This is a genomic window from Streptomyces sp. NPDC031100 (assembly GCF_055570785.1).
This window is the reverse complement of the sequence record NZ_JBVIGN010000001.1, coordinates 55,307-112,284: the sequence shown is the minus strand read 5'-3', so window position 1 is coordinate 112,284 and position 56,978 is coordinate 55,307. Positions and strand designations below refer to the sequence as shown.

Annotated in this window: 50 protein-coding genes, 1 pseudogene and 1 riboswitch (2 of these 52 running past the window's edge); of the genes and pseudogenes, 23 read left to right on the top strand and 28 right to left on the bottom strand. The window is 71.8% G+C overall.

What is annotated here, in order from left to right:
• The 5 genes from araD to ACZ5DS_RS00515 form a co-directional block, all read left to right on the top strand.
• Positions 1–971 carry the 3' portion of an L-arabinonate dehydratase gene (araD, locus tag ACZ5DS_RS00535; protein ID WP_468232534.1) on the top strand. Its footprint begins 760 nt before the window's first position, so 971 of the gene's 1,731 nt are visible here — the last part of the coding sequence; its start codon lies beyond the left edge, outside the window; the stop codon is at positions 969–971.
• A gap of 167 nt (positions 972–1,138) precedes the next feature.
• The gene (locus ACZ5DS_RS00530) at positions 1,139–1,615 is read left to right on the top strand and encodes a hypothetical protein (RefSeq protein ID WP_468232533.1); all 477 of its coding nucleotides are present in this window, start codon (positions 1,139–1,141) and stop codon (positions 1,613–1,615) included.
• Positions 1,616–1,740: 125 nt separating this feature from the next.
• Positions 1,741–2,163: an effector-associated constant component EACC1 gene (locus tag ACZ5DS_RS00525; RefSeq protein WP_468232531.1), complete on the top strand. Its 423-nt coding sequence runs from the start codon at positions 1,741–1,743 to the stop codon at positions 2,161–2,163.
• On the top strand, positions 2,160–6,674 hold the full coding sequence (locus ACZ5DS_RS00520) for a caspase, EACC1-associated type (protein ID WP_468232529.1): 4,515 nt from the start codon (positions 2,160–2,162) through the stop codon (positions 6,672–6,674). The genes ACZ5DS_RS00525 and ACZ5DS_RS00520 overlap by 4 nt, the downstream gene beginning before the upstream one ends.
• Before the next feature lie 84 nt (positions 6,675–6,758).
• Positions 6,759–7,556 (top strand): HAD family acid phosphatase, encoded by a 798-nt coding sequence (locus tag ACZ5DS_RS00515; protein ID WP_468232527.1) that lies wholly within the window; start codon positions 6,759–6,761, stop codon positions 7,554–7,556.
• 142 nt (positions 7,557–7,698) lie between these two features.
• Here ACZ5DS_RS00515 and ACZ5DS_RS00510 read toward each other — a convergent pair whose 3' ends face one another.
• Both ACZ5DS_RS00510 and ACZ5DS_RS00505 read right to left on the bottom strand, forming a co-directional pair.
• Positions 7,699–8,550, bottom strand: a complete 852-nt coding sequence (locus tag ACZ5DS_RS00510) for a hypothetical protein (protein ID WP_468232525.1) — start codon at positions 8,548–8,550, stop codon at positions 7,699–7,701.
• A pseudogene (locus ACZ5DS_RS00505) lies at positions 8,547–8,936 on the bottom strand (sigma factor-like helix-turn-helix DNA-binding protein); the annotation flags it as partial. The gene ACZ5DS_RS00510 and the pseudogene ACZ5DS_RS00505, both read right to left, overlap by 4 nt.
• A 126-nt stretch (positions 8,937–9,062) precedes the next feature.
• On the opposite strand from ACZ5DS_RS00505, the gene ACZ5DS_RS00500 reads away from it, so the two are divergent.
• Complete coding sequence (locus ACZ5DS_RS00500; RefSeq protein ID WP_468232524.1) at positions 9,063–10,514, top strand: NCS2 family permease; 1,452 nt, start codon at positions 9,063–9,065, stop codon at positions 10,512–10,514.
• Between the two features lie 43 nt (positions 10,515–10,557).
• Here the strand turns inward: ACZ5DS_RS00500 and ACZ5DS_RS00495 are convergent, their stop codons facing one another.
• The 5 genes from ACZ5DS_RS00495 to ACZ5DS_RS00475 all read right to left on the bottom strand — a co-directional run bounded on the left by ACZ5DS_RS00495 (position 10,558) and on the right by ACZ5DS_RS00475 (position 16,005).
• Positions 10,558–12,012: a peptidoglycan D,D-transpeptidase FtsI family protein gene (locus tag ACZ5DS_RS00495; RefSeq protein WP_468232522.1), complete on the bottom strand. Its 1,455-nt coding sequence runs from the start codon at positions 12,010–12,012 to the stop codon at positions 10,558–10,560.
• A 55-nt stretch (positions 12,013–12,067) separates the two neighbouring features.
• Positions 12,068–12,733, bottom strand: coding sequence for a response regulator (locus tag ACZ5DS_RS00490; RefSeq protein ID WP_468232520.1), 666 nt, complete (start codon positions 12,731–12,733; stop codon positions 12,068–12,070).
• Positions 12,730–13,974 (bottom strand): sensor histidine kinase, encoded by a 1,245-nt coding sequence (locus ACZ5DS_RS00485; RefSeq protein WP_468232518.1) that lies wholly within the window; start codon positions 13,972–13,974, stop codon positions 12,730–12,732. The genes ACZ5DS_RS00490 and ACZ5DS_RS00485 overlap by 4 nt, the downstream gene beginning before the upstream one ends.
• Positions 13,971–14,915 (bottom strand): hypothetical protein, encoded by a 945-nt coding sequence (locus ACZ5DS_RS00480; protein ID WP_468232516.1) that lies wholly within the window; start codon positions 14,913–14,915, stop codon positions 13,971–13,973. Before ACZ5DS_RS00480 ends, ACZ5DS_RS00485 begins: the two co-directional genes overlap by 4 nt.
• Positions 14,916–15,234: 319 nt before the next feature.
• Positions 15,235–16,005 carry an IclR family transcriptional regulator gene (locus ACZ5DS_RS00475; protein ID WP_145874802.1) on the bottom strand — a complete coding sequence of 257 codons (771 nt, stop codon included), beginning with the start codon at positions 16,003–16,005 and terminating at the stop codon, positions 15,235–15,237.
• 140 nt (positions 16,006–16,145) lie between these two features.
• On the opposite strand from ACZ5DS_RS00475, the gene ACZ5DS_RS00470 reads away from it, so the two are divergent.
• The 5 genes from ACZ5DS_RS00470 to ACZ5DS_RS00450 all read left to right on the top strand — a co-directional run bounded on the left by ACZ5DS_RS00470 (position 16,146) and on the right by ACZ5DS_RS00450 (position 20,852).
• Complete coding sequence (locus ACZ5DS_RS00470) at positions 16,146–17,675, top strand: aldehyde dehydrogenase (NADP(+)) (RefSeq protein WP_468232514.1); 1,530 nt, start codon at positions 16,146–16,148, stop codon at positions 17,673–17,675.
• A 46-nt stretch (positions 17,676–17,721) separates the two neighbouring features.
• Entirely contained in the window at positions 17,722–18,330 is a 609-nt protein-coding gene (locus ACZ5DS_RS00465; RefSeq protein ID WP_468232512.1) for a DUF1349 domain-containing protein, read from the top strand.
• Between the two features lie 58 nt (positions 18,331–18,388).
• The gene (locus ACZ5DS_RS00460; RefSeq protein ID WP_468232510.1) at positions 18,389–18,892 is read left to right on the top strand and encodes a GNAT family N-acetyltransferase; all 504 of its coding nucleotides are present in this window, start codon (positions 18,389–18,391) and stop codon (positions 18,890–18,892) included.
• Between the two features lie 75 nt (positions 18,893–18,967).
• A complete protein-coding gene (locus tag ACZ5DS_RS00455; RefSeq protein WP_468232508.1) occupies positions 18,968–19,693 on the top strand; it encodes a DsbA family oxidoreductase in 726 nt (241 codons plus the stop codon).
• Between the two features lie 97 nt (positions 19,694–19,790).
• A complete protein-coding gene (locus ACZ5DS_RS00450; RefSeq protein WP_468232506.1) occupies positions 19,791–20,852 on the top strand; it encodes an aminotransferase class V-fold PLP-dependent enzyme in 1,062 nt (353 codons plus the stop codon).
• Positions 20,853–20,916: 64 nt separating this feature from the next.
• Here the strand turns inward: ACZ5DS_RS00450 and thpD are convergent, their stop codons facing one another.
• The 4 genes from thpD to ectA are packed head-to-tail and all read right to left on the bottom strand — an operon-like array spanning position 20,917 to position 24,048.
• Positions 20,917–21,804, bottom strand: a complete 888-nt coding sequence (gene thpD, locus ACZ5DS_RS00445; protein ID WP_468232505.1) for an ectoine hydroxylase — start codon at positions 21,802–21,804, stop codon at positions 20,917–20,919.
• A gap of 5 nt (positions 21,805–21,809) precedes the next feature.
• Positions 21,810–22,214 carry an ectoine synthase gene (locus ACZ5DS_RS00440; protein ID WP_468232504.1) on the bottom strand — a complete coding sequence of 135 codons (405 nt, stop codon included), beginning with the start codon at positions 22,212–22,214 and terminating at the stop codon, positions 21,810–21,812.
• A 30-nt stretch (positions 22,215–22,244) separates the two neighbouring features.
• On the bottom strand, positions 22,245–23,516 hold the full coding sequence (gene ectB, locus ACZ5DS_RS00435) for a diaminobutyrate--2-oxoglutarate transaminase (protein ID WP_468232503.1): 1,272 nt from the start codon (positions 23,514–23,516) through the stop codon (positions 22,245–22,247).
• A 13-nt stretch (positions 23,517–23,529) separates the two neighbouring features.
• Complete coding sequence (gene ectA / locus ACZ5DS_RS00430; protein WP_468232501.1) at positions 23,530–24,048, bottom strand: diaminobutyrate acetyltransferase; 519 nt, start codon at positions 24,046–24,048, stop codon at positions 23,530–23,532.
• A gap of 456 nt (positions 24,049–24,504) precedes the next feature.
• On the opposite strand from ectA, the gene ACZ5DS_RS00425 reads away from it, so the two are divergent.
• The 5 genes from ACZ5DS_RS00425 (at position 24,505) to ACZ5DS_RS00405 (ending at position 29,123) form a co-directional block, all read left to right on the top strand.
• Positions 24,505–25,347, top strand: coding sequence for a transporter substrate-binding domain-containing protein (locus ACZ5DS_RS00425; RefSeq protein ID WP_468232500.1), 843 nt, complete (start codon positions 24,505–24,507; stop codon positions 25,345–25,347).
• Positions 25,344–26,177, top strand: a complete 834-nt coding sequence (locus ACZ5DS_RS00420; RefSeq protein ID WP_468232498.1) for an amino acid ABC transporter permease — start codon at positions 25,344–25,346, stop codon at positions 26,175–26,177. Before ACZ5DS_RS00425 ends, ACZ5DS_RS00420 begins: the two co-directional genes overlap by 4 nt.
• Entirely contained in the window at positions 26,174–26,968 is a 795-nt protein-coding gene (locus ACZ5DS_RS00415; protein ID WP_468232496.1) for an amino acid ABC transporter ATP-binding protein, read from the top strand. Before ACZ5DS_RS00420 ends, ACZ5DS_RS00415 begins: the two co-directional genes overlap by 4 nt.
• Positions 26,969–26,986: 18 nt before the next feature.
• The gene (locus ACZ5DS_RS00410; RefSeq protein WP_468232494.1) at positions 26,987–28,078 is read left to right on the top strand and encodes an amidohydrolase family protein; all 1,092 of its coding nucleotides are present in this window, start codon (positions 26,987–26,989) and stop codon (positions 28,076–28,078) included.
• A 142-nt stretch (positions 28,079–28,220) separates the two neighbouring features.
• Entirely contained in the window at positions 28,221–29,123 is a 903-nt protein-coding gene (locus tag ACZ5DS_RS00405) for an SCO1860 family LAETG-anchored protein (protein WP_468232492.1), read from the top strand.
• Positions 29,124–29,140: 17 nt separating this feature from the next.
• Here ACZ5DS_RS00405 and cobC read toward each other — a convergent pair whose 3' ends face one another.
• The 6 genes from cobC to cobM are packed head-to-tail and all read right to left on the bottom strand — an operon-like array spanning position 29,141 to position 35,476.
• Positions 29,141–30,205: an Rv2231c family pyridoxal phosphate-dependent protein CobC gene (cobC, locus tag ACZ5DS_RS00400; RefSeq protein ID WP_468232490.1), complete on the bottom strand. Its 1,065-nt coding sequence runs from the start codon at positions 30,203–30,205 to the stop codon at positions 29,141–29,143.
• Positions 30,195–31,130 carry a sirohydrochlorin chelatase gene (locus ACZ5DS_RS00395; RefSeq protein ID WP_468232489.1) on the bottom strand — a complete coding sequence of 312 codons (936 nt, stop codon included), beginning with the start codon at positions 31,128–31,130 and terminating at the stop codon, positions 30,195–30,197. Before ACZ5DS_RS00395 ends, cobC begins: the two co-directional genes overlap by 11 nt.
• Positions 31,127–31,717 carry a precorrin-8X methylmutase gene (locus tag ACZ5DS_RS00390; protein ID WP_468232487.1) on the bottom strand — a complete coding sequence of 197 codons (591 nt, stop codon included), beginning with the start codon at positions 31,715–31,717 and terminating at the stop codon, positions 31,127–31,129. The genes ACZ5DS_RS00395 and ACZ5DS_RS00390 overlap by 4 nt, the downstream gene beginning before the upstream one ends.
• Positions 31,714–33,429 carry a precorrin-3B C(17)-methyltransferase gene (cobJ, locus tag ACZ5DS_RS00385; protein WP_468232486.1) on the bottom strand — a complete coding sequence of 572 codons (1,716 nt, stop codon included), beginning with the start codon at positions 33,427–33,429 and terminating at the stop codon, positions 31,714–31,716. Before cobJ ends, ACZ5DS_RS00390 begins: the two co-directional genes overlap by 4 nt.
• Positions 33,426–34,661 (bottom strand): precorrin-6y C5,15-methyltransferase (decarboxylating) subunit CbiE, encoded by a 1,236-nt coding sequence (gene cbiE, locus ACZ5DS_RS00380; RefSeq protein ID WP_468232484.1) that lies wholly within the window; start codon positions 34,659–34,661, stop codon positions 33,426–33,428. Before cbiE ends, cobJ begins: the two co-directional genes overlap by 4 nt.
• A complete protein-coding gene (gene cobM, locus ACZ5DS_RS00375; protein ID WP_468232483.1) occupies positions 34,658–35,476 on the bottom strand; it encodes a precorrin-4 C(11)-methyltransferase in 819 nt (272 codons plus the stop codon). The genes cbiE and cobM overlap by 4 nt, the downstream gene beginning before the upstream one ends.
• A 118-nt stretch (positions 35,477–35,594) precedes the next feature.
• Between cobM and ACZ5DS_RS00370 the strand changes: the two genes are divergently transcribed.
• Positions 35,595–36,326: a ZIP family metal transporter gene (locus ACZ5DS_RS00370; RefSeq protein ID WP_468232482.1), complete on the top strand. Its 732-nt coding sequence runs from the start codon at positions 35,595–35,597 to the stop codon at positions 36,324–36,326.
• Between the two features lie 170 nt (positions 36,327–36,496).
• Here the strand turns inward: ACZ5DS_RS00370 and cobI are convergent, their stop codons facing one another.
• The 10 genes from cobI to ACZ5DS_RS00320 all read right to left on the bottom strand — a co-directional run bounded on the left by cobI (position 36,497) and on the right by ACZ5DS_RS00320 (position 50,131).
• Positions 36,497–37,228: a precorrin-2 C(20)-methyltransferase gene (cobI, locus tag ACZ5DS_RS00365; protein WP_468232480.1), complete on the bottom strand. Its 732-nt coding sequence runs from the start codon at positions 37,226–37,228 to the stop codon at positions 36,497–36,499.
• Positions 37,225–38,574 carry a cobyrinate a,c-diamide synthase gene (locus ACZ5DS_RS00360; protein ID WP_468232479.1) on the bottom strand — a complete coding sequence of 450 codons (1,350 nt, stop codon included), beginning with the start codon at positions 38,572–38,574 and terminating at the stop codon, positions 37,225–37,227. Before ACZ5DS_RS00360 ends, cobI begins: the two co-directional genes overlap by 4 nt.
• Positions 38,568–39,167, bottom strand: coding sequence for a cob(I)yrinic acid a,c-diamide adenosyltransferase (gene cobO, locus ACZ5DS_RS00355; RefSeq protein WP_468232477.1), 600 nt, complete (start codon positions 39,165–39,167; stop codon positions 38,568–38,570). Before cobO ends, ACZ5DS_RS00360 begins: the two co-directional genes overlap by 7 nt.
• Positions 39,167–41,161, bottom strand: coding sequence for a putative cobaltochelatase (locus ACZ5DS_RS00350; RefSeq protein WP_468232476.1), 1,995 nt, complete (start codon positions 41,159–41,161; stop codon positions 39,167–39,169). Before ACZ5DS_RS00350 ends, cobO begins: the two co-directional genes overlap by 1 nt.
• A complete protein-coding gene (gene cobN, locus ACZ5DS_RS00345; RefSeq protein ID WP_468232474.1) occupies positions 41,158–44,811 on the bottom strand; it encodes a cobaltochelatase subunit CobN in 3,654 nt (1,217 codons plus the stop codon). The genes ACZ5DS_RS00350 and cobN overlap by 4 nt, the downstream gene beginning before the upstream one ends.
• Positions 44,808–46,316, bottom strand: coding sequence for a cobyric acid synthase (locus ACZ5DS_RS00340; protein WP_468232473.1), 1,509 nt, complete (start codon positions 46,314–46,316; stop codon positions 44,808–44,810). Before ACZ5DS_RS00340 ends, cobN begins: the two co-directional genes overlap by 4 nt.
• Positions 46,313–47,257 carry a cobalamin biosynthesis protein gene (locus tag ACZ5DS_RS00335; protein WP_468232472.1) on the bottom strand — a complete coding sequence of 315 codons (945 nt, stop codon included), beginning with the start codon at positions 47,255–47,257 and terminating at the stop codon, positions 46,313–46,315. Before ACZ5DS_RS00335 ends, ACZ5DS_RS00340 begins: the two co-directional genes overlap by 4 nt.
• 101 nt (positions 47,258–47,358) lie before the next feature.
• Positions 47,359–47,497: riboswitch (cobalamin riboswitch) on the bottom strand.
• A 173-nt stretch (positions 47,498–47,670) separates the two neighbouring features.
• Entirely contained in the window at positions 47,671–47,898 is a 228-nt protein-coding gene (locus tag ACZ5DS_RS00330) for a hypothetical protein (RefSeq protein WP_468232470.1), read from the bottom strand.
• A 32-nt stretch (positions 47,899–47,930) separates the two neighbouring features.
• Positions 47,931–49,184 (bottom strand): inorganic phosphate transporter, encoded by a 1,254-nt coding sequence (locus ACZ5DS_RS00325; RefSeq protein WP_468232468.1) that lies wholly within the window; start codon positions 49,182–49,184, stop codon positions 47,931–47,933.
• 143 nt (positions 49,185–49,327) lie between these two features.
• Positions 49,328–50,131, bottom strand: coding sequence for a lysozyme (locus ACZ5DS_RS00320; protein ID WP_468232466.1), 804 nt, complete (start codon positions 50,129–50,131; stop codon positions 49,328–49,330).
• Positions 50,132–50,320: 189 nt separating this feature from the next.
• On the opposite strand from ACZ5DS_RS00320, the gene ACZ5DS_RS00315 reads away from it, so the two are divergent.
• The 3 genes from ACZ5DS_RS00315 (at position 50,321) to ACZ5DS_RS00305 (ending at position 53,820) form a co-directional block, all read left to right on the top strand.
• Entirely contained in the window at positions 50,321–51,010 is a 690-nt protein-coding gene (locus tag ACZ5DS_RS00315) for a class II aldolase/adducin family protein (protein ID WP_468232465.1), read from the top strand.
• Positions 51,011–51,091: 81 nt separating this feature from the next.
• Positions 51,092–52,219, top strand: a complete 1,128-nt coding sequence (locus ACZ5DS_RS00310; protein ID WP_468232463.1) for an alpha/beta hydrolase — start codon at positions 51,092–51,094, stop codon at positions 52,217–52,219.
• A gap of 332 nt (positions 52,220–52,551) precedes the next feature.
• The gene (locus ACZ5DS_RS00305) at positions 52,552–53,820 is read left to right on the top strand and encodes a hypothetical protein (RefSeq protein ID WP_468232462.1); all 1,269 of its coding nucleotides are present in this window, start codon (positions 52,552–52,554) and stop codon (positions 53,818–53,820) included.
• A gap of 33 nt (positions 53,821–53,853) precedes the next feature.
• Here ACZ5DS_RS00305 and ACZ5DS_RS00300 read toward each other — a convergent pair whose 3' ends face one another.
• Positions 53,854–54,264 carry a VOC family protein gene (locus tag ACZ5DS_RS00300; RefSeq protein ID WP_468232461.1) on the bottom strand — a complete coding sequence of 137 codons (411 nt, stop codon included), beginning with the start codon at positions 54,262–54,264 and terminating at the stop codon, positions 53,854–53,856.
• Between the two features lie 335 nt (positions 54,265–54,599).
• Between ACZ5DS_RS00300 and ACZ5DS_RS00295 the strand changes: the two genes are divergently transcribed.
• The 3 genes from ACZ5DS_RS00295 to ACZ5DS_RS00285 all read left to right on the top strand — a co-directional run.
• Positions 54,600–56,198, top strand: coding sequence for an ABC-F family ATP-binding cassette domain-containing protein (locus tag ACZ5DS_RS00295; protein ID WP_468232460.1), 1,599 nt, complete (start codon positions 54,600–54,602; stop codon positions 56,196–56,198).
• Positions 56,199–56,533: 335 nt separating this feature from the next.
• Positions 56,534–56,755: a helix-turn-helix domain-containing protein gene (locus tag ACZ5DS_RS00290; RefSeq protein WP_016573902.1), complete on the top strand. Its 222-nt coding sequence runs from the start codon at positions 56,534–56,536 to the stop codon at positions 56,753–56,755.
• Between the two features lie 147 nt (positions 56,756–56,902).
• A protein-coding gene (locus tag ACZ5DS_RS00285; RefSeq protein WP_468232457.1) for an enoyl-CoA hydratase/isomerase family protein crosses the window boundary here: on the top strand, positions 56,903–56,978 show its 5' portion. Its footprint extends 728 nt past the window's final position; the window shows 76 of its 804 coding nt (coding positions 1–76); it begins with the start codon at positions 56,903–56,905; the stop codon falls past the right edge of the window.

The following is a 56,978-nucleotide window of genomic DNA, read 5'->3' as shown; positions in this document are numbered from 1 at the left end:
CCGACCTCCTCACCCGCGAGGCCTTCGAGGACGCCGTCACCACCGTGCTCGGCCTGGGCGGCTCCACCAACGCCGTGATCCATCTGATCGCCATGGCCGGCCGGGCGGGCGTACGGCTCACCCTGGACGACTTCGACCGCATCGCCCGCACGGTCCCGGTCCTCGCCGACGTCCGCCCCGGCGGACAGCGCTACCTGATGGAGGACTTCCACTTCGCGGGGGGCCTGCCCGGCTTCCTCTCCCGCATCCCGGATCTGCTCCACCTCGACCGGCCGACGGTGTCGTACGACACCCTGCGCGAGCAGATCGCCGCAGCCCGGGTGCACAACGACGACGTCATCCGCCCCCGGGACAACCCGGTCGCGAGCGAGGGCGGGGTCGCCGTGCTGCGCGGCAACCTCTGCCCGGACGGCGCCGTCATCAAGCACATCGCCGCCGAGCCCCGCCTGCTCGCGCACACCGGCCCCGCAGTCGTCTTCGACGACTACAAGGCCATGCAGCGCACCATCAATGACCCGGCGCTCGGCATCACCGCCGACAGCGTGCTGGTGCTGCGGGGCGCCGGGCCCAAGGGGGGCCCGGGCATGCCCGAGTACGGCATGCTGCCGATCCCCGACCACCTGCTGAAGCAGGGCGTACGGGACATGGTCCGGATCTCCGACGCCCGGATGAGCGGCACGAGTTACGGCGCATGTGTGCTGCACATCGCGCCCGAGTCGTACGTCGGGGGTCCGCTGGCCCTCGTCCGCACCGGAGACCGCATCACGCTCGACGTCGCAAGCCGCACTCTCCAGCTCGACGTGGACGACGACGAGCTGGCGCGCCGCAGGGCCGAATGGACACCGCCGCCCGTGCGGTACGAGCGCGGATACGGCGCGCTCTACAGCGAGCAGATAACCCAGGCGGACACCGGCTGCGACTTCGAGTTCCTCGCGCGACCGGGCACGGTGCAGGACCCGTACGCGGGCTGAGTCGCCCTCGACCGCAGCTCCGTATGACCGAGATCTCGAACAATGATCGGAAAGCGCTTCACCGAGAACGGAGAACAGTCTGCACACCCCGGCGGCTTACCTCGGCGACTGGCACCCCACTCCCACCCCCACCGCTCGCTCTGAGTCGACGAAGGGACCCGCACGTCATGCGTCGCATCAAGAGCAGCCTCATGGTCCTCGCCGTCGCCGGGCTCGGCCTCGTCGCCGCGCCCGCCCACGCCGCGACCGTGGTCGTCAGCAACTCCACCCACCTGACGAACGCCATCAAGAACGCCACCGCCGGTACCGTCATCCAGGTGCGCGGCGGCACCTACTACCCGACGGCCACCCTCCAGTCCACGGCCAACGGCACCTCCTCGAACCCGATCACCCTGACCGCGTACGGCTCGGAGACGGCGGCAACGGCTTCACGGAGAACTCCAACACCGAACGGCAGCGGGCTGGTCAGCAAGGGCTCGTCGGTGGGCTCCGCCGGCAACAACTGGGACTCCGGCATCTCCACCCCGTCCTTCGTCTCCATGGACGCGTCGACGACGTACAACGCCCGCAAGTCGGACGGCCCCCTGCCGTCGACGACGTTCCTGACGACGGGCAGTACGACGATCGGGGCGACCATGAATTAGGAGGCGCGTTCGAGGTGGACCAGAGGACGGACCAGTGACCGGAATTCCCGGGTCAGGTTTCCCCCGCTCCCTCTACCCTGTTGTCCGACGGTCCGTTGGGACAGGATGCAGGATCGGGGGAACCTGTGGACGTACGCGTGGATGTCCGCGTCGGCGTTACGGATGATGCCGGCGCAGCCGACGAGACGAGGTCCCTGCTCGCCTGGCTCACCCAGGAGGGCGAGCTGCGCGGCCGGGTCACTCCGCAGGAAAGACCACCCGTGCCCGGCACACTGGGCCCGGTCCTCGACGGCCTGGTGGTCGCGCTCGGCTCCGGCGGCGCGGTCACCGGACTCACCACCGCCCTGGTGGCCTGGATCCGCAGCCGGCACAGCGACGTCACCGTGAAGGCGACCCGGCCCGACGGCGCCTCGCTGGAGATCTCCACGAAGCTCGTCGGGCCGATGACCCCCCAGGAACTGCGCACCTTCGTGACCGACACCTCCCGGATCCTGGAGGGCGGCCAGGGCGGCCAGGGCGGCCCGGAACCGGACGGCGGCGCGTTATGACCACCAGGTCCACCGAGTCACCGACCGTCCCCACGCCCGGCACCGCGCTGGCGTCTTCCGGCGCCCGGGTGTTGCTCATCGGCACCGGCACCCACCACGGCCCGACACTGACCTCCGTACCGGCCGTGCCGCGCAGCGTGGAAGCCCTGGCGGCCACCCTGACCGTTCGCTGCGGAGTGACCCCCGACCGGCTGCGTACGCTCATCGACCCGGCGGACGCCCGCACGATGGCCCTGGCCGTCGCCGACGCGGCGCAGGAGGCCGAGAGCACCCTGCTCGTGTACTACGTGGGACACGGCCTCATCGGCCCCGGCGACGAGCTGTACCTCGCCGCGAGCGCCACCGACCGGCTGACCCCGGGCCTCGCCGCACACCAGGCCCTGTCGTTCTCGGCCCTGCGCGAGGCGCTCACCCTGTGCCGCGCCGCGTCCGTGATCGTCATCCTGGACTGCTGCTTCTCCGGACGCGCCCGGCTGGGCAACGGTACGCCCCAGCCCGCGGCCTTCAGCCTGCCCGCCGGACACGGGATGTACCTGCTGGGATCCGCCGAGCAGTTGGCCCTGGCCCCCGACGACGCCGAACACACCGCCCTCACCGGCGAGTTGATCACCCTTCTGCGTGACGGCGATCCACGCGCACCGCGCCTGCTCACCCTGGACGACGTCTACGACCACCTGTTCCGCGCGTTACGGGCCCGCGGCGGTCCGCTGCCCCGCCGCCAGGCGGGCGACCGCTCGGGCGGACTGGTGGTGGCCGTCAACGCGGCCACACCCACGACCGACGAGCCGGACGCCACCGCGGCCGAGGAGCCCGCGCCGGGCCCCTGCCCGTACCCGGGCCTCGACGCGTTCACCGTGGACGACGCGGAGTTCTTCCACGGCCGGGAGAAGCTGGTCGACGAGCTGCTCCGCGGCTGCCTCCAGGCCGTCGAGCAGGGCCGGCCGCTGGCTGTGGTCGGGCCGTCCGGCGCCGGCAAGACCTCACTGCTGCACGCCGGGCTCCTCGCGGCCTTACGGGCCGGAACCCCGCTGCTGCCCGGCTCGGCCGCCTGGCCCAGCCTTGTCCTGACCCCCGGCGAACACCCTCTCCGCAGCCTGACGACCGCCCTGCGGGGGGACACCCTCCTGTCGGCCGAGGACCCGAAAGCCGCCGTCGGCTGGGTCCACGACCTCGTTCCGGACCGGCGGCGGCTGGTGCTGGTGGTGGACCAGCTGGAGGAGCTGTTCACCCTCTGCCGCAGCCGAACCGAACGCACCGCCTTCCTCGCCGCGTTGACGGCCCTGGCCGAGGCCGGAACCCTCGTCGTCGCCGCCCTGCGCGCCGACTTCTACGGCCACGCCCAGGCGCTGCCCGAACTGGACACGGTGCTGCGGTCCAACCAGGTGCTCGTCAGCCCGATGGGGCAGGAGGAGCTGAGGGCCGCGATCGAGCGTCCGGCCGGTGCCGTCGGCCTGGAACTCGACGAAGGCCTCGCGGACCTGCTCATCCACGAACTGGGCGCCGCCCGGCTGACCCGGTCCCAGACCGGCACCCTGCCCCTGCTCTCCCACGCACTCTGGTCCACCTGGCGACACCGGCAGGGCAGACGGCTGACCGTCGCCGGCTACCGCGAGAGCGGAGGCATCGACGAGGCCATCAAACAGACCGCCGACGACACCTACGACCACCTGGACGACGCGGGCCGCGCCGCCGCCCGCCGCATGCTGCCGCGTCTCGTGCACATCGACGACGACGCCCCGGACACCAGCCGCCCCGTCGACCGGACCGTACTGCTGGACGGCCTGCCGGACCCGGCGGCGGCCGAGCGGGCCCTGAACCTGCTGGCCGCGGCGCGCCTGCTGGTCCTCGACGAGCGGACGGTCCGCATCAGCCACAACGCCCTGCTGCACGCCTGGCCCCGGTTGCGCGAGTGGATCGACGCGGACCGGGACTGGCTGCGTGCGCGGCAGCAGGTGGCCGTCGATGCCGCCGCCTGGTGGGAGGCGGACAGGCATCCCTCGCTGCTCTATCGGGGCCCTCGGCTCGCCGCCACGCGTGAACGCCTGGAGGGGGCGGGTCTGACCGCTGCCGCCGAGGGCAAGGGTCAGGCCGGTGAACTCGAACCACGGCTCGCGGAGTTCCTGAACCAGTCGTGGCGTCAGGAACGGCGTGGGGTGCGCATCCGCAGGGCTGTGATCGCCTGTATGTGTGTGCTGACGCTGCTGGCCGGGGCGGGGGGAGGCCTGGCGTGGTGGTCGGGGCAGAAGGAGGCGGCTCAGCGTCGGCAGGCTGTCGCACGGCTGGTCACGGTGGAGGCGGAGAAGCTGAGGGAGAGCCGACCCGGGCTGGCCAAGCAACTCAGCCTGGTCGCGAACCGACTGGACCCGCAGACCGACACGGCTTCCATGATCGCCGCGATGGAGCTGCCGGGCGTCTTCATGTCCGATGCCTCCGCCGGCGACATCTCGCTGGACGCCCGAGGCGACCGGATGGCCGTCTCGACCGGGTCCGATGCCGTCCTGTGGGACACGGAGCAGGGCAAGAGGAAGCAATTGGGACACCTTGGCCAGATGCGCACCGGAGCGGTGGCGCTCAGCTCCGACGCACGGCTCCTGGCCGTCGTGCGTGCGGGCAGCACGGCGAGTGGCTCGTTGGGGCTGTGGGATGTCACCGATCCGAACGACCCGCGTCGCATCGCTGTCCCCGGCCGACAGCAGGTCAAGGCTCTGTCGCTGACCCTCAGCCCCGACGGCCGCATGCTCGCTCTCGGCCGCGTCGACGGAAGCGTCCAGTTGTGGGACATCGCCCACCGGTCCGCCCCACGCCCGCTGCGCACCCTGAGCGGCCACACCGGAGCCGTCCACTCGGTCGCCTTCGCCCCGTCCGGGGGTCTCCTGGCGAGTGCCGGCAGTGACGGCAAGGTGCGGCTCTGGGACACGTCGGACCGGCGGCGGACCTCGGCCCTCGCGGTCCTTCCCGGCCTCAAACTGGGCTCCCAGACCTACGACCTGAACGGAAAGGCGCTGCACCAGGTGGCGTTCAGCCCGGACGGACGGCTGCTGGCCGGGCCGGGCGACGGGAAGCAGATCGGGCTCCGGCTGTGGCAACTGCGGGACCATGGGCAGCCGACGTCGGCGGGTACGGTGCAGGAGAAGTTCCTGACCGACTGTTCGACAAACCTGGCCTCCGCCGCGTTCAGTCCCGACGGAAAGAATCTTGCAACCGCCTGTGGCAACAGCACCTATCTCTGGGACGTCGGCTCGCGTCCGCATCTGCGACAGTCCACTCAACTCAAGGGCGCCAGCGAGGCCAACGGGATGGCCGGTCCCGCCCTGTTCACGCCGCGCGGCCACCGACTGCTGCGGGCCACCGGCCGTGGTGTCCAGCTGTGGTACGTGGAGAACACGGCAACGCCCACCGCCGCGGCCAGCTTCGGGCAGACTCCGTCCGGGTTCCAGACGACCGCGACGTTGAGCGGCGGTTCGAGGCGCTTGTTGGTCATTCACGGTGCCGACGGCGGTGCCCTGTGGGACCTGAGTGGTGCGGCGACGCTCCACAAGAGCGTGGCCCGGCTGCCGGGCAGCGGCGACATCGGTGCGGAAGGAGCCGCCTTCAGCCCCGACGGGAAGATCCTCGCACTCAGCGAGCTGAGCGGGAACAAGCATGTCGTCCGGTTGCGGGACACCCGCCGGTCCGGCGCACCCGTCATCGCCACCATCACGGACATCGCCAACGGCGTCGAGGACGTCTCCTTCAGCGCTGACGGACACCTGCTGGCCGTGGCCGACAACAACGACCACATCGACGTCCGGAGCGAGACACCCTCGGTCAAGCTGTTCGACGTCACCAACGTCTCCCGCCCCCGCCGGACCGCGTCCATGAAGGGTGATGTCTTCTACCTCGCCTTCTCCCCGAAGGGTCGCCTCCTGGTCGCCAACACCGCCGACACGCTGCTCTCCTGGACGGTGGCGAACCCACGGCATCCCGTACCTCAGCCGACCCGGTGGCTCACCCGGGGCGCCGGTGTGTCGCAGTCCGCCTTCCGCCCCGACGGCAAATGGCTCGCCGTCACCGACACCGGGGACACCACGCGCCTGTGGCCGATCAAGGACGGCCGGATCACGGACGACTCGCACTATCCGGTGGTGATGCGCACGATCGGCTCAGGAGGAGGCATCGCCTTCAGCCCTGACGGCCGCACCCTCGCCTGGGGAAGCGCCGGCGACCCGAGCACGACCGATGGGAACGAGATCGTCGGCCACATCGAGCTGTGGGACGTCAGCGACCCGGAGACTCCGGTCTACAAGGCCGCGTTCGCCTACGACCGTAGCAGCCTCGGGGGCTTCGGCAGCCTGTCGTACAGCTCCAGTGGGAAGCCCCTGCTGGCCGCCGCCGGCACGACCGTGGACGTCTGGGCCACCAACCCCAAGGACCTGAGATACATCCTCTGCAAGAGCATCGGTGACGTCATCACCGAGGACGAATGGAACGCCTACGTCCCCGGCGAGCCCTACGACCCGCCCTGCCACTGACTGCCCTCCCTTCAACCAAATTGGTGTGTATCGATCATGCAACGGATCTCGCATTCGACTGGGTGACGCGCGTAGAAACCTGTCATGCATAAATCACTGCGGATCGCGGCGGTCACCGCCGCCTGTGCCCTCGCCGGTGGCGTCCTGTACGGCGCCGGTGCGGCCACCGCCGGTCAGTCGACGGCGAACTCGACCCACGAGCCCTACAACATCGGGCTCCTGGCGAAGGACATCGACACCTACTACGGCACCACCGCCGACAGCAACGGCGTCTACCAGGCGTCCCCGGACAGCCCGTACGCCCAGGACCTGGCGGACATCGACGCTGCCGCGAAGCGTTACATAGACAAGGCGGCCCGCAAGGCGTACCGCCACGGCGAGAAGCCGGCCGTCGTCTTCGACATCGACGACACGCTGCTGCTCAGCCTCGACTACGAGAAGCGCTACAACTACACGTACAACTCGGCCACTTGGGCCGACTACGTGAACAAGGCCGACCGTCCGGCCGTCTTCGGCAGCCCCGAGCTGGTGCAGTACGCCGAGTCCCGCGGCGTCGAGGTCTTCTACAACTCCGGTCTCAGCGAGGCGCAGCGCACCGCCGCCGTCGCGAACCTGAAGAAGATCGGCGCCGATGTGAACCTCGACGCCGACCACATGTTCCTCAAGGACAAGGCCAACCCGCCGGCCTACCTGGGCGACTGCGCCACCCCGGGCGCCTGGACCTGCACGACGGTGCAGTACAAGTCCGGCACCCGCAAGCACATCGAGGACGACCTCGGGTACGAGATCATCGCCAACTTCGGCGACCAGTACTCGGACCTGGAGGGCGGCTACGCCGACCGCACCTACAAGCTGCCGAACCCGACCTACTTCGTCTCCTGACGTTCATCCATAGGTCCTGAGCAGCCGCTCGCACTCGGCGCCTCGCGGCAGTCGAGGGCACAGGAAAGCGCCCCGCCGGTCTTCACCGGCGGGGCGCTCTTCTGCTGACCGAGGGGGGCCGGCCTCGCCGCCGCTGCCGAGTTTACGAGCCGCCGTCGCTGCCGTCGTGCGAGGCGAAGTCGCCGGAGACCGCGTGCTGTCGGCCGTTCGCCGTGGCCGTGATCGAGTAGCTGTCGTCCTTCGCGTCCCGGCCGCCGCGCTCGTGGTCGTACTGCCCGGCGAACACCCACTCGCCCTTGGGGACCGTACGGCCCGCCTTGAGCACCCAGGTGTAGACCAGGAAGCCGTTCTGCTCGCCGACCGTGAGGTCGAAGTCCTGCTCCGGCAGTGAGCGCCAGGCGCCGGTCGAACCGACTCCGCCGGTCTGCGCGACCTTCAACTGCACGGTGAGGGCGGTGAGTTGCCCGCTCGTCTTGAGGGTGAGGTTGCTCTGTGCCCAGAAATCGTTGCTGTGCGGGTCCACCGAGCCGTCCGACCACAGCGGGCCGTCCTGTTCGCCGTGGGGCACGGGCGGCCGTGCGGAGGTCTTGGGGGCCTTCGACGGTGAGGAACTCGGCGTGCGGGACGGGTGCGTGGCGCCCGTGCCGGGTGCCGGGTCCGCGGAGTGCGCCGGCGGCCGCGTCGAAGTATCCGGAGTCGGTGCGGGCGTCGGTGTGGGTGAGACCGCGACCGTCTGCTGCGGGGGAGTGCCGTCCTTGACCGCGGACGCCACCGCGTACCCGCCGATCGCGAGGACTCCGGCCACCGCCGCGGTGGCGCTGACCACACGCGCCCAGCCGAACACCGGCGGGCGTGTGGCCCGGTGGTCGGGGCGGTCCTGTGCGGCCATGCCACGCTCGACGCGGGCCAGGATGCGTGCGCGGTCGGGTTCGTGGGCCTCGGCCGCCTCGTGCAGCCGGACGCGCAGCTCGTCGTGCACGTCCTGCTGCCTCATCGGTTCCTTCCTCCGCTCTCGCCACCGCGCGCCATCGCCGCGTGCGCCTTCTGCGGAACGCCCTGGGTGCCGAGCAGCCGCTGCAGTTCGGCCATGCCCTTGGACGTCTGGCTCTTAACCGTACCCACCGACACCCCGAGGGCGAGCGCGGTGTCCTTCTCCGACAGGTCGAACGCGTGCCGGAGCACCACACACGCCCGTTTGCGGAAGGGCAGGCGGCGCAGCGCCGACTGCACGGCCACCACGCCCGCGACGTCCGGGTTCTCGGTCTTCTCCTCGCGGTGCGACCAGAACAGCGCGATCCGGCGCCGCTCGCGCACCGCGCTGCGGATCCGGGTGCGGGCCAGGTTGGCGACCACGCCCCGCGCATACGCCACCGGGTGGTCGAGATCGGACATCGTACGGCAGGCCGAACTCGATTCCGTAACACGGGGAAAACCTGAAACGGGTTCAACGGGGGAACAATCCAGCCAGCATCCGCACACGCTCATCAGGCAACGAGGAGTACGACCATGTCCGAGACGCAGAAGGTGGACCAGCGGCCGGGTGCCGCGCCACCTGCCGGGAGCAGCGTCGACCGGTACTTCAGAATCTCCGAGCGGGGATCCACCTTCGGCCGGGAGATACGGGGCGGCTTCGCCACGTTCTTCACGATGGCCTACATCCTTGTCCTGAATCCGATCATCCTCGGCAGCGCCAAGGACAAGTTCGGCCACTCCCTCGACACCGGCCAACTCGTCACCGCCACCGCGCTGGTGGCCTGCGTGATGACGATCACCATGGGTGTCGGCGGCAACCTCCCGCTCGCGATCGCCGCCGGCCTCGGCCTCAACGCCGTCGTCGCCTTCCAGCTCGCCCCGCTGATGAGCTGGTCCGACGCGATGGGCCTGGTCGTCCTGGAGGGCGTGCTGATCTGCGTCCTGGTCCTCACCGGGCTCCGCAAGGCGATCATGAACGCGATCCCGCAGCAGCTGAAGCAGGCCATCGGCGTCGGCATCGGCCTGTTCATCGCCTTCATCGGCTTCGTGGACGCCGGATTCGTCAGCCGTATCCCGGACGCCGCGCACACCACCGTCCCGGTGCAACTCGGTGCCGTCGGCCGCCTCACCGGCTGGCCCGTCCTCGTCTTCTGTCTCGGCGTCCTGCTGACCATCGCGCTGCTCGCCCGCAGGGTGAAGGGCGCGATCCTCATCAGCATCGTGACGATGACCGTCGTCGCGATCGTCATCAACGCCGTCGCCGACATCAAGAGCTGGGGTCTGACCACCCCGAAGGTCCCGGACAAGATCGTCGCCACCCCGGACTTCGGGCTCGTCGGTCACTTCAACCTGTTCGGCGGCTTCGCCGAGGCCGGCGTCCTCACCGCCGTCCTGCTGGTCTTCACCCTGATCCTGTCGGACTTCTTCGACGCCATGGGCACCATCGTCGGCATCAGCGCGGAGGCCGGACTGCTCGACGAGCAGGGACAGGTGCCGGGCATCGGCCGCGTCCTGTTCATCGACGGCGCCGCCGCCGTCGTCGGCGGTGTCGGCTCCGCCTCCTCCAACACCGCCTACATCGAGTCCGCGGCCGGTGTCGGCGAGGGCGCGCGCACCGGCTTCGCCAACCTGGTCACCGGCGGCCTCTTCGGCCTCGCGCTCTTCCTCACCCCGCTGCTGACGATCGTCCCGCTCCAGGCGGCCGCGCCCGCGCTGATCGCGGTGGGCTTCCTGATGATGACCCACGTCAAGCACATCGACTGGGACCGGTACGAGATCGCGATCCCGGCGTTCCTGACCATCGCCGCGATGCCGTTCACGTACTCGATAACCGACGGCATCGGCGCGGGCTTCCTGTCGTACGTGCTCATCAAGACGGTCCTCGGCAAGGCCAGGGAGGTCAACTGGCTGCTGTGGGGCGTCTCGGCACTGTTCCTCGTGTACTTCGCGATCGATCCGGTGGAGCAGATGCTGGGAGTCAAGTGAGGTTGAGGGGGCGGTTCTGCCGAACCGCCCCCTCACCGCCTGTCTACTTGAGCGCCGCCTGCATCATCGCCCTGGCCACCGGCGCCGCCAGCCCATTGCCGCTGACCTCGGAGCGGGCCGCATCCGACTGCTCCACCATCACGGCGACAGCGACTTCCTTGCCGCTGCTGTCCGACTTGCCGTACGAGGTGAACCAGGCGTACGGCGTCTTGCTGTTGTTCTCGCCGTGCTGGGCGGTACCGGTCTTGCCGCCGACGGTCGCCCCGTCGATCAGCGCGTTCGTACCGGTGCCGTCCTTCACCACCGTCTCCATCGCCGACTGCAACTGCTCGGCGGTGGAGGAGCTCACGATCTCCTTGGTGTCCGCGCTGTCGTCGTAGTCCTTCAACACATCGCCGCCGCTGTCGGTGATCTGAGAGACCATGTGCGGCGAGACCAGCTTGCCGCCGTTGGCTATGGCCGCGGACACCATGGCCATCTGCAGCGGGGTCGCGGTGACGTCGAACTGGCCGATGCCGGAGAGGGCGGTCTGCGCCTTGTCCATGCCCGAGGGGTACACGCTGGCGTAGGCCCGCACGGGCACGTCCCGCTCGTCGTCGTTGAAGCCGAACTTCTCGGCCATCGCCTTCACCTTGTCCTGGCCGAGGTCGACGGCCATCTTGCCGAAGACGTTGTTGCAGGAGTAGCGCAGGGCGACCCGGATGGAGGCGTTCTCGCAGGGGGCCGACTTGTTCTCGTTGGCCAGCACGCGCGTCGTGCCCGGCAGGGTGTACGGGTCGGGGCTGTTCGTGGGGTCGTCCACGTTCTTGTACAGCCCGCTCTCCAGCGCGGCCGCGGCCACCACCAGCTTGAACGTCGAGCCCGGCGGCAGCGGCTGGCGCAGCGCCCGGTTGGTGAGCGGCTTGTCCTTGTCCGCGTTCAGCCGCTTCCAGGCCACCCCGGCCGTGTTCGCGTCGGTGAGCTGCGCGGGGTCGTACGACGGGGTCGACACCACCGCGAGGATCCTGCCGGTCTTCGGGTCGAGGGCGAGGGCCGCGCCCTTGTTGCCGCCCAGCGCCTTGTACGCCGCCTTCTGCACCGCCGGGTCGATCGTCGTGAGCACGTTGCCCGGGTCGGCGCGCTTGCCGGTGACCGTGTCCAGCACGGTCTTCAGCTGGTTGTCCGTGCCGTTGAGGAGTTCCCCGTAGATACCCTCCAGCTGCGTCGGGGCATAGGCCTGTGAGGCGTAGCCCGTCACCGCCGCGTACAGCCTGCCGTCCTTGTACGTCCGCTTGTACGCGAGGTCGCTGCCCTTCGTCCGGGCCGAGCCGGTGATCGCGTTCCCGGCCACGATGATGTTCCCGAGCGGTCGTGAGTACGTCTCGATCACGTTCCGCCGGTTGTCGTTGTCGTCCGCTAGGGCCTTGCCGTCGTAGAACTGCACCCAGGTCGCCCTGACCAGCAGGGCGAGCACGAGCAGCAGCGCGAAGACGGACGCCCGCCTGATCGTCTTGTTCATCCCGCTCGTGAAGACGATCGAGACGGGGGCGATCGTTCCCGTACGCCCGCATTTCTCATCGTGTGTTCAGAAAACCGGCCTCGTACGCGGCGATCACGGCCTGCGTCCGGTCCCGGGTGCCCGTCTTGGCCAGGACGGCCGCGACGTGCGACTTCACGGTGGCCGGGCCGACGTCCATACGGCGGGCGATCTCCGCGTTGGTCAGCCCGCCGGCCATGTGCCGCAGCACCTCGCTCTCGCGTCCCGTGAGCCGGCCCACCCAGGCCGGGGGTGCCGGCGCCCGGTGCGCGTGCTCGGTCGCGAGGGTCCGTACGGCCGACGGGAACAGCAGGCTGTCGGTGCGCGCGACCAGCCGCACCGCCTGGACGAGCGTGTCGGCGTCCGCCCGCTTCAGCAGGAACCCGGCGGCTCCGGCGCGCAGCGCGTCGTACACGTAGGAGTCGTTCTCGAAGGTGGTCACGACCACGATCCGGGGCGGCTCGTCGAGGGTGGCCAGGATCTGCTCGGTGGCCCGGATGCCGTCGACCTCCGGCATGCGGACGTCCATGAGGACGACGTCGGGGCGCAGCTCCCGCACGACGGACACCGCCTCGGCGCCGGTGGCCGCCTCGCCGACCACCTCCAGGCCGGGCTCGGCGGAGAGGATGGCCCGCAGGGCGGTGCGGACCATGCGTTCGTCGTCGGCGAGGACGACCCGGACGGCGGGCTTCTCGTCGGTCACGTGGATCCCTTCAGCGGCAGTCGGACGTGCAGGCGCCAGGTGTCCCCGGACGCGCCCGCGTGCGAGGTACCGCCCAGCAGCCGTACCCGGTCGGCGATGCCGCGCAGGCCGTGGCCGCCACCGGGGCGGGGAGCGGGGCAGGCGCCGAGGGGGTTGTCGACGGTGATCTCCAGGTGGCCGTCGGCGGTGGTGATGCGGAGCGTGACCGGGTCGCCGGCGTGCTTGAGGGCGTTGCTCAGACCCTCCTGCACGATCCGGTACGCCTCCCGGGAGACCAGCGGGGGCAGGGCGGCGGGGTCGGTGTCGACGGTGGCGGTCACGCGTTGCCCGCCCGCCCTGGTCCGGCGCAGCAGCCCGTCCAGGTCGGCCGCGAGGGTCGGCGCGGGGGCGGTGCCGGGGGTGTCGCCGTCCCGCAGCACGCCGAGGACGGCGTCCAGTTCGCCGACCGTGCGCCGGGTGGTGTCCTCGATGGCGGCCAGCGCCTCGCGGACGAACTCCGGGTCGGTGTCGAGGACGCGGCGGGCGGCGCTCGCCTGGAGGGTGACGGCGCTCAGCGCGTGCCCCACGGAGTCGTGCAGCTCGCGGGCGAGCCGGTTGCGCACGGCGAGGTCGGCGGCGCGCGCCTCGGCCGCGGCCAGCCGGTCCGCGGGCGTGGGCCCGAGCAGGGCGGGCGCCCAGCGGGCGAGCAGGGCCCCGCAGACGGCGGCGCAGGCGGCGAGGGCGAGCAGGATGGCGAGGCCCGCGACCGGGCAGAGCGCCAACGCCCAGCCGTGGTCGAGGACTTCGGGCGTCCCGAGCCGGGTGTCGCGCAGCCCCTGGAACAGGGGCAGCATCATGAGGAACACCGCGAACGGCGGTACGGCCAGCGACATCCCGGAGATGATCCCGCCGAGGCCCAGATGCAGCGTGAACCAGGCGGCCGTACGGCCCCGTTCGGAGCGTGTCCGGGCCGGGCCGTGGGCGAGGGCGTCCGCCTCGATGCCGCACAGGGCGCGGGCGGCGCCGGACTCCAGCGGGCGGGTCAGCGGAAAGAGCGAGGTCACGGTGGCGAGCGGCAACCCGAGCGCGAACGAGCCGAGTTGCAGGGGCAGGGACCCGAACACGTCGTCCACGCCGGTGATCGGTCCCACGATCACCGAGCCGACGAGGACGTACGGCATGGCGAGCGCGCCGCCCAGGATCAGATGGATCCAGCGACGGCGCGCCCGCCCCCCGAAGAGGAGCCCCAACGCCTGTGTCACTGTGGGGTCCTGGCGGACCGGTCCGCGAAGTGGTGCGCGGCGACGGTCGCCACGAGCAGGCCGACGATCATCTGGACAGCGTAGGTGAGGCTCATCGCCGGTGTCGGGCGGTCGGCGAGGTTGTGGTTCACCAGGGCGGCGAGCGACATCCAGGCTCCCCAGCAGGCCACCGCGCCGGAGCCGACCCAGGCGAGGGCGAGGGGCACGGTGACCGGCAGCGGGCGGCCACGGCGGAAGGCGAGCTGGCAGGCGCCGGTGACGGCGGCGGCCAGGAAGCCGACGTAGACGACCTCCATGAGCCGGCCGCCGCTGATGTTCCGCCCGGCTGTGAACCCACAGGCCCACAGCAGCCGTAGCGCGCACGGGACGAGCGCGAGCAGCCCGGCCGCCACGGCGGTCATCCGCTGCGCGGCCACCGTGCTGTGCGCGGGCAGCTCCCACACCCGCCCCCGCCACAGGTGGCCCCACCGCTCGCGGGCGTACCCGACGAACAGCGTCCCCAGAGCGAGCCCCTGCACGATGAACCCCCCGTACACGACCCCGAACACCCACCCGTCGAGGAACGGCCGGTCGTCACCGCTGTCCGCACCCCCGTGCACTGCCAGCTGCAGCGGGAACCCCACCATGATCGGCGCGAGCAGCCCCGTGGCGACCCACATCGGCACCGCGAGCACCCAGGCGGGCACCCGCCGCCCCCACGCCTGGGTCAGCAACAGCGCCAGCACGATGACGGCGGCGTCCATGAGCACGGTGAGCCCGTTGGCCAGAGCCATGACCATCCGGTGCTCGAGCAACGGACTCCCGTCCGGGATACCGAGATGGCTCCCGGAGATCCAGGCGAGCTTGAGGGACAGGTACGGCAGACAGGAGACGATGGCGATGAGCCGCAGCACGGGACGGAGCCGCAGGCTGGTGGCGTCGGCAGCGGTTGAGGAAGTCATGCCTCAACGCTCCCGCGCCCAGGGGTCGGCCCACTTCCTGCGCGACGACGATCCGCCTCCGCCGCTCGGCGGAGACGCCCGTCCTCCTCAGAGCCTGTGTCATATCCCCGGCCGGGCGCGCGGCGTCTGGCACGCACTCCCCCACTGCCTTAAGGGCGTGGGGGGACCCCCAGCCGCGTTGCCGAACCACCCACGTGGCTCCTCCCCCACGCTCGGCTTCGCTCGCGCGGGGGCACCCCCATCGAGGGCGCTCCGGCGCCTTGCGATCGCACGCACCAGACGCCGCGCGCTGATCCGACCGGAGATATGACACAGGCTCTCACAGCCTCCGCGTCGCCAGCGTCAGCCGGTCCCGCGCGTCGAACAGGGCGTCCTTGATCATCTGTTCGTGGGCGGGGGTCAGCCGGGCCACCGGGACCGAGCAGCTGATGGCGTCCCGGGCGGGGGTGCGGTACGGGATCGCCACGCCGAAGCAGCGCAGGCCCAGCGTGTTCTCCTCGCGGTCGACGGCGAAGCCCTGCTCGCGGACCTGGTGGAGTTCCTCGATCAGCTTCTCGCGGTCGGTGATGGTGTGCTCGGTGAGGGCCGGGAGGGTCTCCGGGAGGAGTTTGCGGACCTGCTCGTCGGTGTGGGTGGCGAGCAGTGCCTTGCCGAGGGACGTGGAGTGGGCGGGCAGGCGGCGGCCGACGCGGGTGAAGGGGCGCAGGTAGTGCTGCGACTGGCGGGTGGCCAGGTAGACGACGTTCGTGCCGTCCAGACGCGCCAGGTGGATGGTCTCCGTGGTGTCGTCGGAGAGGCGGTCCAGGGTCGGGCGGGCCGCCGCCACCACTTCATCGCCGTCGATGTAGGACGTGCCGACCAGCAGCGCCCGCACCCCGATGCCGTACCGCGTCCCCGTCGCGTCCGTCTCCACCCAGCCCAGCTCCACGAGCGTGCGCAGCAGCATGTACAGGCTGGACTTGGGGTAGCCCACGGCCTCCTGGACGGCCGCGAGGGAGTGCATACCGGGCTTGCCGGCGAAGTACTCGAGCAATTCAACGGTCCGCACCGCGGACTTGACCTGAGCCCCGCCTGTCTCGCCTGCCGACATCGCCCTTGACCCCTTCGTTCGACGAGAGCCTGGATATATAGTCTCCGAGCAGCGTATTCATCATCAGAGACAGTGTTCAGTATATCGAACGCGACTGATGGTTGACCCAGGAAATGCGGCCTTACTTGGAGGGATCCGCGGTGGCAGCAGCACCAGTCTGGAGTGTCGACCCGCGCACCGGGAAGCAGCGTGAACAGGTTGCGGTCGAGGCCACAGCCCAGGAGGTGGACGCGGCCGTCCGGGCGGCGCACGCCGTGCGCGGCGCGCTCGCCGACCGTGCCGTGCGCTCCGCCTTCCTCCGCTCGGCCGCAGCCGGCCTGGAGGCGGCCAAGGACGGTCTGATCGAGACGGCCGACGCCGAGACCGCCCTCGGCCCGGTCCGGCTGACCGGCGAACTCGCCCGCACGGCCTACCAGTTGCGGGCCTTCGCGGACAGCGTCGACGAGGGTGCCTTCCTGGACGTCATCATCAACCACCCCGACGCCACCGCCACCCCGCCCATACCGGACCTGCGCCGCTACAAGGTCCCCCTCGGCGTCGTCGCCGTCTACTCCGCCTCCAACTTCCCCTTCGCCTTCTCCGTGGCGGGCGGCGACACCGCGAGCGCGCTGGCCGCGGGCTGCCCGGTGGTGGTCAAGGCCCACCCCGACCACCCGGCCCTGTCCGAGCTGGTCGCCAAAGTGCTGCGCCGGGCCGCCGCCGAGCACGGCATCCCCGAGGGCGTCGTCGGCCTCGTGCACGGCTTCGAGGCGGGCGTCGAGCTGATCAGGCACCCGCTGGTCGCCGCCGCGGGCTTCACCGGTTCGGTGCGCGGCGGGCGGGCCCTGTTCGACGCGGCCGCCGCACGTGAGGTGCCGATCCCGTTCCACGGCGAGCTGGGCTCGCTCAACCCGGTCCTGGTGACCGAGGCGGCGGCGGCCGAGCGGGCGGAGGCGATCGGCTCCGGGCTGGCCGGGTCCATGACCCTGGGCGTCGGTCAGTTCTGCGTCAAGCCCGGCCTGGTGCTGGTGCCGTCCGGCGCCGCGGGCGACGGCCTCGTCAAGGCGCTCACGGCCGCCGTCAGCGACACCGAAGCGGGTGTCCTCCTCGACCACCGCATGCGGGACAACTTCGTGGCGGGCGTCGCCGAGCGCGCACAGCTGCCCGAGGTGGACTCGCCGGTCACCCCGGGCGCGGGCGGCGAGCACACGGTCAGCGCCGGGTTCCTCATGGTGCCGGCGGCGAAACTGGCCGAGCAGGGGGCGTACGACCTGCTGCTGGAGGAGTGCTTCGGGCCGGTGACCGTGGTGGTCCGGTACGAGGACGAGGGCGAGGCGACCGCGGTTCTCTCGCGGCTGCCGGGCAACCTCACGGCGACGGTCCATCTGTCGACGGAGGAGGCCGCCGGCGAGGGCCGCGGCGCCGAGATCCTTGCCGAGCTGACTCCGCTGGCGGGCCGTGTACTGGTGAACGGATGGCCGACGGGCGTGGCGGTGGCTCCGGCCCAGCATCACGGCGGTCCCTACCCGGCCACCACCTCCACGTCCACGTCCGTGGGCGGTACGGCCATCGAGCGGTGGCTGCGGCCGGTCACCTACCAGAGCGCGCCGGAGGCCCTGTTGCCGCCGGAGCTCCGGGACGACAACCCGCTGGGACTCCCGCGGCGGTTCAACGGCAGCCTCGAACGCTGATCGCATGCGCGAGACGGCGGAAAGGGGAACCTGGGACACTCACGCCATGGACGTGGAACTTCCCGAACTCCCCTTCGCCCTGCGCACCTACGGGCCTGACGGTAACTGGTCCTACGAGGGGGGTGTGCTCACCGGGTGGGCCGGGCCCCGGCAGGATCGGTTCGTCACGCCCACCGGGGAGGCCCTGGAGCCCGCCTCCGACGCGCCCCGGCTGCTCGGGGCGCCCGAGGGCGACTTCCAGCTGATAGCCCGGGTCACCGTCGGGTTCAACGCGGCCTTCGACGCCGGAGTCCTCTACGTCCATGTCGGCGACCGCGCCTGGGCCAAGCTCTGTCTGGAGTACTCCCCGGACGTGCCCACCGTCTGCACGGTGGTCACCCGGGGACACTCCGACGACGCGAACTCCTTTACCGTGCAGGGGAGTTCGGTGTGGCTGCGGGTCAGCCGGACCGGCCGGGCCTTCGCCTTCCACGCCTCCCGGGACGGCCGGCGCTGGACCTTCGTCCGGCTCTTCACCCTCGGCGAGGAGAAGGAGACCGGCGCGGCGCTGGTCGGCTTCATGACCCAGTCGCCGATGGGCGAGGGGTGCGTGGTGACCTACGACCACATCGAGTTCCGGCCCGGCTGGCCCGACGATCTGCGGGACGGCAGGTGAGCCGACGGGCAGGGCGGGGCGCGGAACCGGAGCCGGTGTCGGGTACGTCCTCCGTTGCATGATCAGTGAACGTCTGAACCGTGCTCTGGTGATCCGCACCGCCCTGCCCGCCGAAGCCGAGGTCATCGCCGATCTGCACGTCCGGGCGCGCTCGACCTACTATCCGGACGGGCTCCCGCCGGCCGACTTCGACTGGGTCGAGGCCTGGCGCGGTTCCATCGAGCGCCCCGAGGCACATGTGCTGTGCGCCGTGGAGCAGGGCCGGATCGTCGGCATCGCCTCCTTCCGTACCCCGGACGGCGCACCCGCGGACACGGTCAAGCTGTTCCAGTTCCACGTCGACCCCGGCCACTGGCGCGCCGGCATCGGTACGGCCCTGCACACGGCCTGCCTGGAGGAGTGGCAGGCCGACGGCAAGCGGACGGCCGTGCTCGACGTCCATGCGGACAACGCCCGCGCCCAGGCCTTCTACGCCCGCCAAGGCTGGATCCCCGACCCGGAGAACCCGCCCGCCGAGGGCGATCACCACCTCTTCCTCCGCTTCGCCGTGCCCGGGGAATGAACATAGCTGTTTGAACGTTCACGTACTGGGCGGAGAGAGCCTCCGCGCCCGTACGACCTGGAGAGAGCCGAAGACATGCGCGTCGAGATCTGGAGCGACATCGCCTGCCCCTGGTGCTACGTGGGCAAGGCCCGCTTTGAGAAGGCGCTGGCTGCCTTCCCGCACCGCGACGAGGTCGAGGTGGTGCACCGCTCCTTCGAGCTGGACCCGGGCCGTGCCAAGGGCGACGTCCAGCCGGTGATCACCATGCTCACCAGGAAGTACGGCATGAGCGAGGCGCAGGCCCAGGCCGGCGAGGACAACCTGGGCGCCCAGGCCGCCGCCGAGGGCCTGGACTACCGCACCCGGGACCGCGACCACGGCAACACCTTCGACATGCACCGTCTGCTGCACTTCGCCAAGGAGCAGGGCAGGCAGGACGAGCTGATCCAGATCCTGTACCGGGCGAACTTCGCCGAGGAGCGGTCCGTCTTCACCGAGGGCGACGAGCGGCTCGTGGAGCTGGCCGTCGAGGCCGGGCTGGACGCCCAGGCCGTCCGCGCGGTGCTCGCCGACCCGGCCGCCTACGCCGACGAGGTCCGCGCCGACGAGCGCGAGGCCGCCCAGCTCGGCGCGACCGGTGTGCCCTTCTTCGTCCTGGACCGCACGTACGGCGTCTCCGGTGCCCAGCCCGCCGAGGTCTTCACCCAGGCGCTCGGCCAGGCCTGGGGCGAGCGGTCCCCGCTGAAGCTGGTCGACCAGGGGGACCAAGGGGATGGGGCGGCCTGTGGCCCGGACGGGTGCGCGGTGCCCCAGCACTGAGAAACCGCAGGTCGGCGCGGACGTATAAGTGCTCCTAAGTGGATCCACGTAAAAATCAGCAATGGACTATGACTTCCTCGGGCCACAAAGTGGACCCATGGAGACCACGGAGACGTTCGAAAGCCTCGTCCGCGCCGAGTTCACCCCGAAGACCACCTACCTCAACTCCGCCAGCAACAGCCTGCTGCCGGCCCGCACCGTCGCCGCCCTGCACGAGGCGGCGCTGCTGCGGGCCGAGGGCCGGCCGCTGACCCCGCTGTACGAGGACGTGGAGGCCTGCCGGGCCGCGTACGCCCGGCTCGCCGGAGTCCCGGTCACCCAGGTGGCGCTGGGCTCCTCGGTCGCCGCGCACACGGGCGTGATCGCCGCCTCGCTGCCGGCCGGCGCCGAAGTCCTCACCGCCGAGGGCGACTTCACCTCCGTGCTGAACCCCTTCCACGTCCGCGGCGACCTCAAGGTCCGCTCGGTGCCGCTGGAGCGGATCGCCGAGTCCGTCCGCCCGGGCACCGCGCTGGTCGCGGTCAGTGCCGCCCAGTCCGCCGACGGGCGGATCGCCGACCTGCCCGCCCTGCGGGAGGCCGCCCGCGCGCACGGGACGCGCACCTACGTCGACTTCTCCCAGGCGGCCGGCTGGCTCCCGATGGAGGCCGACGCCTACGACTTCACCGCGTCCGTCTCCTTCAAGTGGCTGCTCGGCCCGCACGGCGGGGCCTTCCTCACGGTCCCCGAGGACTTCGGCGGGCTGACCCCGCTGCTCGCGGGCTGGGTGGCGGCCGAGAAGCCGTGGGACAGCTGTTACGGCCCGGTCGCCGAACTCGCCCATTCCGCCCGGCGGTTCGACCTCACCCACGCCCTGTTCACCTTCGCGGGCCTGCGCCGCTCGCTCGACCTGATCGAGGAACTCGGCGTGGCCGCCGTCCACGCCCACGACGTGGCCCTCGCCGACCGGTTCCGGGCCGGGCTCGCCGCCCTCGGCCACGAGGCGGTGCCCGCCCCCGGCTCGGCGATCGTCTCCGTGCCCGGACTCGGCGGCCGCCAGCCCGAACTGAGCCGTGCGGGCATCGAGGTCTCCGACCGCGCGGGCAACCTGCGCGCGGCCTTCCACCTGTTCAACACGCCCGCGGACGTGGACCGCCTGCTGGACGCGCTGTCCGGCTGACGGCACGACCGGGCCGGGACCTCCCGTCCCACACGAGGAGGCCCCGGCCCGGTGGCTGTTGGGGCTACTTCACCGGGGTGAAGTCCCTTGCGCCGATGAACTCCGGCCGCCGCACCGGCGCCGCGAACGGCTCGACCGCCGTGTTCTCCACGCTGTTGAACACGATGAAGACGTTGCTGCGCGGGAACGGCGTGATGTTGTCGCCGGAGCCGTGCATGCAGTTGCAGTCGAACCAGGTCGCCGAACCGGCCTTGCCGGTGAACAGCCGGATGCCGTACTCGCTCGCCAGCCGGGTCAGCGCCTCGTCGGACGGGGTGCCCGCGTCCTGCATCTGCAGCGACTTCTTGTAGTTGTCCTTGGGCGTGGCGCCGGCACAGCCCAGGAACGTCCGGTGCGAGCCCGGCATGATCATGAGCCCGCCGTTGGTGTCGTGGTTCTCGGTCAGCGCGATCGAGACCGACACCGTGCGCATGTTCGGCAGGCCGTCCTCGGCGTGCCAGGTCTCGAAGTCCGAGTGCCAGTAGAAGCCGCTCGCGCCGAAGCCCGGCTTGACGTTGATCCGGGACTGGTGGACGTACACGTCGGAGCCGAGGATCTGCCGGGCCCGGCCGACCACCCGCGGATCCCGCACCAGGTTCGCGAACAGCTCGCTGATCCGGTGCACTTCGAAGACCGAGCGGATCTCCTGCGACGCCGGCTCGACGATCGAGCGCTCGTCGGCCCGGATCGCCGGGTCGGCGACCAGCCGGTCCAGCTCCTGCCGGTAGACCTCGACCTCGTCCGGGGTGATCAGCTGGTCGACGGCGAGGAAGCCGTCACGCTCGTACGACTGGAGGTCGGCGGTCGTGATCGGGCCGGGCGTGTCCGGGGAGCCCCAGACGACCGGGTCCTGGCGCGGGACGGTCACCTCGGCGGCGCCGCGGCTGGGGTAAAGATCGGTGACGGTGGTCATGGGTGTCACACCTCCTCCGGCTCGGTGAGCAGCGGGTAGACGCCGTTCTCGTCGTGGTCCTCCCGTCCGGTGACCGGCGGGTTGAACACACAGATGCAGTGGAAGTCCTCCTTGACCCGCAGCGTGTGCCGCTCGTGCCCGTCGAGGAGGTACAGGGTGCCGGGGGTGATGGTGTACGTCGTCCCGGCCTCGTGGTCGGTGAGTTCGGCCTCGCCCTTGGTGCAGACGACGGCCTCGACGTGGTTGGCGTACCACATCGACGTCTCGGTCCCGGCGTACAGGATGGTCTCGTGCAGGGAGAAGCCGACCCGCTCCTTGGCCAGGACGATCCGCTTGCTCTCCCAGGTGCCGGACTTCGCCTTCACATGCCGGTCGGTGCCTTCGATGTCCTTGAACGATCGGACGATCACGGTGTTGCGCTTCCTCCTCGGTGGATGGTGCTAGGCGGTCTCGCGGACGGACCGGGCGAGGATGCTGAGGCCCTCGTCCAGCTCGTCGGGGGTGACGGTGAGCGCAGGCAGCATCTTGACGACCTCGCCCTCCGGTCCGGATGTCTCGATGAGCAGGCCGAGCTCGAAGGCGCGCCGGGCGACCCGGGAGGCCCGCGCCTTCTCGTGGAACTCCAGGCCCCACACCAGACCGCGCCCGCGGTACTCCTTCACGTCGGCGAGGTTCTCCTCGGTGATCGAGATCAGCGCCTGCTCGATCTGCTCGCCGCGAGCCCGGGTCTGCTTCTCCATGGCGGAGCCGTCGGCCCAGTACGTCTCCAGGGCCGCGGTGGCGGTGACGAACGCGGGGTTGTTGCCGCGGAAGGTGCCGTTGTGCTCGCCCGGCTCCCAGACGTCGAGCTCGGGCTTGAACAGGCACAGCGACATCGGCAGGCCGTACCCGCTGATCGACTTGGAGACCGTGACGATGTCGGGTGTGATGCCCGACTCCTCGAAGGAGAAGAACGCGCCGGTACGGCCGCAGCCCATCTGGATGTCGTCGACGATCAGCAGCATGTCCTGCCGCTCGCACAGGTCGGCCAGCGCCCGCAGCCACTCCGGGCGCGCCACGTTGATGCCGCCCTCGCCCTGCACGGTCTCCACGATCACGGCGGCGGGCTTGTTGAGCCCGGACCCCTGGTCCTCGAGGAGCCGCTCGAACCAGAGGAAGTCAGGGACCGTGCCGTCGAAGTAGTTGTCGAACGGCATGGGCGTGCCGTGCACCAGCGGGATGCCGGCGCCGGCCCGCTTGAAGGCGTTGCCGGTGACGGCGAGGGAGCCCAGCGACATGCCGTGGAAGGCGTTGGTGAAGGAGACGATCGCCTCCCGTCCCCTCACCTTCCGGGCGAGCTTCAGCGCGGACTCCACCGCGTTGGTGCCGGTCGGCCCCGGGAACATGACCTTGTACGGCAGCTCGCGCGGGCGCAGCACCAGGTCCTGGAAGGTCTGCAGGAACGACCGCTTGGCCGTGGTCGACATGTCCAGGCCGTGGGTGACCCCGTCCCGGGACAGATAGTCGATCAACGCCCGTTTCAGTACCGGGTTGTTGTGGCCGTAGTTGAGTGATCCGGCGCCGGCGAAGAAGTCGAGGTACGCATGGCCGTCCTCGTCGTACATCCGGCTGCCCTGCGCACGGTCGAACACGGTGGGCCAGCCGCGGCAGTAGCTGCGCACCTCGGACTCGAGGGTCTCGAAGACGCTGAGGTCGGGCTGGGTGATGGTCACGGTGAATCGCTCCTCAGTGCGAGGTGGAGGGGGTCAACGGGCCGATGCGGTACAGGACTTCCGGTTCGTGCGGTCCGTCCGGGAACACCTCGGCGGGGAACAGCACCTCGCGGGTGAGGTCCGCGCCGTGCCGGCCGGCGAACGAGGTGAACAGACGCTCGGAGGCGGTGTTCCCGGGGGTGATGGTGGTCTCGACCTGCGTGATGCCGCGCTCGGCGGCGAGCCGGGAGGTCAGCCCGTCCAGCAGCCGGCCGGCGATGCCGCGGCCCCGGTGGCCGGCGTCGACGGCGACCTGCCAGACGAGCAGGGTGCCGGGGCGGTCGGCCCGCACGTACCCGGTGACGAAACCGACGGGCTCGCCGTCCGCGCCGCGCGCCACCGCCGAGGTGCCGGCGAAGTCCCGGCACCACAGCAGGTAGCTGTACGAGGAGTTCAGGTCGAGGGTTTTCGACTCCTTGGCGAGGCGCCAGAGCGCGGCTCCGTCGGCCACCGCTGGTCGGTCGATGAACAGGTCTGCTGGTCGCGCAGTCATGCGGAAGGAATTTAGCGAGGCAAATTCAGAAATGCACGGCCGCGTTGATCGAGGCGGGGGCTCGGGGTGGTGAAATGTCCGGCTTGCCCCACCGTAAACTATGACAAAACCATCCCGTTGTGGAGTACGTCACAGCCTGGAAATCCCTACGAAACCTTGTTGTTTAGCCTCGCAAAAAGCGGGCAGAAGACGATGGGAAGCTATCTTCTAATGAATGCGCAGGAATTGTGAAAGCAATTTGAATTCCGGCCGGTTTTCGAGCCTCGCCGACCTCCGGGTGGGCGAGTGCGGGTCGGGGCCTGCCGCCGCGCGGATCGCACCCTCCAGCGGCGGCAGCGCTGGGGGCGACTCCATCGATCTTAAGTGGAACGGTTCCGTAACCATGGGTTTGGTTTGAGAGACTCAAACTCTTCCTTATAATCGGAACCCACAGTTCCCCCACATGGAGATCGCCCCATGAAAACGCTCGGACGCCGGACCCGCCTTCTGGCCGTCACCACCGCGACGGCCGGGCTCGTGCTCGTGGCCGGCTGCTCCTCGGACAACGGGGGGAACGGCAAGACCACCGTCAAGGGAGTCCACCTCGCCAAGGCCGGTCAGCTGACCACCTGCACCCACCTGCCGTACCCGCCGTTCCAGTCGGAGATCAACGGCAAGGTGCAGGGCTTCGACGTCTCCCTGATCGACCTCGTCGCCAAGGACCTGGGCGTCAGGCAGCAGATCTTCGACACGCCGTTCGAGAACTTCAAGACGGGTGCCTTCCTCAACTCCGGCCAGTGCGACCTGGGTGCGGCCGGCATGACCATCACCGCCGAGCGCAAGAAGAACGTCGACTTCTCCGACCCGTACTTCGAGGCCACCCAGGCCGTGCTGGTCGACAAGAACAGCGGGATCAACTCGCTCGCCGACGTCAAGACCAAGGGCAAGAAGCTCGGTGCCCAGGCGCAGACCACCGGCGAGGACTACGTCAAGGGCAAGGGCTTCGACCCGATCTCCTTCGAGTCCTCCGACGCGGTCCTCAACGGCCTGCGCACCGGACAGGTCCAGGCGGTCGTCATCGACTACCCGGTCGTCCAGGGCTGGCTGAAGGACAAGGCCAACGCGGACAAGTTCAAGGTCGTCGACAACCTCAAGACCGGCGAGCAGTACGGCTTCACGGTGAAGAAGGGCAACACCGCCCTGCGCGAGGCCATCAACAAGGCCATCAAGAACGCCAAGGCCGACGGCACCTACAAGAAGCTCTACGAGCAGTGGATCGGCCCGTACGAGGCCTCCGTCGCCTCTCCCGCCGCCTCATGACCGATACCGACGTACGACTCCAGCCGAAGAAAAAGGGACTGACCCGGCGTCAGAAGCGCAGCCTGTCCCGGGGCGTGCAGTACGCCGTCTTCGTCGCCGCCGTGATCGCCTTCGCGGTCACGGCGGACTGGGACCGGCTGCAGAACCAGTTCGCGCAGGCCGACATCGCCCGGCAGATGTTCCCGGACGTCATCACGCTGGCGCTGAAGAACACCGTGCTCTACACCCTGTCCGGCTTCGTCGTCGGGCTCGTGCTGGGCATGGTCATCGCGCTGATGCGGCTGTCGTCCGTGGGGCCGTACCGCTGGCTGGCGAGCGTCTACATCGAGATCTTCCGCGGCCTGCCCGCCCTGCTGATCTTCATCTTCGTCGGTGTCGCCGTGCCGCTCGCCTTCCCGGGCACCGAGATCCCCGGCGGCACCTACGGCAAGGTCGCCCTCGCGCTCGGCCTGGTCTCGGCCGCGTACATGGCGGAGACCATCCGCGCCGGCATCCAGGCCGTGCCCAAGGGGCAGATGGAGGCGGCCCGTTCGCTGGGCTTCTCGCCCGCCCGCGCCATGGTCTCGATCATCCTGCCGCAGGCCTTCCGGATCATCCTGCCGCCGCTGACCAACGAACTCGTCCTGCTCTTCAAGGACTCCTCGCTGGTGCTGTTCCTCGGCGTCACCCTGGAGGAGCGCGAACTGTCCAAGTACGGCCGCGACCTGGCCAGTACGACCGCCAACTCCACGCCGATCCTGGTCGCGGGCCTGTGCTACCTGCTGGTCACGATCCCGCTCAGCCTCGTCGTGCGCCGTATGGAGTCCAAGTCCCAGGAGGCGATCCGGTGAGCCGCCCGGAGATTCAGGTAAGCGGGCTGCACAAGTCCTTCGGCGACAACGAGGTCCTGCGCGGCATCGACCTGGAGATCAACCAGGGCGAGGTCGTCTGCGTCATCGGCCCGTCCGGCTCCGGCAAGTCGACACTGCTGCGCTGCGTGAACCTGCTGGAGGAGCCCACCAAGGGCCAGGTCTTCGTCGGCGGCACCGAGCTGACCGACCCGGACGTCGACATCGACGCCGTACGCCGCCGGATCGGCATGGTCTTCCAGCAGTTCAACCTCTTCCCGCACCTGAACGTCACCGAGAACCTCACGCTCCCGCAGCGCCGGGTCCTCGGGCGGGACAAGGCCACGGCGGCCGAGGTCGCCGCCGAGAACCTCGCCCGGGTCGGCCTGTCCGAGAAGGCCGACGCCTACCCGTCCTCCCTCTCCGGCGGCCAGCAGCAGCGCGTGGCCATCGCCCGCGCGCTGGCGATGGGCCCGCAAGTCATGCTCTTCGACGAGCCGACCTCGGCGCTCGACCCGGAACTGGTCGGAGACGTCCTCGCCGTCATGCGCATGCTCGCCACCGAGGGCATGACGATGATGGTCGTCACGCACGAGATGACCTTCGCCCGCGAGGTCGCCGACCGGGTCGTCTTCATGGACGGCGGCGTGATCGTCGAGGACGGCACCCCGGACCAGGTGATCGGCAGCCCCCGCCACGAGCGCACCCGTCACTTCCTGTCCCGCCTGCTCGACCCGGCGATGGCCGAGGTGGAGGAGGAGACCTCGGACCAGGTGGGGAAGTCGGAGCCGTAACTCATTAGGGTGCGGTACATGAGCGATCACGCGGTGCTGCACGTGAAGGGCCGGGTCCTGGTCGGGCCCGAGGACGTCCGCGACGAGCTGTGGGTGGTCGGGGGCCGTATCTCCTACGACCGCCCCGCCGACGCCCGGGACATCCGGACCGTCGAGGGCTGGGCGCTGCCCGGCCTGGTCGACGCGCACTGCCACGTGGGCCTCGGCGCGGACGGCCCGGTGGACGCGGACACCGCCGAGAAGCAGGCGCTGACCGACCGGGAGACCGGCACCCTGCTGATCCGCGACGCGGGCTCGCCCTCGGACACCCGCTGGGTCGACGACCGCGACGACCTCCCGAAGATCATCCGAGCCGGCCGGCACATCGCCCGCACCCGCCGCTACATAAGGAACTACGCCCACGAGGTCGAGCCGGAGGAACTCGTCGCGTACGTCTCCCAGGAGGCCCGGCGCGGCGACGGCTGGGTCAAGCTGGTCGGCGACTGGATCGACCGCGACCTCGGTGACCTGTCCGCCTGCTGGCCCCGTGAGGCGGTCGAGGCGGCGATTGCCGAAGCCCACCGCCTCGGCGCCCGGGTCACCGCGCACTGCTTCGCCGAGAGCCCGCTGCGCGACCTGGTCGAGGCGGGCATCGACTGCATCGAGCACGCCACGGGCCTGACGGAGGACCTGATCCCGCTGTTCGCCGAGCGTGGCGTCGCGATCGTCCCGACCCTCGTCAACATCGCCACCTTCCCGCTGCTCGCGGCCGGCGGCGAGACCAGGTACCCGCGCTGGTCGGCCCATATGCGCCGGCTGCACGAGCGCCGCTACGACACCGTGCGCGGCGCCTACGACGCCGGCATCCCGGTCTACGTCGGCACGGACGCGGGCGGCTCCCTGGCCCACGGCCTGGTGGCGGGCGAGGTCGCCGAACTCGTCACCGCGGGCATCCCGCCCGTCGAGGCGCTGTCGGCGACCAGCTGGGGCGCCCGGGCCTGGCTGGGCCGCCCCGGCCTGGAGGAGGGCGCACCGGCCGATCTGGTGGTGTACGAGTCCGATCCACGGGCGGACGTCCGCGTGCTGGCGGCACCGCGCCGGGTGGTGCTGAACGGGCGCGTGGTGGAGTGAGGGAACATCTGTGCCCGGTGATTCGAAGGCTCGTGCGGTATATCCACGTTTGAGTGAAGTGACCCAGGACAGCTGACCGTTCACCCACAGTGCGTACAAGGTTGACGGGTCCCACGTATGTTCCGTCTGGGGGTCCCCCGCCTTGAACAGCAACAACTTCCGCATGCCCGCACGCCGTCTCGCCGCGGTCGCGACGGTCACCGCCCTGGCCGCAGGGCCCGCGATCCTGGGCGCGGGCGCCGCGCCCGCGACCACCGACCACGGTCGCGCCTCCGCCGTCGTCCTCCGCACCGGACTCGACGTGTCCCTGCTCAACAAGACCGTGAACGTCCCGCTCGCGGTCACCCTCAACGAGGTCCAGGCACCCGAGAGCGCCGACAGGACGGCGCTGACGGCCCGGCTCGACGGCGTCGACGGCGGCAAACCGTTCACCGTCCTCGGCGCGCAGGTCGCGTCGGCCAGAGCCACGGTGAACGACGAGCTCGCCGAGGGCTCGGTCCGCGTCGCCCACGCCGAGCTGCACGTCCCGGGCCTGCCCCTGCTCTCCCTCGTCCAGCTCGGCACGGTCACCGCGAAGGCGACCTGCGCGGTCGGGAAGCAGCCCGTCGCCTCCGCCGACGTCCTCGGCGCCGTCACCGTCCTCGGCAAGCGCGTCACGCTGACCGCCGGCGGCCCGACCGAGGTGAAGGTGCCCGGCATCGGAGAGGTCCGCCTCGACCTCTCCCGGCACAGCACCACGACCCGCACGGCAGCCGCGACGGCCCTCGAACTCAAGGTCTCGGTCAATCCGCTGAAGCTCAACGTCGCCGAGGTTGAAGGAACGATCACCCTGGCCAAGGCGACCTGTGCGTCACCGATGGTCCCGTCGGCCAAGCACCCCGTACCGAGCCACGACCCGGCCTCCGACGTGAAGCCCCAGGGCGCCCGCGCCGACCTCGCGGAGACGGGAGGCAGCTCGGCGACGCCGTACCTCGCGGGCGGGGCGCTGGCGTTGGTGCTCGTCGGCGGGGGAGCGGTGACGGTGGCACGGCGCCGGAAGAGCTGAGGGAACTCCTGGCGGGGTCAGCCCAGCGCTCGCTCCAGCCCCGCCAGGAATCCGTTCACGGTGGCCCGGTCCCGTACGGCCATCCGTATCCAGTCGTCGTCCAGCCCGGGGAAGGTGTCCCCACGCCGCACCGCGTAGCCCAGCTCGCGCAGCCGACGTCGTACGGCGGCAGCCCCGTCCATCCGGACCAGCACGAACGGCCCCTCCGCAGGCGAGACCACCCGCACCCCGCGGGACGCGAACGCGGCCAGCCCCGCCACCAGGTGGGCCCGGTCCGCCGCGATCCGGTGGGCCGCGTGTGCCGCCTCCGCCAGCGCTCGCGGCGCCACACATGCCTCGGCCGCGGCCAGGGCGGGTGCCGACACCGGCCACAGCGGCTGCGCCCGCTCCAGCGACGCGATGATCTCCGGGTCGGCCAGCACGTACCCGATGCGCAGCCCGGCCAGCCCCCACGTCTTGGTCAGGCTGCGCAGCACGACGAGACCGGGTACCCCGGTCCGCCCGGCGAGCGCCTCCCGCTCACCGGGCACCGCGTCCATGAACGCCTCGTCGACCACCAGGATCCGCCCCGGACGGGCGAGTTCGGCGATCGCGGCGGCCGGGTGCAGGACCGACGTCGGATTGGTCGGGTTCCCGATCACGACCAGGTCGGCGTCCTCCGGGACGGCCGCCGGATCCAGCCGGAAGCCGTCCGCCTCCCGCAGCAGCACCCGGTCCACGGTGTGCCCCGCATCCCGCAGCGCCGCCTCCGGCTCCGTGAACTGGGGATGCACGACCACCGGTCGGCGCACCTTCAGCGCCCGCGCCAGCAGGACGAACGCCTCCGCCGCCCCGGCCGTCAGCAGCACCCGCTCCACCGGCAGCCCGTGCCGCGCCGCCACCGCCGCCCGCGCGGCCCGGCCGTCCGGGTAGGCCGCGAGCGACGACAGGGACCCGGCGATGTGCTCCCGCAGCCAGGCCGGAGGCGTGTCCGCACGCACGTTGACGGCGAGGTCGACCAGTGCGGCCCCGTCGTCCCGCACCTCGGCGTCCCCGTGATGACGCAGATCGTGCCCGGTGTCCCCGGAGTCCTCAGTGCGCATGGCTGTGGGTGTGCCCCCCGTGATGGTGGTGCCCGTGCCCGTGGTGGTGGCCGTCGTCGTCCGGGTGGAAGTGCGGCTGCTGCGGCAGCCCCACCTTGTCCTCGAAGCCCGGCAGCGCGATCCGGTACACGCACGAGTCGCAGTTCATCCGCAGATCGCCCTTCACCGCCTCCTGGTACCGCTCCATCACCAGATCGAGCAGCTCCGGCTCGGGTCCGATGACGTCCGCGGACCGCACCTCGACCTCCGGGTGCGCGGCCGCCCAGCCCTCGGTCTGCTGGCGCACCCGGTCCGGCAGGATGCCGGTGAACAGGAAGTAGGGGAGGACGACGATCCTCTTCGCCCCCAACTTCACGCAGCGGTCGAGACCGCTCGGCACGTCCGGCGCCGCCAGCGACACGAACGCCGTCTCCACACCGGCGTACCCGCGCCCCTCCCACAGCAGCCGGGCCGCCTTGTACACCTCGGCGTTGGCGTCCGGGTCGGTCGAGCCGCGCCCGACCAGCAGCACGGTCACGTCGGCCCGGTCCTCGGGCGTACGAGCGGTGCCCCCGAGGGCCTCGTCCAGCCGCCGCTCCAGCACGTTCAGCAGCGACGGGTGCGGGCCGAGCGGGCGGCCGTAGGTGTACGAGATGCCCGGGTGGCGTTCCTTCTCGCGGGCCAGCGCGGCCGGGATGTCGCCCTTCGCGTGCCCGGCGGACACCAGCATCAGCGGCACGGCGGCGAACCGCCGTACGCCCCGCTCGACCAGGTCGGTGACCGCCTCGCCCAGCGGCGGCGGGGACAGCTCGATGAACCCGCCCGCGACGGGCAGGTCCGGGTGGCGGCGGCCCAGCTCCCGTACGAAGTCGCGGAACGCCTCGGCTCCGGCCTCGTCCCGGGTGCCATGACCGGCGATGAGCAGGGCGGGCGGCGGGGTGGTCACGATGTCTCCTCGGAATGCGAAAGGGGGTGGTACAGCAGGGCGTTGAGCGCGGCCGCGGCCACGGCCGACCCGCCCTTCTCGGACACGTTGCTCACGGCGGGCAGACCGCTCGCCCGCAACGCCTCCTTGGACTCGGCCGCACCGACGAAGCCGACGGGCAGACCGATGACGAGCGCGGGGGAGGCGTCCAGGGTCAGCAGCTCCTCCAGGGCGGTCGGCGCACAGCCGATCACCCACAGGGCGCCGGGCCCGACCTCCTCGTACGCCAGCCGGATCGCGTGCGCCGAACGGGTCAGCCCCGGCCCGGCCTTGGCGTCCTTCAGCCGGCACACGGTCTCCCGCCGGGTGATGCCGGCCGCGACCATCTCCACGTCCACGACGACCGGCGCCCCGGCGTGCAGCGCCGCATGCGCCGTGACCAGGTCACCCTCGTCCATGACCAGGTCGGTCGCGTACTCCAGGTCGGCGGCGGAGTGGATGACCCGCTCCACCACCGCCCGGGTCAGCGCCGGGAAGTGCGAGGTGTCCAGGCGGGTCCGCAGCCGCCGGAAGGACTCCTGCTCGATGGGGTGGACCACACGGTTCACCGGGCGCCCTCCTGCCCCGCGGCGGAGCCGCTCGTCGACGCAGCCTGCCAGCGGTAGCCGCGCGGCGTCACCATGCGCCCCGCGATGTTCCGGGTCGCCGTGTTGCCCACGGTCACGACCGTCATCATGTCGACCGTCGCCGGGTCGAGCGCCACCAGGGTCGTCAGCCGGCTCGACTCGTCCGGCCGCGAGGCGTTGCGCACGACACCGACGGGCGTCGCCGGCTCCCGGTGCTCGGCGAGGATCGCGAGCGCCCTGGGCAGCTGCCAGTCGCGGCCCCGGGAGCGCGGGTTGTAGAAGGTGACCACGATGTCCGCCTCGGCCGCCGCCCGCACCCGCCGCTCGATGACCTCCCACGGCGTGTGCAGGTCGGACAGGCTGATCGACACATGGTCGTGGCCCAGCGGCGCGCCCAGGACCGCCCCGGCGGCCAGCGCGGCCGTCACGCCCGGCACGCCGACCACGTCGATGTCGTCGGACGCCTCGGCGAGCGCGGGGGAGGCCATGGCGTACACGCCCGCGTCCCCGCTGCCGATCAGCGCCACCGCATGCCCCTTGCGGGCCTCGGCGACCGCCGTACGGGCCCGCTCCTCCTCCGCGCCGAGCCCCGACTCCAGCACCCGCGTGCCGGGCCGCAGCAGGTCGCGGATCTGGTCGACGTACTGGTCGAGCCCCACCAGCACCGAGGCCCGCCGCAGCTCCGCCGCCGCGCGCGGGGTGAGCAGGTCCCGGGCACCCGGGCCGAGCCCGACCACCGCGAGCCGCCCGCGCCCCGGACGGCGTACGACGGCACAGGTCGCCATGGCCGGCCGGGCCGCGGACTTCCGCTTGGGGACGAGGAGTTCACCGCCGCGCACCAGGGCAGCCGCCTCCGCCACGGACGGGGTGCCCACGGCCGCGAGGGGCGCGTCGGAGGGATTGGGCACCTGCACGGCCGCCAGCTCCTCGGCCGGGTACGTCACCAGGGGCACCCCAAGACGCTCGGCGGCGCCCACAAGGCCCGGCTCCTCCGACTTGGCGTCCACGGTGGCGAGTTCGGCCACGGACTTCTGCGCGAGGCCCGCCTCCCGCAGCGCCTCCTCGACCAGTCCGAGCACCTCCTCGACCGGCGCACCCTTGGAGGCGCCGACACCGACCACCAGGGACGGGGGCCTGAGCAGCACCTCCTGCTCGCGCGGTGCGACGGCCCGGTCCGTGAGCCGGATGGTGTACGAGCCCTGCGGCGCGGTCGGCAGCGGCGGCAGCGGCCACGGCACCTCGGCCTCCAGCGCGACCGGTTCGCCGTCCAGCAGCGCCCGGGAGACCGTGGCGACCGAGCCCTCGTACGGGAACCCGAGGGTGTCGAGGCCCGGCAGCCCCACGGCGTCCGTCGCGGTCGTCACCACCGGCTCGGCCCCCAGCAACGCGCCCACTTCGCGGGCGAGTTCGTTGGCGCCGCCGCCGTGCCCGCCGACCAGCGCCACCGCGAACCGGCCGCCCTCGTCCACGCACACCACACCCGGGTCCACCGCCTTGTCGCCGAGCAGCGGCGCGAGCAGGCGTACCGTTGCGCCCGTCGCCAGGAAGCACACCAGCTGCGCGCACTCGGCGAACGCGGCCCGGACGGCCTCCCCGACCGGGCCGTCGTACACCCGCGTACGGTCCGGCCAGGCCGCGGCCAGCCGGTCGCGTGCCGCCGCCCCCGCCGCGGTGGCGGAAATGAGGCCGATCACTGTGCAACTCCTTCACTAGACGCCGGGGTTCTGACGCCCCACAGCAGGAAAACGGGATTGGTCGCCGCCAGCCGGGTCACGTCCCCCGGCAGCGGCGCCAGCCGCGACGACTGCAGCAGCACCCCGTCACAGGTGAACCCGGCACCGATCAGCGCCTCGCGCGCCGCCGGTACCCGGTCCAGGGCGGCCATCGCGACGACGACGGTCCGCCGCGCCCGGCGCGCGCACGCGGCGACGATGGCGGGCAGCTCGCGGCCCCCGCCGCCGATGAACACGGCGTCGGGATCGTCGAGTTCGTCCAGTGCGGCCGGTGCCTCCCCGTGCACCACGCGCACGTCGACACCATGGGCGTCCGCGTTGGCACCGATCCGCTCGACCCCGTCCGGGGTCTTCTCGACGGCGACCACGGCCGCGCCGAGCCGCGCGCACTCCACGGCCACCGAGCCCGAGCCCGCGCCGACGTCCCACACCAGGTCGCCCAGGCGCGGCCCGAGCTGGGCCAGCGCCAGCGCCCGCACCTCGAACTTGGTGATCATCGAGTCCCGGTGCGCGAACTCGCTCTCGTCCAGGGCCCATTGGGCAGGGCCCGACGGCACTCCGGCGACCGTACGCAGGCCGCCCGGTTCCCGGCCCTCGTCCAGGCACAGCACCACGCTCACCGCCGTACCCCAGTCCCGGGCCGCGGCCTCGGCGGGCGTCACCCGCTCCACGCGCTCGCGCTCCGGATCACCGAGTGCGCTCGCCACGACGAGGACACGGCGGTCGTCGCCGAGCGCGGCCCCCAGCTCGGCGGGCCCGGCGCCCGGCCCGGTGAGCACGGCCACCTTGGGCCGGGCCCGGCACACGTTGACGGCCGTCCGCAGGTCACGCCCGTGCGCACTCACCACGACCGCGTCGTCCCAGGGCAGCCCGATCCGCGCGAACGCGGTGGCCACGGACGACACCCCGGGCCGCACGTCCAGCCGCCCGGACCCGAACCGCTCGGCCAGCGCCCGCACGATCCCGAAGAACCCGGGATCGCCGGAGGCCAGCACGACCACCGGCAGCTCCTTGCCGACGTACTCCCCGATCGCGTCCAGGGCGGGCGCCAGCGGCCCGAGCACGATCCGCTCCGCGCCCTCGGGCAGCCGTACGGCGTCCAGATGGCGCCGCCCGCCGACGACCAGAGCGGCACCGGCGAGGGCGTCCTCGGGGACCGGTGTCCCCGTCCCCGTACCGACAACCGTGATCAACTGTTCGCCCCCCGCTCGCGCAGGGCCCGCCGCGCCTCGGGGTCGGCCTTGCGGAACCCGTGGAAATGACCGGGGTGGTACAGGTGCGAACGCGTCCCGTGGGCGTCCAGCGCCGGGCCGACCAGGAAGAGCGTGTGCTTCCAGAGCTTGTGCTCCTTGACCGTCTCCTCCAGCGTGCCGATCGTGCACTTCACGACCAGCTCCTCCGGCCAGGTCGCCTGGTAGGCGACGACCACGGGGGTGTCCGTCGGGTAGCCGCCCTCCAGCAGCTCCCGCACCAGCTGGCCGCTGCGCGCCGCCGACAGGAAGATCGCCATGGTCGTCCCGTGCCGGGCGAACTCGCGCACCTCCTCGCCGGGCGGCATCGGTGTCTTGCCGCCGCCCAGCCGGGTGAGCACCACGGACTGGGCGACCTCCGGGATGGTCAGCTCGCGGCGGGCGAGCGCGGCGACGGCGGAGAAGGAGGAGACGCCGGGCACGATCTCGGTCTCGATGCCGATCTCCGCACACCGGTCGAGCTGCTCCTGGGTGCCGCCCCACAGGGCGGGGTCGCCGGAGTGGATGCGGGCCACCTTCAGGCCCTCGGAGCGGGCCCGCTCGTACACGGCCACGACGTCCTCGAGGGACATGGTCGCGGAATCCAGGACGTCCGCGTCCTCGCGCGCGTGCTCGAGGACCTCCGCCTGGACCAGGCTCGCCGCCCAGATCACCACGTCGGCCTCCGCGATCGCGCGCGCGGCGCGGAACGTCAGCAGGTCGGCGGCGCCGGGGCCGGCACCGACGAACGTCACCTTGCCGGTGGGGGCATCGGCCATGGGAAGGGGTCCTCTCGTACGGAAACGCAGGTCAGAAGTGGGTGAATTGTCAGGGTCTGGAGACGTGTGGGCGGTGCCGGATGTGCGCGAAGGCGCCTCCATCGGATAGCAAGGGCCTATGGCGGTCTTCGTCGCGCTCGGCGCGGTCCTGATGACGCTGGCCGGCGGCTGGACGGCACAGCGCGTGACCGACCGTCGCCATCTCGTCCTGGGGCTGGCCGGCGGCCTGATGCTGGGCGTGGTCGGCCTGGACCTGCTGCCGGAGGCGCTGCACGCAGCGGACCGCGAGATCTTCGGCGTGCCCGCGGCCCTGCTGCTGTTCGTGGCCGGTTTCCTGCTGGCCCATCTGGTGGAACGTCTCCTTGCCGCCCGGCAGGCCGCGCACGGCGCCGACGAGCACAACCACCGGGCGCCCGAGGTGGGCCTGACGGCGGCCGCCGCGATGGTCGGCCACAGTGCCCTGGACGGCGTGGCGATCGGCGCGGCCTTCCAGGTGGGCGGCGGCATGGGCACCTCCGTGGCGCTCGCCGTGATCGCGCACGACTTCGCCGACGGCTTCAACACCTTCACCATCACGAGCCTGTACGGCAACGCGCGCCGGCGGGCGATAGGCATGCTCTTCGCCGACGCCTGCGCACCCCTGGTCGGCGCCCTGTCGACCGCCTTCTTCCACATCCCGGAACCGGTACTCGGCGGCTATCTCGGCCTCTTCGGCGGCGTCCTGCTCTACCTCGCCGCCGCCGAGATCCTCCCCGAGGCCCACCACGAACACCCCGCCCGCTCCACCCTGCTGTGCACGGTCGCGGGCGCGGCCTTCATCTGGCTGGTGGTCGGGGTGTCCGGCGGCTGATCGCGCCTGGGGCGGCTCGTGGGCGCCGGGCTGCGGCACAGCTTCCCACTCCGCCGCGGGGGCGCGATCTGTGGGGAGGGCGGCAGCGATGGCGCCGCCCCGTTGAGCTTGGTGGTGGCTTTCGGCCGACCGGTGGTCGGTGTCCGGGGCGGCCGGCCCCACCGGCCGCCTCACAGCTTCCCGCCCCGCCCGCCGTCCCGCCGCGGGGGCGCGATCAGCGTGGAGAGGTACGGCAGCGGCGACCCGTCCAGGTCTGCGGCCGGCCGCACCGACTCCTCCGGCAGCCCGAGCGCCGAGCCCCACACGGCCTCCCCGATCCGCCCGGTCTCCCGCAGCGCCTCGGCGACCTCGGCGGCCTGCCGTCCGAACTTGTACGCCACGACGGTCCCCGGCCCGGCCAGCGCCTCCTTGAGCACGGCCGCCCCGGCCGTCACCGGCACCAGCGTCAGCGGCTCGGTGCCCTCCGTGAGCACGGCCCCCGACCGCGCGGCAAGATCCTGCATCGCGGTGATCCCGGGCACGGTCTCCACCACGACACCCGGCACCAGCTCCGCGATCGTCTGCGCGAGGTACGTGAACGTCGAGTACACATTCGGATCCCCGATGGTGGCGAAGGCGACGGACCCGTGCGCGCGCAGCAGCCCGGCGACCCGCTCGCCCGCCGCATCCCAGGCCGCCTCCCGGCGCGCCCGGTCCGTCCGCTCGTTCAGCGCGAACACCACCCGGACGACCTTCTCCTCGGGCACGTAGTGCAACACGGTCGCCTCGGCCCGCCCCCGCTCCCCGGTGTCCATCACCGGTACGACGACGACGTCGGCCGCGCGCAGCGCGTTGACCCCCTTGACGGTCACCAGCTCCGGGTCACCGGGACCGACCCCGACACCGACCAGCCTGCTGCTCATGACGTCCGGCACCTCTCGACGAACCGACGGGCCACACCGGGCTCGGACGCCCAGTGCGTGTGCAGATAACTCGCGTGCACGCCCTGTTGGACAAAACCTTCGACCCGCCTCACCGGGGCCCGCAGCCCCCAGGCGGGAGCGGCACCGGCGCCGGGCTCGACGACCGTGCGATGAAACTCGTGCCCGCGCATCCGCGTCCCCGCGACGGCCAGCACACTGTCCCCGACGGCCACCGCGTCCCGGTACCCGAGGGTGAGCCGCTCCGTCATCCGCGCGGTGGCGTCGAGGACGCCGCACATCGGGAGTCCGTCCAGCTCTCGGCAGAGGTAGAGCAGCCCGGCACACTCGGCGGCTACGGGCGCGCCGCTCAGCGCCAGTTCGGCGATGGCCTTGCGGAGCGGCTCGTTGGCGGACAGCTCACTGGCGTACACCTCGGGGAAACCACCCCCGATGACCAACCCGGCGGTCCCTTCGGGCAGTTGCTCATCGCGGAGCGGATCGAAGGTGACCACTTCGGCACCGGCGGCGGTGAGCAGTTCGGTGTGCTCGGCGTAGGAGAAGGTGAAGGCGGGGCCACCGGCCACGGCAACCACCTCACGCTGGTCCGGTGCGGTGACGGGCGGTTCCCAAGGAGGACAGGACAACGCTCCCGCACCTCGTGCCAGTCCCAGCAGAGCTTCGAGATCGCACCCCTGCTCCACCTGCGCGGCCATCGCTGCCACCGCGTCCAAGGCGTCGGTCCGTCGCTCTGCGACCGGCACCAGCCCCAGATGCCGCGACGGCGTATCCACCCGGGCCACCCGCCGCAGCACCCCCAGAACCGGCACCCCGGCCGAGTCCAGGGCGTCCCGCAGCAGCTCCTCATGCCGGTCCGATCCGACCTTGTTCAGGATCACGCCCCCGACCCGCACCTCCGGATCCCAGGAGGCAAACCCATGTACCAGCGCCGCCACCGACCGCGACTGCGACGACGCGTCCACGACCAGCACCACCGGCGCCCGCAACAGCTTGGCGACATGGGCCGTGGACGCGAGTTCCCCCTCGCCCGCGGCCCCGTCGTACAGCCCCATCACGCCCTCGACGACGGCGAGGTCGCAGCCCTGCGCGCCATGCGCGAACAGCGGCCCGATCAGCGAAGGACCGCACAGATACGCGTCCAGGTTCCGCCCCACCCGCCCGGTGGCGAGCGCGTGATACCCGGGGTCGATGTAGTCCGGCCCCACCTTGTGCGCGGACACGGCGAGCCCCCGCGCGGCGAACGCGGCCATCAGCCCCGTGGCGACGGTGGTCTTGCCGCTGCCGGACGACGGCGCGGCAATGACCAGCCGGGGAACGGAACTCACCACTCGATGCCCTTCTGGCCCTTCTGCCCCGCGTCCATCGGGTGCTTGACCTTGGACATGTCGGTCACGAGGTCGGCGAAGCCGACGAGCTTCTCGGGCGCGTTACGGCCGGTGATCACCACGTGCTGAGTCCCGGGCCGGTTGCGCAGGACATCCACCACCTCGTCCGTGTCCACCCACCCCCAGTGCATCGGGTAAGCGAACTCGTCCAGCACGTACAGCCGGTACGTCTCGGCCGCCAGGTCCCGCTTGACCTGCTCCCAGCCCTCCCGGGCCTTCTCCTCGTTGTCCATCTGGGCATCCCGCTGGACCCAGGACCAGCCCTCGCCCATCTTGTGCCAGTCGACGGTCCCGCCCTGCCCGGAGGCGCCGAGCACGCGCAGCGCGTTCTCCTCGCCGACCTTCCACTTCGCCGACTTGACGAACTGGAACACCCCGATCGGCCATCCCTGGTTCCAGGCACGCAGCGCAAGCCCGAACGCCGCGGTCGACTTGCCCTTGCCGATGCCCGTGTGCACGACGACCAGCGGCCGGTTGCGCCGCTGCCGGGTCGTCAGCCCGTCGTCCGGAATCACACTCGGCTGTCCCTGCGGCATTACGCAGCCCTCCTCGAAGTTCCCTGCACGTCCCTGACCAGCCCGGCGATCGAGTCGGCCCGCAGCTCGTCCAGCGTGACGGCCGTACCGCCCAGCTCACCCGCGAGCTGCCCGGCGAGCCCGAGCCGCACCGGCCCCGACTCGCAGTCCACGACCACGGAGGCGACCCCGTCGGCCGCGAACAGCCGCGCCGCACGCCCCGCCAGCGCGACCGGCTCCGGGCCGCCGGTCGCCCGCCCGTCGGTCACCACGACCACCAGCGCCCGCCGCGCCGGATCCCGCAACCGCTCCACCCGCAGCACCTCGTGCGCCTTGAGCAGCCCGGCCGCGAGCGGCGTACGACCGCCCGTCGGCAGCGACTCCAGCCGGGCGGCAGCGGCGTCGACGGACGACGTCGGCGGCAGGGCCACGTCCGCCGAGGCGCCCCGGAAGGTCACCAGCCCCACCTTGTCCCGCCGCTGGTAGGCGTCCAGCAGCAGGGACAGCACGGCACCCTTCACGGCGCCCATCCGCTGCCGCGCCGCCATCGACCCGGAGGCGTCCACGACGAACAGCACGAGGTTCCCCTCACGCCCCTCCCGCGTCGCCTGCCGCAGATCGTCCCGGCGCAGCACCAGCCCCGGCCCGGACCGCCCGCGCGCCCGCTGATGCGGGGCGGCGGCCTGCACGGTGGCTGCCAGATGCAGCTTGGTGAGCGTCCCCCGGGGCCGCCGGGCCCCGGTCGTGCGCCCGTGCTCGGTCCGCGCGCGCGAGCGCCGCCCGGCGGCACCCTCGCCGATCCCGGGCACGCTCAGCACCTTCGTACGGAACGGCTCGGCGGCCCGCACGGGCGTCTGCTCCCGCGCGCCGGACGCCTGCGGCTGCCCGCCCTCACCGGCCTCGGGCTGCGCGGCACTGCCGCCGTCGCCCTGGGGACCGCTGTCGGGCGCCGGCTGTCCGCCGCCGCCACCCGGCCCGTCGGGCTCGGGATCGTCGTCGCCTTCGCCCGAGAACTGCTCCAGCGTCTCGTCGAGCTTGTCCTCGTCGAGGCCCGGCGCGTCGAAGGGATTCCTGCGCCTCCGGTGCGGCAGCGCCAGCAGAGCCGCCTGCCTGACATCCTCGGCGAGCACGTCCGTCCGCCCGGCCCACGCGGCCAGCGCGGTCGCCGTACGCGCCATCACGATGTCGGCACGCATGCCGTCCACCTCGAAGGCCGCGCAGGTCGCCGCGATCTGCCGCAGCGCCCCGTCACCCAGCCGCACCTGCGGCAGCAACTCCCGTGCCGCGACGATCCGTTGCCGTACGGTGGCCTCCTCGCCGGCCCACCGTGCGGCGAAGCCGGCCGGATCGTCGTCGTACGCCAGCCGACGCCGTACGACCTCCACCCGCTGCTCCGGCTCCCGCGAGGCCGCGACCTCCACGGTCAGCCCGAACCGGTCGAGCAACTGCGGCCGCAGCTCGCCCTCTTCGGGGTTCATCGTGCCGACGAGCAGGAACTTCGAGGCATGCCGTACGGAGACACCCTCGCGCTCGACGTACGAGGCGCCCATCGCCGCCGCGTCCAGCAGCAGGTCGACCAGGTGGTCGTGGAGGAGGTTGACCTCGTCCACGTACAGGATCCCGCGGTGCGCGTCGGCCAGCAGGCCCGGCTCGAACGCCTTCACGCCCTCCGCCAGCGCCCGCTCGATGTCGAGCGCGCCCACCAGCCGGTCCTCGGAGGCACCGACGGGCAGCTCGACCATGCGGGACGGGCGCGTCGTACCGGATGCCGGCTCGTGCGGGCCGTCCGGGCAGGACGGGTCCGGCGCCGCCGGGGCACAGGAGAAACGGCATCCGGGGACCACGGACACCTCCGGCAGCAGCGCCGAAAGGGCTCGTACCGCGGTCGACTTCGCGGTGCCCTTCTCGCCGCGCACCAGCACACCGCCGACCGCCGGCGACACGGCGTTCAGCAGCAGCGCGAGCCGCAGGTCGTCCTGGCCGACGACGGCCGTGAACGGAAACGGGGTACTCACTTCTCGTCGCCCTCCAAGTCGCCTTCCAGCTCCAGATAGGTGGCGCGCAGCTGCTCCAGCGTGTCCGCGTCCGGCTCGGCCCACAGCCCGCGGTCCGCCGCCTCCAGCAGCCGCTCGGTGATCCCGCGCAGCGCCCACGGGTTGGACTTCTTCATGAAGTCCCGGTTCTCGGGGTCGAAGACGTACTCCGCGCTGAGCTTCTCGTACATCCAGTCGTCGACCACGCCCGCCGTCGCGTCGTAGCCGAACAGGTAGTCCACGGTCGCCGCCATCTCGAAGGCGCCCTTGTAGCCGTGCCGGCGCATCGCCGCCATCCAGCGCGGGTTGACCACCCGGGCCCGGAAGACGCGGTGGGTCTCCTCGCCCAGCGTGCGGGTCTTCACCTGGTCCGGTACGGCACTGTCACCGACGTACGCCTCAGGATTGGCGCCGGTCAGGTGGCGGACCATGGCGACCATGCCGCCGTGGTACTGGAAGTAGTCGTCGGCGTCGACCAGGTCGTGCTCGCGGGTGTCGACGTTCTTCGCGGCGACCGCGATCCGCTTGAACGCGGTCTCCATGTCCCCGCGCGCCGCCCGCCCGTCCAGCCCCCGCCCGTACGCGTACCCGCCCCACACCGCGTACACCTCGGCGAGGTCGGCGTCGGAGCGCCAGTTGCGGGCGTCGATCAGCGGCAGCAGACCGGCGCCGTACGCGCCCGGCTTCGAGCCGAAGATACGGGCCGTGGCGCGCCGCCGGTCACCGTGCTCGGCGGTGTCCTCGTCGGCGTGCGCCCTGACGAAGTTCTGGTCGGCCGGCTCGTCCAACTCGGCCACCTTCCGCACCGCGTCGTCGATCAGCCCGACCACATGCGGGAACGCGTCCCGGAAGAAGCCGGAGATGCGGACCGTGACGTCGATGCGCGGCCGGCCCAGCTCCGCCAGGGGAATCACCTCGAACCCCGTCACCCGGCGCGAGGCCTCGTCCCACACCGGACGGCAGCCGATCAGCGCCAGGATCTCGGCGATGTCGTCGCCCTGGGTGCGCATCGCCGACGTGCCCCACACCGTCAGACCGACCGACTTCGGGTACTCACCGGTGTCCTGGAGATACCGCTGCACGAGCGAGTCGGCGAGCGACTGGCCGACCTCCCAGCTCAGTCGGGAGGGGATGGCCTTGGGGTCGACGGAGTAGAAGTTGCGGCCGGTCGGCAGCACGTTGACCAGACCGCGGGTCGGGGAGCCCGAGGGGCCGGCCGGGACGTAACCGCCGTTCAGCGCCTTGAGGATGTGGCCGATCTCGTCGGTCGTGCGGGCGAGCCGGGGGACCACCTCGGTGCAGGCGAACTCCAACACCCCAACCGCGTCCGCGAGTTCGGCGCCCACCACCTCACGGACGAGCGGCGCACTCTCGGCCACCGCCCAGTCGCGGGCCTCCATGCCCTCCGCGATCCGCCGGCACAGCTGCTCCAGCAGGTCGATCGCGTCGGCGGCGGTACGGGCAGGGCCTTCGACCAGGTCGGTCAGCTCGACCGGCACCTTCACCGGCGCGCCCGGCTCGGCCAGCAGCTCTTTCTCGACGAGCCCGAAATGGGCCGCCAGTGAGGCCCGCAGCCCCGGCAGCGCGTTCGCCTGCCCGCCCCACACCTGGGAGGCGCGCAGCACGGCGAGGACCAGGTTCACGCGCGGCTCGGCGACCGGGCCGCCGCCGAGGATGTGCAGGCCGTCACGGATCTGCACGTCCTTGATCTCGCACAGATAGCCGTCGATGTGCATGACGAACTCGTCGAAGTCGTCGTCCTCCGGCTGCTCGTCCACATGCAGGTCGTGGTGCAGCTCGGCCGCCTTGACCAGCGTCCAGATCTGCGCCCGCACGGCCGGGGCCTTCGCCGGGTCCAGGTCGGAGACGAGTGCGTACTCGTCCAGCAGCTGCTCCAGCTTGGCCAGGTCGCCGTAGGTGTCGGCACGCGCCATCGGCGGTACGAGGTGGTCGACCACCGTGGCGTGCCCGCGCCGCTTGGCCTGGGTGCCCTCGCCGGGGTCGTTGACGATGAACGGGTAGACGAGCGGCAGGTCACCGAGGACGGCGTCCGGCGCACACCCGCGCGACAGCCCCAGCCCCTTGCCCGGCAGCCACTCCATCGTGCCGTGCTTGCCCATGTGCACGATCGCGTCGGCGCCGAAACTGTTCTCCAGCCAGCGGTAGGCCGCCATGTAGTGGTGCGAGGGCGGCATGTCGGGGTCGTGGTAGATCGCGATCGGGTTCTCGCCGAAGCCGCGCGGCGGCTGGATCATCACGACGACGTTCCCGAACTGCAGGGAGGCCAGGACGATGTCCTCGCCGTCCACGTACAGGCTGCCCGGCGGCTCGCCCCACGCTTCCAGCATCGCGTCCCGCAGCTCGGGGTCGAGCTTCTCGAACCAGGCCCGGTAGTCGGCGAGCGGCACCCGCGCGGGCGCTGCGGCCAGCTGGTCCTCCGTCAGCCACTCCACGTCGTGCCCGCCGGCCTCGATGAGCCGGTGGATCAACTCGTCGCCGTTGTCGGGGTAGTCGGTGAGTCCGTAGCCGGCTTCCTTCAGGGCGTCCAGGACGCGCACCGCCGAGGCGGGGGTGTCGAGGCCGACGGCGTTGCCGACGCGCGAGTGCTTGGTCGGGTACGCGGTGAAGACGAGCGCGAGCTTCTTGTCGGCGTTCGCCTTGTGCTTGAGCCGGGCGTGCCGTACGGCGATCCCGGCCACCCGCCCGGCTCGCTCCGGGTCGGCGACGTACACCGGGACCTCGTCCGGGCCCTGCTCCTTGAAGGAGAACGGCACGGTGATCAGCCGGCCGTCGAACTCCGGGATCGCCACCTGCATCGCCGCGTCCATGGGGGACAGGGCCGCGTCGGACTCCTCCCAGGCATTCTTGGAGGAGGTCAGGCAGAGGCCCTGCAGAACGGGCACGTCGAGGTCGGCGAGGGCCCCGATGTCCCAGGCCTCCTCGTCGCCGCCCGCCGAGGCCTGCGAGGCATGCGTACCGCCGGCCGCGAGGACGGTGGCGACCAGGGCGTCGGCCCGGCCCAGCAGCTCGTACAGCCCGGCGTCCGCACCGCGCAGCGAACCGCAGTACACGGGAAGCGCGTTGGCACCCTGCGCCTCGATCGCCGCGCACAGCGTGTCCACGAAGGCGGTGTTGCCGCTCAGCTCGTGCGCCCGGTAGAAGAGCACGCCGACGGTGGGGCGGCCGTCCCGGATCCCGTACGAGCCGTGCACCCCGTACTCCGGCATCTTCCGGGGCTCCTCGAACCCCTCGCCGGTCAGCAGCACGGTGTCGGACAGGAACCGGGCCAGCTCGGTCAGGTTGTCGGGCCCGCCCTCGACCAGGTACTTCAGGGCCTCCGCCACGACACCCGCCGGGACGGAGGACTCGGCCATCAGCTCGGCGTCCGGCACGGCCTCGCCGCCCAGCAGCACGGTCGGCACACCGGACGCCCGCAGCGCGGCCAGCCCGTCCTCCCAGGCACGCTTGCCGCCCAGCAGCCGTACGACGGCGATGTCCGCGCCCTCGACAAGGCCGGGCAGCTCGCCGGCCACGTCGACCCGGGTCGGATTGCCGATCCGGTACGCCGCGCCGGAGGCCCGGGCCGCCAGCAGATCGGTGTCGGCGGTCGACAACAACAACACTGTGCTCATGCAGGCGCTCCCGGTGGAATGAAAGGCAGTCCTTGCGGCGCGCCCGACTCGATGAGCCGCCAGAGCGCGTCGGTGTCCGCGTGCTGTTCGATCAGGTCGCCGAGCCGGTCGAGCTGCTCCTCGCGCAGCGCGGCGAACGAGGTGTCGGGGGCCGGCACGAAGCGGCGGCCCGCGGCGGCGGCCACCTCGCGCAGGAAGGCCCGCCGGAAACCGTCCGACTCCAGGGAGCCGTGCCAGTGCGTGCCCCAGGTCTGGCCGACCCGGCAGCCGTCCAGGAAGGCTTCGCCGCCGGTTACTTCGGCGACTCCGTGATGGATCTCGTACCCCTCGACGTGCTCGCCGAGGGCTTCCCCGGTCGGCCGGGTGAGGGTCTTCTCGCGGGCGAACCGCACGCGCACCGGGAGTACCCCGAGGCCCCGCACCTGACCGGCGCGCGACTCGACCTCGTCCTCGATGTGTTCGCCGAGGATCTGGAAGCCGCCGCAGATGCCGAGGACCGGGCGTCCTTCCGCGGCCCTTCTGACGAGGGCGTCCGCGAGCCCCCGCTCCCGCAGCCACGCGAGGGCCTTGACCGTCCCCCGAGTCCCCGGGATCACCACGAGGTCCGCGTCCGCCAGCTCCTCCGGCCGGTCCACGAACCGCACCACGACACCCGGTTCGGCGGCGAGTGCGTCCACGTCGGTGAAGTTGGACATGAGCGGGATGGCGCACACCGCCACCCGCAGCACGTCCTCGCCGACCGGCGGGGCGGTGTTCGACTCGCGTACCGTCCCACGGAGGGAGACTCGCAGTCCGTCCTCCTCGTCGATGCCGAGCCCGTGCTGGAAGGGCAGGACGCCGTACGTGTGCCGCCCGGTGAGCCCGTGCAGCATGTCCAACCCCGGCTCCAGCAGAGTGACGTCGCCGCGGAACTTGTTCACCAGGAAGCCGGCCACCAGCTCCTGGTCCTCGGGCGAGAGCAGGGCGACCGTCCCGAAGAAGGAGGCGAAGACGCCGCCGCGGTCGATGTCGCCGACGACAAGCACAGGGAGCCGGGCGTTCCGCGCGATCCCCATGTTCACGATGTCGGTCCGCCGCAGATTGATCTCCGCGGGCGAACCGGCCCCCTCACAGATCACCGCGTCATACGTGCCCCGCAACTCGGCGAGACACTCCAGCACGGTGCCGAGGAGCTGCTGCTGGCGCCCCCCGTGATACCCGCGTGCGCTCAGCTCGCCCACGGGCTTCCCGAGCAGCACCACTTGACTGCTCTGTTCCCCACCGGGCTTGAGCAGCACGGGATTCATCAGCGCGGTCGGCTCGACCCGGCAGGCCTGGGCCTGCATCGCCTGCGCCCGCCCGATCTCGGCACCCTCGCGCGTGACGAAGGAGTTGAGGGACATGTTCTGCGCCTTGAAGGGCGCCACCTTCACGCCCTGGCGCACCAGCCACCGGCAGATCCCGGCCGTCACGACGCTCTTGCCGGCGTCGGAGGTGGTGCCGGCGACGAGGAGACCACCGTTCACTTCCCACGTCCCTTCACGAGTCGGCGCGCAGCGAGCGTGACGCCGAGCGCGAGCAGGCCGACGCGGCGGGAGAGCCGTACCGCCCGGTCGATGTCGGTGACCCGGACGGCCCGTCCGGCGCCCCCGCCCAGCACGGGCCGGTGTTCGACGCGCCCGCCGTAGGAGAGCGTCCCGCCCAGCCGCACGCCGAGGGCACCCGCGAACGAGGCTTCGACGGGCCCGGCGTTGGGGCTCGGATGCTTGCGTGCGTCGGCCCGCCAGGCGCGCACGGCGCCGCGGGGGTCGGGGCCGGCCGCGGCGGCGAGTACGGCGGTCAGCCGCGCCCCCGGCCACCCCGCGACGTCGTCCAGCCGGGCCGAGGCCCAGCCGTAGCGGCGGTGGCGGGCCGACTTGTGCCCCACCATCGCGTCCAGGGTGTTGACGGCCCGGAACCCGAGCAGCCCGGGCACCCCGCCCACGGCACCCCACACCAGCGCGCCCACGACGGCGTCGGAGGTGTTCTCGGCGACGGACTCCACGACCGCCCGGGCGATCCCGTCGGCGTCGAGGGCCTGCGGATCCCGTCCGCACAGATGCGGCAGCCGCGCCCGTGCGGCCTCGACGTCCCCGGCCTCCAGGGCGCGTCCGACGGTCCGCGCCTCCCTCGCGAGCGAAGTGCCCCCGACCACGGCCCAGGTGGCGGCGGCGGTCAGCGCGACGGAGGCGACAGGGGAGCGGCGCACGGCGCGTTCGGCGGCGGCGCCCAGAGCGACGGCTCCGCCGGCGCACACGGCGGTGTGCAGCGCACCCCAGCCGCGGTGGTCGTGCCACAGTGCGCGTTCCACGGCTGCGGCCGTCCGCCCGAACACGGCGACCGGATGCCCCCGGCGAGGGTCACCGAGGAGCAGGTCGCCGAGAAGGCCGGCGGCGGCGCCGTACGCGTAGGAGCGATCGGCACCCATCGGCTCAGCCGGCCGTGGGGGCAGGCAGGGCCCGGTTACTGAACCTCGAACGGCAGCCGCGCATGGCGATATGTCCTCACTCAGGGTGTCCGCGCCCTGGTTCGACGAGACCGGCGGTGAGAGTTCCTGGCTCCCGGGATTCCTTCCCCGGTGACAGTGGCGGGACCGCGCCGGATTCGCACCGGCTTCCTCTCCTGCCGCCGTACATGGCGTGGGCAGTCCACCACGCCCCCGGAAGGGCCGTCAACTTGCCTTTGACCTGGGACGCCGGACTGTGCTGAGGCCCACACCGCGGCTGTTTCGGGCGGGGTGGAACGGCCCTGTGGGACCCCGTCCCGGACACACGTCCGCCCTGCCGGTCGGCTGAACACGCCGGACCGGCAGGGCGGATGCGGAGGATGTGCGCTCGGGCGTCAGGCCTTCGCCACGATCAGATGGATCCCGTACGCCACCGCGGCCGCACAGGCGGCGAAGCAGACGTACGCGCTCGTCACGGCCAGCGCCGCGGAGTTGCCCTGGGCCGCGGCCTTCTCCCGGCGGGCGAGCGCGGTGACGCCGAGGGTGAACAGGGCCACCAGGCCCATGGTCACGGCGAGGCTGACGCCGAAGACGGAGCCGAGGGCCGCCCAGTCGATCTTCATGGGGATGCTTCCTTCAGAGTCCGGGTTCGGGGTCAGACCGTGGCGGCCGGCGGGGTCGCCGGAGCCGGTTCGGCGGCGGTCTGGGCCGGGATGGTGGCCGTGAGGTCCTCGGTGACGGTGCCCGCGGGGGGCGGGGTCACCGCGGCGATGGCGGTGGTCACCACGCCGGCCGGCTCGGCGGTGCCGTCGACGGCGTTGACGTTGGTGTGGTCGACGACCTCGCGGCGGGAGATCTTCCAGATCGCGGCGCTGGCGCCGACCAGGAAGACGGCGACGAGTGCGGTGCCCCAGTCACCCAGGTCCGTGACGGACTCGGCGCCCGCGCCGACCAGCGCGGCGGCCGGGAGGGTCAGCGCCCAGGCGACGAACATGCGGGTCGCGGTGGACCAGCGGACCACACCGCCCTTGCGGCCCAGGCCCGCACCCATCACCGAGCCGGAGACGACGTGGGTGGTGGAGAGGGAGAAGCCGAGGTGGGAGGAGGCCAGGATGGCCGTGGCCGCGCTGGTCTGGGCGGCGAAGCCCTGGCGCGGCTCCAGGTCGGTCAGGCCCTTGCCCATGGTGCGGATGATGCGCCAGCCGCCGATGTAGGTGCCTAGCGCGATGGCCAGACCCGCGGAGAGGATGACCCAGGTGGGAGGGTTGGAGCCGGGGGCGAGGGAGCCGCCGGCGACCAGGGCGAGGGTGATGATGCCCATCGTCTTCTGGGCGTCGTTGGTGCCGTGGGCGAGGGAGACCAGGCCGGCGGAGGCGATCTGGCCGGCGCGGTAGCCCTTGCGGGTGGCCTCGCTGTCGGCGTTCTTGTCGATGCCGTAGGAGAACCGGGTGGCGAGCATCGCCGCGAGACCGGCCACGATCGGGGCGGCGACCGCCGGGAGCAGCACCTTGGTGACGAGCACGTCACCGTGGACGGCACCGAAGCCTGCGGAGGCGACGGTGGCGCCGACCAGGCCGCCCATCAGGGCGTGCGAGGAGCTGGAGGGCAGTCCCACCAGCCAGGTCAGCAGGTTCCAGAGGATCGCGCCGACCAAGGCGGCGAATATGACCTCGGGACGTATGCCGGTCTCGTCGACGAGACCCTTGGAGATCGTGTTGGCGACCTCCACGGAGAGGAAAGCTCCCACAAGGTTGAGGGCGGCGGACATGGCCACCGCGATCTTGGGCTTGAGGGCGCCGGTCGAGATGGTCGTGGCCATCGCGTTGGCGGTGTCGTGGAAACCGTTCGTGAAATCAAACGCGAGTGCGGTTACCACCACAATCGCGAGGATCAGCGAGAAGCTTTCCATTTACCCAGGCAATCGTTAGAGGTCATCGGCCGTTGGACCGTAGGCAACCTGGATGAACGGAAGGTGAACTGGGGCGGGCGTCAGGGTGTCGTCAACGGGGGATTGGGATTGCCTTCAGGGTCGACGCCCCAAGCGCCCCTTGGCTACCGGCCCCGCGCGAAGGCCCGCAGCCGGCTCGGCGGCCCCTCGAAGAGATTCTGGTCACCCGGCAGGCCGCCCTCGGTGCCGTACTGCCAGAAGGTCCAGTCCGACCAGCCGCCCGGCAGCGACCCCGGGTCCGATGTGCCGTGCCGGGCGATCCACAAGGGGTGGTCCGAGGCGAAGGCGCGGCTGTTGCCCGTGCAGGCCTTCCACCAGCGGGCGGTGGTGTAGATCACCGGGCGGCGGCCGGTCTTCCGGTCGACCTCGTCGCTGAAGGACCGGATCCAGTCGACCATCCGCTTCCAGCCCAGCCCGTAGCACCTGTGGTCCTTGTCGTACGGGTTGTACTCGATGTCGAGCGCCGGCGGCAGCGTCCAGCCGTCCGCCCGCCAGTCGCCGCCGTGCCGCACGAAGTACGCGGCCTGCTCGGCGCCCGGGGACCGGTCCGGCCGGGCGAAGTGGTACGCGCCGCGGACCAGGCCCGCCCGGCGCGCGCCGCCGTACTGCCGGTCGAAGTAGGGGTTGCGGTAGGTCGTGGACTCGGTCGCCTTGACGTAGGCGAACCGGGCGCCGTCCGAGCGGGCGGACGGCCAGTCGACGTGCTCCTGGTGCGAGGACACGTCCTGCCCGCGGAGCGAGCCCGCCGGGTACGCCGACGACACGTCCTGCCCGCGGAGCGGGTCCGCCGCGTACATCGGCGGCCCCGCCGTCGCGGCCTGGGCGCCCACGAGGGCGAGCGCGGCGACGGCGGCCGCGAGCGCGCCCGCGCGGCGAACGGAACGGAAAGGTGTGCGATCACGAGCCACGCGTCCCCCTGGAGTGGCGATGGAACGTCGTCCAGTGAGTTGGAAAGATCATTGAATGCCTGATGATCATGAAAGATCGGCGGATCTTCGACGTTTCGGCGGGATCTTCACCCTCTCGGCGGTACGCGTTCCGGCCCCGCGCACACGGGACGGCAGCCCCCGCGCCGGGCCGGCTGGCAGGATCGCGGCATGGCTGAAGAGCGGCGGGACATGCAACAGGAAGCGGAACAGGAAGCGGTGCACGTCTGGGAGGCGCTGGTCGCGACGGCCCGCCGGACCGTCGCCGACGGGCTGGTCGTCGGCACCTCCGGCAACGTCTCGGCGCGCGTCGGTGACCTCGTGCTGGTCACCCCGTCGGGCGTGCCCTACGACCGGCTGACCCCGGACGACATCACCGGCGTCGACCTCGGCGGCCGGCAGGTGCTCGGCACGCTCGTGCCGACCAGCGAACTGCCCATGCACCTCGCCGTCTACCGCACCACCGACGCCCGCGCCGTCGTCCACACCCACGCCGTGCACGCCACGGCCGTCTCCACCCTCGTGAGCGAGCTGCCCCCGGTCCACTACATGGCAGCTGGGCTCGGCGGCCGCGACGGTCGCATCCGGGTAGCCCCCTATGCGACCTACGGCACCGACGAGCTGGCGGAGAACATGCTCCGCGCCCTCGCCGACCGCTCCGGCTGCCTGCTGCAGAACCACGGCACGATCACCTACGGCACCACCCTCGACCAGGCCTACGACCGCACCGCCCAACTGGAGTGGATGTGCCGCCTGTGGCTGACGGCATCCTCCGTACCGGGCCTGACCCCCTCCCTGCTGACCGATGCCCAGATGACCGAGGCAGCGACACGTTTGAAGGGGTACGGCCAGCAGCGGTGACCCCATGCCCGCCCACCCCTTTGTTCCATGTCCCGGCTCTTCCGCTGGCCGTCGGCCCGGACCCCCACGACACTGGAACCCGTGCGCACCGTCAAAGCGACCGCCGCCGCACTCACCGCGGTCCTGGCCGCCGGCGCGGCATCCGTGGCCGCCGGACGTCTGGCCAGTGACGCCGCGCTGAAGGCGCCCCCGGGCCGTCCGCTGCCCACCGAACCCCGGCTCACCGTGCACGGCACGGCAGCGGGGCGGATCACCCTCACCCGCGACCTGGCCTCCCTGCGCCCCGGCACCTACGGCCTGGCCGACGACGGCTCCCACGCGGTCGTCGGCCCTGTCCTGGAGACGGCCGAGCACACCGCCGACACCGTCGTACGCCGCCTCATACGCGTCACGCACGGCACCCTCGCCTCCGGCGACGCCGTCTGGCTCACCCCGAACGTGCACGTCGGCAATCCGCGCACCGCCCTCGGCCTCGACCACGACGACCTCGACGTGCCCGGCGAACTCGGCTCCCTGCCCGCCTGGTTCGTGCCCGGGGCCCGCGACACCTGGGTGATCGCCGTGCACGGTCTCGGCGCCACCCGCGAGCAGGCCATGAACGTCATGGAGTTCCTGCACGCCCGCCGCCTGCCGGTCCTCGCCCTCGCCTACCGCGGCGACCTCGGCGCCCCGCGCCCGCCGGACGGTCTGAACCACCTCGGCGAGACCGAGTGGCGCGACGTGGACGCGGCGATCCGCCACGCCGTCCGCCACGGCGCCGGCCGGGTCGTCCTCCTCGGCTGGTCCACCGGCGCCACCATGGCCCTGCGCGCCGCCGAACGCTCCGCCGTGCGCGACCGGGTCGCCGGGCTGATCCTCGACTCGCCGGTGCTCAGCTGGCAGGCCACCCTGCGCGCCCTCGCCCACGCCCGCCACACCCCGCAGCCCCTGCTCCCGCTCGCGGTGTGGGCCGCGCAGGGCCGGGCCGGGCTGGACGCCGACCGGGCCGCCGAGACCGCCGACCCCGGCCGGCTCGCCGTACCCACGCTGATCGTCCACGGTCCTGACGACACGGTCGCCCCCTGGGAGTACTCCCGCCGCCTCGCCGCCCGCCGCCCCGACCGCGTCGCCCTGCACACCGTGCCCGAGGCCCCGCACGCGGCGATGTGGAACGCCGACCCGGCGGAGTACGAGGAACGGCTGCGCCGGTTCCTGACCCCGCTGATGTGAGGACGTCCCCGATCCGCCCCGCACGAGTCGGAAGCCCCGGTTCCGTTCGTTCCGTTTAAGGCCGTACGACTGGCCTGATCATGACTCTGCGGCCGGTATCGGAGCCGGTGCGTTGGCCAGCCCCGTCGCCCCCCGTGACATTCCGTTTGGGTTTTCGGACCGTCAACCGGAAGACTGCACCCGTGACGTCCCGTATCCCGCGCGACTCCAGGCTTCGACTCGTCCGACCGCGACCCCTGGCCGCCGCCCCCAGAGCTGTGAACCAGCGGCGCCCGCGGCGCCCCGCACCCCGGCCGCCGGAGGGGACCCCGGCCCCGTCCGAACTGGCCAGAATGGCGCGCAGGGGCCTGGCCGGCGCGGTCCGCGTCGCCCGCTGGGCCGACACCGCCCTCGGCCCCGGCCGCAACGGCGCCACCGCCGACGGCAAGGCCACCCTCTCCGACGCGACCGCCGAACGGGCCGCCGCCGACCTCGGCCTGAGCAGCGCTCAGGTCCGCGCCGACTGGGACACCGCCCGCCTCGCCGGACTGGTCGAGGTGCACGGGGACAGTGCGCGCCCCGGCTGGCGCCTGCGTGCCTGGGACCGTGACGACAGCGCCGTGCTGCGCGGCTGGGTCGCGCTCTTCGACGCCTGGTCGCTCGCCTGCCCGGAACCCGAGGACCACGAGCCCGCCGTCGTCGGCGAGGTTGTCTCGGCCATGCCCCAGGTGCTCTCCTTCCTCCAGCTCTCCGCCGGTCCCGTCCCGGTCGAGCAGCTGCTCGACCTGCTCCAGCAGCGGGTCACCGAACTGCGCACCGAGCGCTGCGAGGTCTCCTACGAGCCCGCCTCCGCCGGGACCGCCGGGCGCCTCGGACCGGCGGAGCCCGCATTCGCCGGGGACACCCCGCTCGGCCCCCTCCTCGACTGGGCCCTGCAGGCCCTCGCCTCCGTCGGCGCCCTGACCTGCGGCGAGGCCCAGGCCACGCTCACCCCGCTGGGCAGCTGGGCGGTCTGGGTCAAGCTGGAGCAGATCTGCGTGGCCGCGCAGAGCCCCGCCGGGAACATCGAGCAGTCCGCCGAGGACATGCTCCGCGGCTGCGCCCAGCTCCGCCCGAACGCGGCCCGCGCCGAGTACCGCGCCTGGCTCGCCGCCCGCCCCGTCGGCAGCGCCGTCACCGAACTGATCCACGCCGCCCGCGGCGAGGACGCCCTGCTGCGCGGCCTCGCCTTCGAGGCGCTGCGCGTCGTCGGCGCCCCCGCCGAGCCCGACGTACGCGCGGTGCTGGACGAGCCGGCCCTGCGCCCGTACGCCCTGCTGTGGCTCGCCGAGCACGACGGCATCGACCCGGAGGACGCCCACGAGGTCCTCACCCGCGAGGAGGCCACCTGGCTGTGGGTCGACACCGCCGCCGCCGTCTCCGACCACGGCGAGACGGAGATGCTGGTACGGCACCTGGAGGCCGCCGTGCAGCCCACCGTCCCGGTGCTGCTGGACGAGGTCCGCGCCGTCGGCCACCCGCGCACCGTGCAGGTCCTGGTCGCGCTCGCCGCCGCGCACCCGGACCCGGCCCTGGCCAAGGCCGTACGCCGGGCCGCCTTCCAGGTGCACACCGGGGGATAGGGCACCTTTCGGCGGGCGGCGGCAGGGACCCGCTCAGCCGCCGATCTCGGGGGCGTATGTGCCGAAGCTCCAGATGTTGCCCTCGGCGTCCCGGGCCATGTAGTCCCGTGAGCCGTAGTCCTGGTCCGTCGGCGGCATGAGGATCTCCACGCCGTGCTCCGCGGCCCGCTGGTGGTGGGCGTCCACGTCGTCCACGACGACGTACACCCCCGCGGGCCCCGCGTCCTTCATCGCCGTGTCGAACAGGCCGCCGCGGCCCTTGGAGCCGACCATCACCGCGCCGTGGCCCTGGACCAGCTCGGCGTGCATCACCACGCCGTCCTCCGTCTCGTAGAGCGACAGCTCGGTGAAGCCGAAGGCCTCCGTGAGCTGCCTGATCGCCGCCTTCGCGTCCGCGTACAGCAGCGTCGGGTAGATGCTCGGCCGTGCGCCCGTGCCTGCCATGCCGATCACTCCTTCATGCGTCGGTTCCGTCGAGATTCCGTCGTGGTCGTCGTGGTCGTCGTGGTCGTCGTGGTTCCGTCGTGGTTCCGAGTCTTGCAGCCACCACTGACAGCGCCTCAGCGGAAGGTGTCGCAGCGGGCCGGAGCTGAGGCCATCGTCGCCCGCCGACCGGCGCGGTGCGAACGGGGCCGGACCGGGGTCGAACACGGGTACGCAGAAAAAGCGCTTGCATCGCCCCGTTAGACTTGGCCCATGGCCATTCTCCTCGCGCATTAGACGGCGGGAACGTCCTCAGCCGCCCACCCGCCCCTTCCTGTACGTCCTGGAGTCTGTCCGTGATCTCCGCCTCCGGTATCGAGCTGCGCGCCGGTGCGCGCGTCCTCATCGAGAACGCCACCTTCCGTGTCGCCAAGGGCGACCGCATCGGCCTCGTCGGCCGTAACGGCGCAGGCAAGACCACCCTCACCAAGGTCCTCGCCGGCGACGGCATCCCCGCCGCCGGCACGGTCACCCGCTCCGGCGAGGTCGGCTACCTCCCGCAGGACCCCCGCACCGGCGACCTCGACGTCCTCGCCCGCGACCGCGTCCTGTCCGCGCGCGGCCTCGACGTCCTGATCCGCAAGATGCGCGAGAACGAGGAGCGCATCGCGAGCGGCAAGGGGTCCACCCGCGAGAAGGCCCTGAAGCAGTACGAGCGCCAGGAGACGGAGTTCCTCACCAAGGGCGGGTACGCCGCCGAGGCCGAGGCCGCCACCATCGCCGCCGCGCTCAACCTGCCCGACCGCGTGCTCGGCCAGCCCCTGCACACGCTCTCCGGCGGTCAGCGCCGCCGTATCGAGCTGGCCCGCATCCTCTTCTCGGACGCCGACACCCTGCTCCTGGACGAGCCGACGAACCACCTCGACGCGGACTCGATCATCTGGCTGCGCGACTACCTGAAGACCTACCGCGGCGGCTTCATCGTGATCTCCCACGACGTCGACCTGGTCGAGACGGTCGTCAACAAGGTCTTCTACCTGGACGCGAACCGTTCGGTGATCGACGTCTACAACATGGGCTGGAAGCTCTACCAGCAGCAGCGCGAGGCCGACGAGAAGCGCCGCAGGCGCGAGCGGCAGAACGCCGAGAAGAAGGCCGCGGCGCTCAACGCACAGGCCGACAAGATGCGCGCCAAGGCCACCAAGACGGTCGCCGCGCAGAACATGGCCCGCCGCGCGGACAAGCTGCTCTCCGGCCTGGAGGCGGTCCGCCAGTCCGACAAGGTCGCCAAGCTCCGCTTCCCCGAGCCCGCGCCCTGCGGCAAGACCCCGCTGATGGCCGAAGGCCTGTCGAAGTCGTACGGCTCCCTGGAGATCTTCACCGACGTCGACCTGGCCATCGACAAGGGGTCGAGGGTCGTCATCCTCGGCCTCAACGGCGCCGGCAAGACCACCCTGCTGCGTCTGCTCGGCGGGGTGGAGCAGCCCGACACCGGCGAGGTCGTGCCCGGCCACGGCCTCAAGCTCGGCTACTACGCCCAGGAGCACGAGACCCTGGACGCCGACCGCACGGTCCTGGAGAACATGCGCTCGGCCGCCCCCGACATGGACCTCGTCGAGGTCCGCAAGGTGCTGGGCTCGTTCCTGTTCTCCGGCGACGACGTCGACAAGCCGGCCGGTGTCCTCTCCGGCGGCGAGAAGACCCGTCTCGCCCTGGCCACCCTGGTGGTCTCCTCCGCGAACGTCCTGCTCCTGGACGAGCCGACCAACAACCTCGACCCCGCCAGCCGCGAGGAGATCCTCGGCGCCCTGCGCACCTACAAGGGCGCGGTGGTCCTCGTCACCCACGACGAGGGCGCCGTCGAGGCGCTCCAGCCGGAGCGGATCATCCTGCTGCCGGACGGTGTCGAGGACCTGTGGGGCTCCGACTACGCGGATCTCGTCGCCCTGGCTTGATCGAAAACCTGATCCACTGCGTATGGATCATTCGGCCCATCCGTGATCCATCATCTGTGTGAGATCTCCTCGTATCGAGGTGTGTCGTACATCGATTTCGCGGCCGATCCCTTGCCCGCCAAGGGATCGGCCGCTTTGCATCGCTGACCTGGCACTTCGCGAATCCACCCGTTCGGCCCCGTGGAAACACCGCTGTGGAATCACGGGTTCCGCATGTGGGGATGTGCTCCCGTCGTCACAACGATGTCTCACAGACCTTGCCGAATGGGTGGCCATCACGCCCCGGAGGGGTGATCATGAGGAGACCAGAGCGCACTTCCCATGAGGAGGCACGGGTGGCCGAGACTCTGAAGAAGGGCAGCCGGGTGACCGGCGCCGCGCGCGAGAAGCTCGCGGCAGACCTGAAGAAGAAGTACGACTCCGGTGCGAGCATCCGGGCGCTGGCCGAGGAGACCGGCCGCTCGTATGGCTTCGTACACCGGATGCTCAGCGAGTCGGGCGTTGTGCTGCGCGGGCGCGGCGGAGCGACCCGGGGCAAGAAGGCCGCCTCGGTCTGACCCCGGGCGGCCCCACCGGCTTCGATGGTGGCCACCCGGTCGGTTGTCCGATCGACCGGGTGGTTACTGTGCAGTCACTTAGCATGCCAGTCACGGCACCATGCCGTTTCGGCACTGCGTGATGACCGCACTCATCGGAGGCGCCCCATGGCTTCGCCCGACCAGGACCTCGCTCCTGTACTCGACAAGGACGGCGTACGGCTCACCGTCGACGACGCGCTCG

What these genes read in the sequence shown, in the direction of transcription:
- ACZ5DS_RS00530 (WP_468232533.1), top strand. Translation starts at nt 1,139, where the DNA reads ATGCGTCGCATCAAGAGCAGCCTCATGGTCCTCGCCGTCGCCGGGCTC.
- ACZ5DS_RS00520 (WP_468232529.1), top strand. Translation starts at nt 2,160, where the DNA reads ATGACCACCAGGTCCACCGAGTCACCGACCGTCCCCACGCCCGGCACC.
- ACZ5DS_RS00515 (WP_468232527.1), top strand. Translation starts at nt 6,759, where the DNA reads ATGCATAAATCACTGCGGATCGCGGCGGTCACCGCCGCCTGTGCCCTC.
- ACZ5DS_RS00510 (WP_468232525.1), bottom strand. Translation starts at nt 8,550, where the DNA reads ATGAGGCAGCAGGACGTGCACGACGAGCTGCGCGTCCGGCTGCACGAG.
- ACZ5DS_RS00500 (WP_468232524.1), top strand. Translation starts at nt 9,063, where the DNA reads ATGTCCGAGACGCAGAAGGTGGACCAGCGGCCGGGTGCCGCGCCACCT.
- ACZ5DS_RS00495 (WP_468232522.1), bottom strand. Translation starts at nt 12,012, where the DNA reads ATGAACAAGACGATCAGGCGGGCGTCCGTCTTCGCGCTGCTGCTCGTG.
- ACZ5DS_RS00480 (WP_468232516.1), bottom strand. Translation starts at nt 14,915, where the DNA reads ATGACTTCCTCAACCGCTGCCGACGCCACCAGCCTGCGGCTCCGTCCC.
- ACZ5DS_RS00475 (WP_145874802.1), bottom strand. Translation starts at nt 16,005, where the DNA reads ATGTCGGCAGGCGAGACAGGCGGGGCTCAGGTCAAGTCCGCGGTGCGG.
- ACZ5DS_RS00465 (WP_468232512.1), top strand. Translation starts at nt 17,722, where the DNA reads ATGGACGTGGAACTTCCCGAACTCCCCTTCGCCCTGCGCACCTACGGG.
- ACZ5DS_RS00460 (WP_468232510.1), top strand. Translation starts at nt 18,389, where the DNA reads ATGATCAGTGAACGTCTGAACCGTGCTCTGGTGATCCGCACCGCCCTG.
- ACZ5DS_RS00455 (WP_468232508.1), top strand. Translation starts at nt 18,968, where the DNA reads ATGCGCGTCGAGATCTGGAGCGACATCGCCTGCCCCTGGTGCTACGTG.
- ACZ5DS_RS00450 (WP_468232506.1), top strand. Translation starts at nt 19,791, where the DNA reads ATGGAGACCACGGAGACGTTCGAAAGCCTCGTCCGCGCCGAGTTCACC.
- thpD (WP_468232505.1), bottom strand. Translation starts at nt 21,804, where the DNA reads ATGACCACCGTCACCGATCTTTACCCCAGCCGCGGCGCCGCCGAGGTG.
- ectA (WP_468232501.1), bottom strand. Translation starts at nt 24,048, where the DNA reads ATGACTGCGCGACCAGCAGACCTGTTCATCGACCGACCAGCGGTGGCC.
- ACZ5DS_RS00425 (WP_468232500.1), top strand. Translation starts at nt 24,505, where the DNA reads ATGAAAACGCTCGGACGCCGGACCCGCCTTCTGGCCGTCACCACCGCG.
- ACZ5DS_RS00420 (WP_468232498.1), top strand. Translation starts at nt 25,344, where the DNA reads ATGACCGATACCGACGTACGACTCCAGCCGAAGAAAAAGGGACTGACC.
- ACZ5DS_RS00410 (WP_468232494.1), top strand. Translation starts at nt 26,987, where the DNA reads ATGAGCGATCACGCGGTGCTGCACGTGAAGGGCCGGGTCCTGGTCGGG.
- cobC (WP_468232490.1), bottom strand. Translation starts at nt 30,205, where the DNA reads ATGCGCACTGAGGACTCCGGGGACACCGGGCACGATCTGCGTCATCAC.
- cobM (WP_468232483.1), bottom strand. Translation starts at nt 35,476, where the DNA reads ATGGCCGATGCCCCCACCGGCAAGGTGACGTTCGTCGGTGCCGGCCCC.
- ACZ5DS_RS00370 (WP_468232482.1), top strand. Translation starts at nt 35,595, where the DNA reads ATGGCGGTCTTCGTCGCGCTCGGCGCGGTCCTGATGACGCTGGCCGGC.
- cobI (WP_468232480.1), bottom strand. Translation starts at nt 37,228, where the DNA reads ATGAGCAGCAGGCTGGTCGGTGTCGGGGTCGGTCCCGGTGACCCGGAG.
- cobO (WP_468232477.1), bottom strand. Translation starts at nt 39,167, where the DNA reads ATGCCGCAGGGACAGCCGAGTGTGATTCCGGACGACGGGCTGACGACC.
- cobN (WP_468232474.1), bottom strand. Translation starts at nt 44,811, where the DNA reads ATGAGCACAGTGTTGTTGTTGTCGACCGCCGACACCGATCTGCTGGCG.
- ACZ5DS_RS00335 (WP_468232472.1), bottom strand. Translation starts at nt 47,257, where the DNA reads ATGGGTGCCGATCGCTCCTACGCGTACGGCGCCGCCGCCGGCCTTCTC.
- ACZ5DS_RS00330 (WP_468232470.1), bottom strand. Translation starts at nt 47,898, where the DNA reads ATGAAGATCGACTGGGCGGCCCTCGGCTCCGTCTTCGGCGTCAGCCTC.
- ACZ5DS_RS00325 (WP_468232468.1), bottom strand. Translation starts at nt 49,184, where the DNA reads ATGGAAAGCTTCTCGCTGATCCTCGCGATTGTGGTGGTAACCGCACTC.
- ACZ5DS_RS00315 (WP_468232465.1), top strand. Translation starts at nt 50,321, where the DNA reads ATGGCTGAAGAGCGGCGGGACATGCAACAGGAAGCGGAACAGGAAGCG.
- ACZ5DS_RS00305 (WP_468232462.1), top strand. Translation starts at nt 52,552, where the DNA reads ATGGCGCGCAGGGGCCTGGCCGGCGCGGTCCGCGTCGCCCGCTGGGCC.
- ACZ5DS_RS00300 (WP_468232461.1), bottom strand. Translation starts at nt 54,264, where the DNA reads ATGGCAGGCACGGGCGCACGGCCGAGCATCTACCCGACGCTGCTGTAC.